General features: G+C 40.7%; 33 protein-coding genes, 2 tRNA genes and 2 pseudogenes (2 of these 37 cut by a window edge). 30 read left to right on the top strand and 7 right to left on the bottom strand.

Annotation, left to right across the window (positions count from 1 at the left end; genetic code table 11):
- The 8 genes from GKD17_RS16975 to GKD17_RS16940 form a co-directional block, all read left to right on the top strand.
- Positions 1-675 carry the end of a hypothetical protein gene (locus GKD17_RS16975; protein ID WP_007839490.1) on the top strand. The gene continues 1566 nt to the left of window position 1, outside the view, so only the last 675 of its 2241 coding nucleotides appear in the window; its start codon lies off the left edge, out of view; its stop codon occupies positions 673-675.
- Positions 676-730: 55 nt separating this feature from the next.
- Complete coding sequence (locus GKD17_RS16970; protein ID WP_007839492.1) at positions 731-2848, top strand: hypothetical protein; 2118 nt, start codon at positions 731-733, stop codon at positions 2846-2848.
- Between the two features lie 273 nt (positions 2849-3121).
- The gene (locus tag GKD17_RS16965) at positions 3122-5473 is read left to right on the top strand and encodes a glycosyl hydrolase 115 family protein (RefSeq protein ID WP_007831592.1); all 2352 of its coding nucleotides are present in this window, start codon (positions 3122-3124) and stop codon (positions 5471-5473) included.
- 63 nt (positions 5474-5536) lie between these two features.
- Positions 5537-6925 carry an alpha-d-galacturonidase gene (locus GKD17_RS16960; protein WP_007831594.1) on the top strand — a complete coding sequence of 463 codons (1389 nt, stop codon included), beginning with the start codon at positions 5537-5539 and terminating at the stop codon, positions 6923-6925.
- Positions 6922-8829 carry a rhamnogalacturonan lyase gene (locus GKD17_RS16955; RefSeq protein WP_007831596.1) on the top strand — a complete coding sequence of 636 codons (1908 nt, stop codon included), beginning with the start codon at positions 6922-6924 and terminating at the stop codon, positions 8827-8829. Before GKD17_RS16960 ends, GKD17_RS16955 begins: the two co-directional genes overlap by 4 nt.
- 12 nt (positions 8830-8841) lie before the next feature.
- Positions 8842-10257: a glycoside hydrolase family 88/105 protein gene (locus GKD17_RS16950; RefSeq protein ID WP_007831598.1), complete on the top strand. Its 1416-nt coding sequence runs from the start codon at positions 8842-8844 to the stop codon at positions 10255-10257.
- Between the two features lie 36 nt (positions 10258-10293).
- Positions 10294-10608 (top strand): L-rhamnose mutarotase, encoded by a 315-nt coding sequence (gene rhaM / locus GKD17_RS16945; protein WP_007831600.1) that lies wholly within the window; start codon positions 10294-10296, stop codon positions 10606-10608.
- Between the two features lie 81 nt (positions 10609-10689).
- Entirely contained in the window at positions 10690-14976 is a 4287-nt protein-coding gene (locus tag GKD17_RS16940) for a hybrid sensor histidine kinase/response regulator transcription factor (RefSeq protein ID WP_032935580.1), read from the top strand.
- A gap of 87 nt (positions 14977-15063) precedes the next feature.
- Here GKD17_RS16940 and GKD17_RS16935 read toward each other — a convergent pair whose 3' ends face one another.
- Together GKD17_RS16935 and rplS are read right to left on the bottom strand one after the other, a co-directional pair.
- Positions 15064-15282, bottom strand: a complete 219-nt coding sequence (locus GKD17_RS16935; protein WP_007831604.1) for a hypothetical protein — start codon at positions 15280-15282, stop codon at positions 15064-15066.
- Positions 15283-15435: 153 nt separating this feature from the next.
- Positions 15436-15789 carry a 50S ribosomal protein L19 gene (gene rplS / locus GKD17_RS16930; protein ID WP_005841919.1) on the bottom strand — a complete coding sequence of 118 codons (354 nt, stop codon included), beginning with the start codon at positions 15787-15789 and terminating at the stop codon, positions 15436-15438.
- Between the two features lie 198 nt (positions 15790-15987).
- Here rplS and GKD17_RS16925 point away from each other — a divergent pair, with 198 nt between their 5' ends.
- The 4 genes from GKD17_RS16925 to GKD17_RS16910 all read left to right on the top strand — a co-directional run bounded on the left by GKD17_RS16925 (position 15988) and on the right by GKD17_RS16910 (position 20930).
- Positions 15988-16767, top strand: coding sequence for a 5'-nucleotidase C-terminal domain-containing protein (locus tag GKD17_RS16925; protein ID WP_007839506.1), 780 nt, complete (start codon positions 15988-15990; stop codon positions 16765-16767).
- Between the two features lie 11 nt (positions 16768-16778).
- A complete protein-coding gene (locus GKD17_RS16920) occupies positions 16779-17621 on the top strand; it encodes a bifunctional metallophosphatase/5'-nucleotidase (protein ID WP_007839508.1) in 843 nt (280 codons plus the stop codon).
- Positions 17622-17666: 45 nt separating this feature from the next.
- Positions 17667-20645: a glycoside hydrolase family 3 N-terminal domain-containing protein gene (locus tag GKD17_RS16915; RefSeq protein ID WP_032935446.1), complete on the top strand. Its 2979-nt coding sequence runs from the start codon at positions 17667-17669 to the stop codon at positions 20643-20645.
- 117 nt (positions 20646-20762) lie between these two features.
- The gene (locus tag GKD17_RS16910; protein WP_005841910.1) at positions 20763-20930 is read left to right on the top strand and encodes a 4Fe-4S binding protein; all 168 of its coding nucleotides are present in this window, start codon (positions 20763-20765) and stop codon (positions 20928-20930) included.
- A gap of 178 nt (positions 20931-21108) precedes the next feature.
- Here GKD17_RS16910 and GKD17_RS16905 read toward each other — a convergent pair whose 3' ends face one another.
- From GKD17_RS16905 to GKD17_RS16890, 4 genes are all read right to left on the bottom strand, one after another.
- A complete protein-coding gene (locus tag GKD17_RS16905; protein WP_007846017.1) occupies positions 21109-22302 on the bottom strand; it encodes a pyridoxal phosphate-dependent aminotransferase in 1194 nt (397 codons plus the stop codon).
- Between the two features lie 124 nt (positions 22303-22426).
- Positions 22427-23641 carry a bifunctional 3,4-dihydroxy-2-butanone-4-phosphate synthase/GTP cyclohydrolase II gene (locus GKD17_RS16900; protein ID WP_007831619.1) on the bottom strand — a complete coding sequence of 405 codons (1215 nt, stop codon included), beginning with the start codon at positions 23639-23641 and terminating at the stop codon, positions 22427-22429.
- A gap of 2 nt (positions 23642-23643) precedes the next feature.
- A complete protein-coding gene (locus GKD17_RS16895; RefSeq protein WP_007831621.1) occupies positions 23644-25542 on the bottom strand; it encodes an LptF/LptG family permease in 1899 nt (632 codons plus the stop codon).
- A gap of 83 nt (positions 25543-25625) precedes the next feature.
- Positions 25626-26012 (bottom strand): START-like domain-containing protein, encoded by a 387-nt coding sequence (locus GKD17_RS16890; protein ID WP_007831622.1) that lies wholly within the window; start codon positions 26010-26012, stop codon positions 25626-25628.
- A gap of 203 nt (positions 26013-26215) precedes the next feature.
- Here GKD17_RS16890 and GKD17_RS16885 point away from each other — a divergent pair.
- From GKD17_RS16885 to GKD17_RS16865, 5 genes and pseudogenes are all read left to right on the top strand, one after another.
- A tRNA-Met gene (locus tag GKD17_RS16885) sits at positions 26216-26289 on the top strand.
- Positions 26290-26350: 61 nt separating this feature from the next.
- Positions 26351-26424, top strand: a tRNA-Met gene (locus GKD17_RS16880).
- Between the two features lie 154 nt (positions 26425-26578).
- A pseudogene (locus GKD17_RS16875) lies at positions 26579-29400 on the top strand (two-component regulator propeller domain-containing protein).
- 233 nt (positions 29401-29633) lie between these two features.
- On the top strand, positions 29634-30860 hold the full coding sequence (locus tag GKD17_RS16870; RefSeq protein ID WP_007831627.1) for a glycoside hydrolase family 88 protein: 1227 nt from the start codon (positions 29634-29636) through the stop codon (positions 30858-30860).
- Between the two features lie 24 nt (positions 30861-30884).
- Positions 30885-31373 (top strand): sigma-70 family RNA polymerase sigma factor, encoded by a 489-nt coding sequence (locus GKD17_RS16865; RefSeq protein ID WP_007831628.1) that lies wholly within the window; start codon positions 30885-30887, stop codon positions 31371-31373.
- Between the two features lie 187 nt (positions 31374-31560).
- Here GKD17_RS16865 and GKD17_RS16860 read toward each other — a convergent pair.
- Positions 31561-32874: pseudogene (locus tag GKD17_RS16860) on the bottom strand (glycoside hydrolase family 3 protein); the annotation flags it as partial.
- Positions 32875-33007: 133 nt separating this feature from the next.
- Here GKD17_RS16860 and GKD17_RS16855 point away from each other — a divergent pair.
- From GKD17_RS16855 to GKD17_RS16795, 13 genes are all read left to right on the top strand, one after another.
- A complete protein-coding gene (locus tag GKD17_RS16855; protein ID WP_007831630.1) occupies positions 33008-34609 on the top strand; it encodes a hypothetical protein in 1602 nt (533 codons plus the stop codon).
- Between the two features lie 90 nt (positions 34610-34699).
- Positions 34700-37438, top strand: a complete 2739-nt coding sequence (locus tag GKD17_RS16850; protein ID WP_007831632.1) for a heparinase II/III domain-containing protein — start codon at positions 34700-34702, stop codon at positions 37436-37438.
- Positions 37439-37596: 158 nt separating this feature from the next.
- Positions 37597-40410, top strand: coding sequence for a two-component regulator propeller domain-containing protein (locus GKD17_RS16845; RefSeq protein WP_032935450.1), 2814 nt, complete (start codon positions 37597-37599; stop codon positions 40408-40410).
- A 200-nt stretch (positions 40411-40610) separates the two neighbouring features.
- Entirely contained in the window at positions 40611-41126 is a 516-nt protein-coding gene (locus tag GKD17_RS16840; protein ID WP_007831635.1) for a sigma-70 family RNA polymerase sigma factor, read from the top strand.
- A 43-nt stretch (positions 41127-41169) separates the two neighbouring features.
- Positions 41170-44496 (top strand): SusC/RagA family TonB-linked outer membrane protein, encoded by a 3327-nt coding sequence (locus GKD17_RS16835; RefSeq protein WP_007831638.1) that lies wholly within the window; start codon positions 41170-41172, stop codon positions 44494-44496.
- 22 nt (positions 44497-44518) lie between these two features.
- A complete protein-coding gene (locus GKD17_RS16830) occupies positions 44519-46546 on the top strand; it encodes a RagB/SusD family nutrient uptake outer membrane protein (RefSeq protein WP_032935584.1) in 2028 nt (675 codons plus the stop codon).
- Between the two features lie 201 nt (positions 46547-46747).
- Positions 46748-48184: a glycosyl hydrolase family 28 protein gene (locus GKD17_RS16825; RefSeq protein WP_032935453.1), complete on the top strand. Its 1437-nt coding sequence runs from the start codon at positions 46748-46750 to the stop codon at positions 48182-48184.
- Between the two features lie 700 nt (positions 48185-48884).
- Positions 48885-49805 carry a PD-(D/E)XK nuclease family transposase gene (locus GKD17_RS16820; RefSeq protein ID WP_007831645.1) on the top strand — a complete coding sequence of 307 codons (921 nt, stop codon included), beginning with the start codon at positions 48885-48887 and terminating at the stop codon, positions 49803-49805.
- A 136-nt stretch (positions 49806-49941) separates the two neighbouring features.
- Complete coding sequence (locus GKD17_RS16815; protein ID WP_007831646.1) at positions 49942-51546, top strand: hypothetical protein; 1605 nt, start codon at positions 49942-49944, stop codon at positions 51544-51546.
- 95 nt (positions 51547-51641) lie between these two features.
- Positions 51642-53204, top strand: coding sequence for a glycoside hydrolase family 28 protein (locus GKD17_RS16810; protein ID WP_007831647.1), 1563 nt, complete (start codon positions 51642-51644; stop codon positions 53202-53204).
- A gap of 39 nt (positions 53205-53243) precedes the next feature.
- A complete protein-coding gene (locus tag GKD17_RS16805; protein ID WP_007831648.1) occupies positions 53244-55523 on the top strand; it encodes a heparinase II/III domain-containing protein in 2280 nt (759 codons plus the stop codon).
- Between the two features lie 148 nt (positions 55524-55671).
- Positions 55672-57294: a glycoside hydrolase family protein gene (locus tag GKD17_RS16800; RefSeq protein ID WP_007831649.1), complete on the top strand. Its 1623-nt coding sequence runs from the start codon at positions 55672-55674 to the stop codon at positions 57292-57294.
- A gap of 77 nt (positions 57295-57371) precedes the next feature.
- On the top strand, positions 57372-57671 hold the 5' end (the start) of the coding sequence (locus GKD17_RS16795; RefSeq protein ID WP_007831650.1) for a glycosyl hydrolase family 28 protein. Its footprint extends 1095 nt past the window's final position; 300 of the gene's 1395 nt are visible here — the first part of the coding sequence; the start codon lies at positions 57372-57374; its stop codon lies off the right edge, out of view.

Here is a 57671-nt window from a genome sequence, read left to right as displayed (position 1 = left end):
GAGAGACTTGGGCTGCAACGTCATGCGGAGTGGGATGAAATTCTTGCTAAATTAGCTCCTCTTGCTACTAGTCCTGATGGCATTTACTTACCGGCGGAAAAGGGTAGAGGAATACCTGATTTCGTGAATGGTATTCCTGCTGAAAAATTACCGGAAATGCCGGCCGGTGGATACATTAATGGCCAGCGTCCTAAAGAAGCAGACGGTTCTGTTTCTCTATCGGAAGGCGAGAAAAGCAAACGTAAGCATGATCCTTTTTATGTTACAGGAACTTCTTCTGAAAATTTGCTGGCTTACGGCATGTTGCCTGAGTCGCGGCTCATTGATCAAGAAAAAATGCAAAAGACTTTGGTACGTGCAGCTCAAAATTGGAATTGGTCCGGAGGATCTTGGAGTTGGAATTATCCCACATTGGCAATGAATGCTACTCGCCTGTTGCAGCCTGAGATTGCTTTGCGTGCCATAACTATGGACAACCGGGAGGACTTGCTTTTACCTAGTGGTAATAATTATCGTTCGACTCGTCTTCGTTCTTATTTGCCTGGTAATGGAGGGTTGTTATTAGCTGTTTCTATGATGTGTGCCGGGTGGGACGGTTGCTCGGTCAGTAATCCGGGATTTCCCAAAGATGGTAAATGGAATGTGCGTTGGGAGGGATTACATCCTATGCCATAGGATATAAGGAAGTCGTAAAAATGAATATCTATTTACAGTGTATAAAAATTTAGTAATGAAAATATTGTTATTTTGCTCTTTATTAGTGATGTTCGGTGCCTGTACTCATCCCGTACAGCAGATTTCAATAGACCGTAAGGCGTTAGTGAATCGGAATAATCCTCAATTTTCAGCTTTCGATTCGTTGGCTTCGCTTTCAGTAGGGAATGGCGAATTTGCATTTACAGTAGATATTACAGGATTGCAAACTTTTCCTGACGCTTATAAAAAAGGTGTCCCTCTAGGTACGCAAAGTCAATGGGGATGGCATAGTTTTGCTAATATGGACGGTTATAGACACGAAGAAACATTGAGTGAATATGATTTTGGACGAGGACATAAGGAATTGTATGCAGTTCAATCTCAAGAAGATAAAAGACAAAAGAATGCATCTGATTGGTTTCGTGCCAACCCACATCGGTTACATTTAGGAGTGATCGGATTTGAATGGGGGGATGAGGCTGCTATTTCCGATATTACCAGAATCAGTCAGACTTTGAATTTATGGGAAGGTGAGATACTCAGTCGGTTTACTTGGAAAGGGAATGAATTTAATGTACGGACGGTTTGCCATCCGGCACAAGATATGATTTCAGCCCATATAGACAGTCACTTGCATACAGGGATAAAATTTCATTTTCCTTATCCTACAGGTATTCATACTGATAATGCATGTGATTGGGATGCCAATGATAAACACTCTACCGAGGTTCTTAAACAGGACACACAAAGCGCTGTGTTAAAGCGTACGTTGGATTCCACAGTATATTATGTAGAATTAAAATGGGAAGGCAAGGCATTATTGAAAGAAAAAGAGAAAAATTATTTCGTACTGCTTCCACAAGAAGATGCTTTTTCGTTTTCATGTGCTTTTACCGCTAATGAGCCAGATCAGCTTGCTGTACTCCCTGATTTTTTTGAAGTTGAAAGTTTGGCTAAGAATCATTGGGTGAACTTTTGGGAAGAAGGTGCTGCGGTAGATTTCTCTCATTGCACGGATCCGCGTGCTAAAGAATTGGAACGTCGGGTAGTGCTTAGTCAATATTTGCTTGCTATTCAATGCGCGGGCAGTACTCCTCCGCAGGAAACAGGGCTAACTTACAATTCGTGGTTTGGGAAATATCATCTTGAAATGATTTGGTGGCATCAGGCATGGCAACCGCTTTGGGGACATTCTGAATTACTCAGCCATACTTTAGAATGGTATAAAACGGTAGAGCCTATAGCAAGGGAAGTGGCTCGTCGGCAAGGCTTTGATGGAATCCGATGGATGAAAATGACTGATCCTAGTGGTGTGGAGGCACCTTCCAGTGTAGGCAGTTTTTTGATTTGGCAACAACCGCATTTTATTTATCTGGCAGAACTTCTTTATCGCTCTAACCCTGATAAGAAAGTGATAGAGAAATATAACTATCTGGTTCAAGAAACAGCTAAGTTTATGTATGCTTTTGCCACATATGATGAATTGGGAGTGCGGTTTATTTTAAAGGGAGCGATTCCAGCTCAAGAAACATTGAATGCGAGTACTACTATAAATCCTCCTTTTGAACTTTCTTATTGGTATTTTGCCATGCAGATAGCGCAGATATGGCGTGAGCGTGCAGGTGAAAAACGTAACTTGGAATGGGATGAGTTAATAGACAAACTTTCTCCGCTGGCTTATAATGAGGATGGGTTGTATCTGGCTGCGGAAAATGCAATAGACACTTATAAGGATATTCGTTTTACCAGTGACCACATGGCAGTGTTGGGTGCCGTAGGTATCTTGCCTATGAATAAATTAATCCGTGAAGATTACATGAAGAATACACTTCAATGGATATGGGATAATTGGAATTGGGGAAAGACTTGGGGCTGGGATTATCCTATGACAGCAATGAATGCTACTCGATTGGGTGAGCCGGAAAAAGCGGTGGAGGCATTGCTTATGAATAAACGTACCAATACATATTTGCCGAATGGACATAATTATCAAGATCCCCGTTTACGTGTTTATTTACCTGGTAATGGTGGTTTATTAACTGCCATTGCATTAATGTGCGCTGGTTGGGATGGTTGTGAAATAGAAAATCCTGGTTTCCCGAAAAATGGAAAATGGAATGTAATGTGGGAGGGATTGTCGCCCATGCCTTAAATTGATTTGATAAAGTGGCGTACTATTGTTTATGTGCTGATGTATCAATAGGCTGTGTAATGTTTCGCATAGCTATTGGTATATTGGCACATTGGTTTATTGTTGTAAATGTGGTAATTGTTTATTGAGGCTTTTTGTATTCTGCAACATAAAAAACACCATAAATACGATAAATAATACAGGCTTTATGGACGAATTTCCATATTATTGTATCTTATTCTATGGAATCTAATTCCATTTCGTCTTATTTTTGCAATATTGAAAATAAAAACTATGAAATACAAAAAACTCATTTCTTTTCTAGCTTTCTTTTTAGCAGTTTTGTCAGTATATGGACAGAACCCTTTTGTCTTGAAATCAGGTGAACCGGTGACTATTGCTTGTGGTAATTCAGAGGAAGAAGTTGTACATACAGCTTTGAATTTGCTCAATCGTGATGTAGAGTCTGTTTTTTCTACCCGCATAATCGTTACTCCAGAAAGTAAAAAAGGAAGGATTATAGTCGGAACCATCGGACAAAGTGATTTGATCGCTAAGGCAGGTGTTGATTTATCTCCTATAAAAAATAAAAAAGAAGCTTTTCTGTTGACCGTTTCTTCCACTGGTAAATTAGTTATAGCTGGCAGTGACAAGCGTGGTACTGCATACGGCGTCATGGAACTTTCACGGTTGATAGGCGTTTCTCCATGGGAGTGGTGGGCAGATGCGACCCCTGCAAAGAAAGAGATTTTTCAACTACCGGTTTCTTATCGGAATATGCAGTCTCCTTCCGTAGAATATCGGGGGATTTTTATCAACGATGAGGACTGGGGGCTGACTCCTTGGAGCTGGCAGACATACGAGCCGAGCAATGTGAAAGGACAAATAGGCCCGAAAACGCATGAACGTATCTTTGAATTGATGCTTCGTCTGCGTGCTAATACCTTCTGGCCGGCTATGCATGGCTGTTCTGTACCTTTTTATTTTACACCGGGCAACAAAGAAGTGGCTGATAAGTTTGGTATTTTCATTGGAACTTCTCATTGTGAACCGATGATGCGGAATACCAATGGTGAGTGGAAACGGGATGGAGTGGGAGAGTATGACTATGTTCATAACAGTGCTCATGTTTTGTCCTTTTGGGAACAACGCGTAAAGGAGGTTGCAGAGTTGGATAATCTGTATACTTTAGGCATGCGTGGAGTACACGACGGTGCGATGAATGGTGCTAAGACTATAGAAGAACAAAAAGCCGTTCTGACTAAAGTGCTAAAGGATCAGCGCGATTTGTTGACTAAATATGTCAATAAGGATGTGACTCAAGTGCCTCAAGTCTTTATTCCTTATAAGGAAGTTTTGGATGTGTACCATGCTGGGCTGCAAGTACCCGATGAAGTGACGCTGATGTGGTGCGATGACAATTATGGTTATATCCGTCATTTCCCTACAGCAGAAGAACGTGCCCGTAAGGGAGGAAACGGGGTATATTATCATATATCTTATTGGGGACGTCCGCATGATTATCTTTGGTTAGGAACTGCTCATCCTTCGCTGATATATCAACAAATGACTTTGGCATATGAGCGAGGGATACAGAAAATGTGGATATTGAATGTAGGGGATATTAAACCGTCTGAATATCAGATAGAACTTTTCCTTGATATGGCATGGAACTTGGAAGCGGTGAAGCAGCAAGGGGTTGTAGCTCATCAACGTCAGTTTCTAGAGCGTGAGTTTGGACTGGAAGTGGCTGCACAATTACAACCTGTCATGCAGGAAGCTTATCGTTTGGCTTATATCCGTAAACCGGAATTTATGGGGAATACTCGTACGGAAGAAAAAGATCCTAAGTTTAAAATTATCAGTGATTTGCCTTGGAGTGAACAAGAAATAAAAGAACGTCTGACTGCATACAAACAATTATCAGATAAAGTGGAGCAGGAATGGCATACGCTTTCTGCACAAAAAAAAGAAACCTATTTCCAGTTGGCGAAGTATCCTGTTCAGGCAGCAGCTCAAATGAATAGCAAACTGTTGACCGCGCAGTTGGCACGTCGTGGAAAGGTTGATTGGGCGGATAGCGACAGGGCGTATGATAGTATTGTTTCCTTGACAAAACGCTATAACACGACCAAATGGAATCGTATGATGGATTTCCAACCACGCAAACTTCCGGTTTTTGACCGGGTGGAAAGAAAAACAGTTTTATCCGTTTTACCTGAAAAACGTCAGGCTGTCTATACATGGAATGGTGCTGATTGCGTTAATAGTTCACCGGTAGTATGCGAGGGGCTAGGTTATGAAGGAAAGGCGGTAGCGGTGGCAAAAAATAAAGAACTTACTTTTGAGTTTGCTGCGTGGGAAACGGATTCTGTAGAGGTGGAGGTACGATTATTGCCTAATCATCCGGTGGAAGGAGAACGGTTACGTTTTACCATTTCTTTGGATGGAAGTGCCACGGAGTCCGTTTCGTATGAAACCAAAGGACGCAGTGAGGAATGGAAGGAAAATGTTTTGTGTAATCAGGCTGTTCGCCGGATGATTCTTCCTGTTACACGGAAAACCTCTCATCGTTTAATTTTTACTGCATTGGATGAAGGTGTGGTATTGGATCAGATATACCTTTATACACCTCGGATAAAATAGGGTGAACGAAGATATTCAGGATATTTGTGCATACAGAAATTACAATGAAAAACAACAGATAAAATGAAGAAGACTTTTTTTAAATCTTTGGCTGGTATTGCGGCCGTAGCTTTTGCCGTATCATGTACAGCACCGGTTCCAAAGTATAAAATGGTAATAGTTGATGCTCCTTTTGCTATGGAACCCATCAAAGAATGTGTTTTTCCCGAACAAGATTTTTCCATTGTGGATTATGGTGCGGTGAAAGGTGGGGAAACAGTGAATACGGAGGCCATCGCCAAAGCCATAGCAGCTTGTAATAAGGCCGGAGGAGGCCGTGTGGTTATTCCTGAAGGGGAATGGTTGACAGGACCTATTCATTTTCAAAGTAATGTAAATCTTCATTTGGAAGAAAATGCCATATTACGCTTTACAGATAATCCTTCTGATTATCTGCCTGCTGTGATGACTTCATGGGAGGGTATGGAATGTTACAACTATTCTCCGTTGCTGTATGCTATGGATTGTGAGAATATTGCTATTACCGGAAAAGGAACATTGGCTCCTATTATGGATACTTGGAAAATCTGGTTCAAGCGTCCTAAACCTCACATGGATGCTTTGAAAGAGTTATATACGATGGCTTCTACCGATGTACCTGTAGAACAGCGTCAGATGGCAAAAGGAGAAAATCATCTTCGTCCTCATTTGATACATTTCAACCGGTGTAAAAATGTGCTGCTGGATGAATTCAAGATTCGCCAGAGTCCTTTTTGGACTATACATCTTTATATGTGTGATGGTGGTATCGTACGTAATCTGGATGTAAAGGCTCATGGTCATAACAATGATGGAATTGATTTGGAAATGAGCTGCAACTTCTTGATAGAGAACTGTGTGTTCGATCAAGGGGATGATGCTGTGGTTATCAAGGCAGGGCGTAATCAGGATGCATGGCGTCTGAATACTCCTTGTGAGAATATTGTGATACGCCATTGTGATATTTTGAAAGGACATACTTTACTGGGAATCGGTAGTGAAATGTCTGGTGGTGTACGGAATGTGTACATGCACAATTGTACGGCTCCCGATTCTGTATTCCGTCTTTTCTTTGCTAAAACCAATCATCGCCGTGGCGGATTTATTGAAAATATCTGGATGAAAAATGTGAAAGCGGGAAAGATGCAACGTGTACTCGAAGTGGATACGGATGTGCTTTACCAGTGGCGTGATTTGGTACCTACCTATCAGGATAGCATTACATTCATCAACGGACTTTATATGGATAGTGTGACTTGCGACCGTACCGAGGCTGTTTATGATTTGAAAGGCGATGCCCGTCTTCCTATCAAGAATGTGGAAATAAGGAATGTGACTGTGGGTGAAGTTACAAAGTTTGTGAAGAATGTGGTAAATGCGGAGAATGTGGTGGAGGAAAATATAATTTACAAGGAGAAACAAGATAAACAATGAAAACACAAAAAAAACTATGGAGTGCTTTAGCTGCTCTGTGTGTGGCAACTGTAACGGTTGCCCAACCGGCCTACAATTATTCTAAACTGCAAAAAGAACAGTTGGGGCGTGGCGTTGTGGCCATTCGTGAAAATCCATCGGAGGTAGTGGTGTCGTGGCGTTACCTGTCTTCCGATCCGATCAATACTTCTTTCAATGTATATAGAAATGGAGAGAAAATAGCGGAAGTCCCCAATTCTACAGGTACTTTTTATCGAGATACTTACTCGGGTAATGAAAAAGCGGTATATACTGTAAAACCGATGATAAATGGGGTTGAAACAGGTAAGTTGAATGGAAATTATACTTTGCCGGCTAATGCTCCGTCTGGTTATATCGATATTCCTCTGGACAGGCCGGCAGAAGGTGTGACTCCTTCGGGACAAAAATACACCTATAGTCCTAATGACGCATCTATAGGTGATGTGGACGGCGACGGTGAATATGAGATTATTTTAAAGTGGGATCCTTCTAATGCACATGACAATGCTCATGACGGTTATACCGGAAATGTTTATTTTGATTGCTATCGTCTTACAGGAGAAAAATTGTGGCGCATTGACTTAGGGCATAATGTCCGTGCCGGAGCACACTATACTCAGTTTATGGTGTTTGATTTGGATGGAGATGGTAAGGCGGAAGTAGTCATGAAGACTTCTGATGGAACAAAGGATGGAAAAGGAAAGATAATAGGTGATGCCAAGGCTGATTACCGTGAACCGGGTATCACAGACGGAAATTCCCATGGAAATACACCTCGTAACCAAGGACGTATCCTGACTGGTAACGAATACTTGACTGTATTCAACGGACTGACAGGAGAAGCGATGAAAACAATTGATTATGTTCCGGCTCGTGGTAAATTGACCGACTGGGGAGACAACCGTGCCAACCGCAGTGACCGTTTCCTTGCTTGTGTAGCTTATCTGGATGGAGTACATCCCAGTGTGGTGATGTGTCGTGGATATTATACCCGCGCTGTGCTGGCGGCATTCGACTGGGATGGCAAGAACTTGAAACAACATTGGGTGTTCGACAGCAATAATCCGGGGTGTGGAGACTATGCCGGGCAGGGTAACCATAATCTTCGCGTAGGCGATGTGGATGGTGACGGATGTGATGAAATAATTTATGGTTCTTGTGCTATTGATCATGATGGAAAAGGATTGTATTCTACCCGTATGGGGCATGGAGACGCTATGCATCTAACACAATTTGCTCCCGGATTAAAAGGTTTGCAGGTTTGGGATTGTCATGAAAATAAGAAAGATGGTTCCACTTTCCGTAATGCGGCTACGGGTGAAGTGTTGTTTCAGGTGAAAAGTAGTATAGATGTAGGTCGGTGTATGGCTGCTGATGTTGATCCGCGCAATCCGGGAGTGGAGATGTGGTCATCCGATTCAAAAGGAGTACGTAATATAAAAGGTGAAGTGATTCGTTCTGACCTCAAGAGCTTTTCAGTCAATATGGCTGTATGGTGGGATGGAGATTTGCTTCGTGAGTTGCTGGATAAAAACAGGATAACCAAGTATGATTGGGAAGACGATGTATGTCGTCCGTTAATGATATTTGATGGAACGGATTCAAATAATGGTACGAAGTCCAATCCTTGTTTGCAGGGAGATATAATAGGTGATTGGCGTGAGGAGGTGCTGCTCCGTACGGAAGATAATTCGGCACTTCGTCTGTATGTGTCGCGGATACCGACTGAATACCGTTTTCATACTTTCTTGGAAGATCCGGTGTATCGTATCAGTATCGCTACTCAAAATGTGGCATACAACCAGCCTACCCAGCCTGGTTTTTATTTCGGACCGGATTTGAAAGAGGGGATATTTAGAGGTTATGAATTTAAAAATAAATAAAGACTATATACCATGAATCTGAAAACATTAAGTATGATGGGCGCTCTGTTGCTGCTGGCAGGAACGGGTGCGAATGCGCAAAAGAAGAAAGAAGTACTGAATGATTCGAATACGCCGTTACACTTGTTGCAACCTGCATACAAAGTGCCTTACGGTATGCTCACTACAGAGGAGATAAAGGCCGATATGGATCGTGTCCTTCGTTATTTGGAAAAGAATACTCCGACTCGTGTCGTTGATAAGAATACAGGTAAGGTTATTACGGATTATGCCAATATGACGGCTGATGCACAGCTGGAACGAGGTGCTTTCCGTCTGGCAAGTTATGAATGGGGGGTGACTTATTCAGCTATGTTGGCTGCTGCTGAGGCTACAGGGGATCAGGCTTATTATAAATATGTAACAGATCGTTTTCAGTTTCTGGCCGAGGTTGCTCCACACTTCCGTAAAGTATTGGAAAAGTATGGAACTGTAGATCCGCAAATGAAACAAATTTTGACTCCTCATGCATTGGATGATGCCGGGGCGGTGTGCGCGGCTATGGTCAAGGTGCAGATGAAGAAAAATTCACCGGAACTTAAGCCGTTGATTGATAATTATATGGATTTTATTGTGAATAAGGAGTATCGTCTTGCTGATGGAACATTTGCCCGTACCCGTCCACAACATAATACGTTATGGTTGGACGATATGTTTATGGGTATTCCACCGATAGCTTGGTATTCGTGTATCGCAGGTGATAAACAACAGGCCTATTTGAGCGAAGCTGTACGTCAGATATTTCAATTTGCAGACCGTATGTGGGTTCCCGAGAAGAAACTTTTCCGTCATGGATGGGTGGAAGGTATGCAGGATCATCCTGCTTTCCATTGGGGACGTGCCAATGGTTGGGCGTTGTTGACTATGTGTGAGGTATTGGATGTGTTGCCGGAGGATTATCCTCAGCGCGATAAAATTCTAGATCTGTTCCGTACTCATGTACGTGGTCTTGCTGCATGTCAAAGTGGTGAAGGTTTCTGGCATCAGTTGCTGGATCGTAATGATTCTTATCTGGAAACTTCAGCCACGGCTATTTATGTATATTGCTTTGCTCATGCTATCAATAAAGGATGGATTGACGCTATGGCATACGGACCGGTGGCACAGTTGGGATGGCATGCCGTAACGACTCAAATCAATGCGGAAGGTCAAGTAGACGGAACTTGTGTAGGAACAGGTATGGCTTTTGATCCGGCTTTTTATTATTATCGTCCGGTCAATGTATATGCTGCCCACGGTTATGGTCCGGTACTTTGGGCGGGTGCTGAGATGATTAATATGCTGAACAAACAACATCCTAAAATGAATGACAGCGCCGTGCAGTATTACCGTACGGAACAAAAGACTTCAGAACCTATTTTCCATGTAATGGATGGTGGAGCTAAATAAGAAAAAAACAGAACTTAAAAAAAGGAGGAAAATACCATGAAACGTGAAGCTTTTAAGATGTTCTTGAAGCCGGGCTTTGAGAAAGAGTACGAAAAAAGACATGCGGCTATTTGGCCGGAATTGAAGAAAATGTTATCTGATGGAGGAGTATATGATTACTCCATTTATTGGGATAAGGATACTAATATTCTGTTTGCCTGTCAGAAGACAAAAGGAGATGAGTCTTCGCAAGATATGGGGGCCAATCCCATTGTACAGAAATGGTGGGATTATATGGCGGATATCATGGAAGTAAATCCGGATAATTCTCCGGTAACCATCCCGCTGCCTGAAGTCTTCCACATGGACTAAGATAAAAAAGAGTGTATCGATTCATTTTGATACACTCTTTTTTTATACCTTTGCAGGCACAACAACACTATGATGAATGATATGAAAAAACACATCTATACTTTATGGGCATTCTTTATTCTTTTCAGTCAGAGTATTGCCGCATCAGTCGAGGTGCGTTCTACTCATATGACTACGGGAGATGGAGTCGCCAATAACTCAATTCGATATATATATCAGGATAGCAAAGGCTTTATCTGGATGGGAACGTTGAATGGGCTTAGTCGTTATGACGGGAATTCGTTTGTGACTTTTCGTCCTGAGGGCGGAAATAAAATTTCGTTGATAGACCATCGGATTCGCGATTTGGAAGAAGATAAAAATGGTTTCTTGTGGATTGCGACTTCTGCCGAGTTGTTTAGTTGTTATGATCTGAAGAAAGATTGCTTTGTTGATTTTACCGGTTGTGGGGAATATAAACAACTGTATAGCTATAAGATGACTGACCGTGAAGGTAATGTCTGGTTATGGCAGGATGGAAACGGGTGTCGTAAAGTGACTTATATGAATGGTGGGTTTACATCTATAGTTTTCAAGAAAGAAAATAATAATCTCCCTTCTAATAATGTTACTTATATATCTGAGGATGAACAAGGAAGAATATGGATTGGTAGCCATGACGGTATAGCTCAAGTGGTAGAGGACAAGGCAGTATTGGTGGAAGAAAATCATGATGCTTCCAAGATGATGTCTTTTGGTAAAGATGTTTTTTTTCTTTCGGGAACAGGAACAATTTCGTTGAAGAGAGAAGGAGAGGATAGCCGTATTGTTACTCGTTTAGGTGAAGGTAGTAAAGTATATAGTACCATGCGCTTGCAAAACGATTGGATTGTTTTTACGGAAGATGGCAGTTATGTCTTCAATTTGAAAACTCATCAGGTAAGTTTGGATACGGAACTGAATATAAAAAAAGGACAAGTTCAGATTGACAACCGGGGGAATTTTTGGATTTATAATCATACGGGTAAGGTATGGTATGTCAATGCCAAGACCAGATTTGTCAAGTCTTTCCAACTGATTCCGGCTGATAAAGTAAATTATATAGATGAGGAACGTTACCACATAGTTCATGATTCTCGTGATATAGTTTGGATTTCCACTTATGGTAACGGTTTGTTTGCTTATGATTTGGCAACTGATGAATTGCAGCATTTCGAATCCAATATTAATGGATTCAGTCATATCACTTCAAATTTTTTGCAATATATTATGGAGGATCGTGCCGGTGGTATTTGGGTTAGTTCGGAATATACGGGTATTTCTCGTCTTTCGGTCTTGAATGAAGGAGCTGAGCGTATTTTTCCTGAAGATGAAACTTTATCAGACCGTTCAAATACCGTGCGTATGATCAACCGTATGCCTGATGATAAGATTTGGTTGGGTACCCGTCGTGGAGGATTGTATATTTATGACCCTCATTTGAAAACTATAGAGAGCAGTCGTTATTTTGATTCTAATATTTATGCTGTTGAGGAAGGGGCTGATGGTAGTATTTGGTTGGGGAGCCGTGGAAACGGATTGAGTATTGACGGAAGATGGTACACTTATCACTCGGATGATCCTCTGTCTATTGGAAATAATAATATCTTTACTCTTTACCGGGACCGAAAGAATAGAATGTGGATAGGCACTTTTGGCGGTGGATTGAATTTGGCGGTTAAGGAAAAGGATAGGTATGTATTCAAGCGGTTTTTGAACAATTTTTATAGCCAGCGTCAGATTCGTGTGATACAGGAAGACAATAATGGATGGATATGGGTGGGTACTAGTGCTGGGGTTTACATATTTAATCCTGATTCGTTAATGAATGATCCGGATAACTATATTACTTATAATTATAATAACGGTAAGTTACGTAGTAATGAAATAAAGTGTATCCATCAAGATAGTAAGGGTCGGATATGGGTTGGTACTTCAGGAAAAGGATTCAGTATGTGCATGCCAGAAGGTGATTACAGAAACTTGACTTTTGAGCATTATGATGGAAGTGATGGGTTGGTAAATAGTATGGTGCAATCTATTGTTGAAGACAGGGAGGGCAAACTTTGGGTTGCGACGGAATATGGTATTTCTCGTTTTGATCCGGATACGCATGCTTTTGAAAATTTCTTTTTTTCAGCATATGCGTTGGGGAATGTTTATAGTGAGAACAGTGGTTGTGTGAGTAAGGATGGTAAACTGATGTTTGGTTCTAATTATGGATTAGTTGTTATCACTCCCGGCAAAATTGTGAATAATTCTACTGTAACTCCTATGGCAGCTTTTACCAATCTTCGAATTAATGGTATTGCTATGCGCCCAGGCGATGTGGATTCTCCGTTAGGCCGTTCGTTGATTTATACAGATGAAATTGAGTTGAAATATTTCCAAAATTCTTTTGTCATAGATTTCTCTACATTTGATTATTCCGGAACGAATAGTACTAAATATACGTATCGGTTAGATAATTATGATAAGGAGTGGAGTATACCGTCTTCGTTGAATTTTGCAGCTTATAAGAACCTGGTACCCGGTACTTATAAATTGCGGGTGAAAGCTTGTAATGGGGTAGGTGTGTGGGGAGATAAAGAAACGATTTTGAAGATTATCGTTGTTCCTCCTTTTTGGAAAACTACTTGGGCTTTCTTTATTTATGCTATTTTGATAGGGGGGGCGTTATACATCACTTTCAGACTGATGCGTGACTTTAATACTTTGCGTAATCGTATACAGGTGGAGAAACAGCTGACAGAGTATAAATTAGTTTTTTTCACGAATATCTCTCATGAGTTCCGTACTCCCTTGACTTTGATACAAGGAGCATTGGAGAAGATACAGCGTGGTGGTAAAATCCCTAAAGAAATGGCTTATTCATTGAAGGTCATGGATAAAAGTACCCAGCGTATGTTGCGTCTTATCAATCAGTTGCTGGAATTCCGTAAGATGCAGAATAATAAACTGGCCCTTTCTTTAGAGGAAACGGATGTCATGGCTTTCTTGTATGAAATTTTTCTGAGTTTCAATGATGCTGCTGAGTCTAAGAATATGGATTTCAAGTTTTTGCCATCTGTAGCCTCTTATAAGATGTTTATCGATAAGGGTTATTTGGATAAAGTGACTTATAATTTATTGTCTAATGCTTTCAAATATACGCCCAGTGGTGGAAAAGTGACTTTTTCTGTGACGGTAGATGAAGCAAGGAAACTGTTGGTCATATCGGTAGCCGATTCCGGTGTAGGCATTCCTAAAGAGAAGCGTAATGAGTTATTTAAGCGTTTTATGCAAAGTAGTTTTTCGGGTAGTAGTGTCGGAGTCGGCCTGCATTTGACACATGAACTGGTGTGTGTGCATAAAGGTACGATAGTGTATACTGAAAATGAAGGTGGTGGGTCTATATTTACAGTCAGTTTGCCTACTGATATTTCTGTTTATGAGGAAAAAGATTTCCTGATTCCCCATAATGTGTTGCTGGAAGAGGAGGAAGTACATCATGCGGCTGTTCTTGCAGGAGAAATATCGGCGCAAGAAGGGGAAGTGGAACTTCCATCTGCACCACTTAATAAGCGGAAAGTACTTATTATAGAAGATGATAACGATGTACGTGAGTTTTTGAAAGAAGAAGTGGGACAATATTTTGAAGTTGTGGCCGAGGCGGATGGTCCGTCTGGATTGGAACGTGCACGTACGTATGATGCTGATTTGATAATCTGTGATGTGTTGATGCCGGGGATGACAGGGTTTGAGGTAACCCGAAAATTGAAAAATGATTTTGATACAAGTCATATACCTATTATTTTATTGACAGCTATGAGTTCTGCCGAAAGTCATTTGGAAGGTGTGGAAAGTGGTGCGGATGCATATATTACTAAGCCTTTTAGCCCGAAACTACTGTTGGCACGCGCTTTCAAACTAATAGAGCAACGTGAGAAATTACGTGAGAAGTTTTCGAATGATCCGAATATGGTACGACCGGCTATTTGTACCTCTGATAAGGATAAAGAATTTGCTGACAGATTACAGGTGGTTATGGAACAACAGATTGGTAATGCTCAGTTTACGATTGATGAGTTTGCTTCGATGATGGGATTGGGACGAACCGTTTTTTATCGTAAGATACGTGGGGTGACGGGATATTCACCCAATGAATATATTCGGATTATTCGTATGAAGAAGGCGGCAGAACTGTTGTTGGAAAATCGTTATACGGTAGCTGAAGTTTCTTATAAAGTAGGTATTAATGATCCGTTCTATTTTAGTAAATGTTTTAAGCAACAATTTGGTGTGGCACCTTCTGTTTATTTGCGTGGAAAGGAAGAGTCCGGGATACAGGATACAGAAAATAAGGACTGATGAAAAACTTTTCTTAAATAAGAAGGTCAATCGAGAATAATATAGAATAGAATCGGTTGACCTTTTTGCTTTAATGGACTATATTATTTAGTATGGCTTGAGACTGATTTTAGTCAGTACTTTGCGACTTACAATATATAGTATCCATGTACAAGCAGAAGCGGTAAGTAATGCTGCTATTTGTCGAGTGGTGTCAGATATATCTAGAGGCAGAGACGCTCCAAGCCACCAACCTGCCAAGGCTGCGGTAACAGTAAGTAAGGCCATAATGATGCTTACTCCTAAGATGAACATTATTCTTTTCATAAATGGTTTAAGTTTGATTCAATATTAAATAAATGCTATTTCAAGTCAGTTTGTTCATGATTATATAAAAAATCGTGAGTAAAAGGGATGTAAATTAAAAAAGGAGTATCCTCTTCCAGAGGATACTCCTTTTTTATGTAGGAATGATAAATCTTACTGATTAACTCTTTTTTCCTGAATTCTAGCTTTCTTGCCAGTAAGAGCACGTAAATAGTACAATTTAGCACGACGAACTTTACCAACTTTGTTAACAGTGATACTGTCGATAGCCGGAGATTCGATAGGGAAAATACGTTCAACACCTACAGTTCCAGACATTTTACGAACGGTGAAACGTTTTTTGTCACCATGTCCAGCGATTTTGATAACAACACCACGGTACAACTGTACACGTTCCTTGCTACCTTCAACGATACGGTATGCCACTGTAATAGTATCACCAGCTTTGAATGAAGGATGCTGTTTGCCAGTAGCAAATGCTTCTTCAGCAATTTTAATTAAATCCATTTTTTTTGATTTTAAATTGTTTATCGTTACCAACGCAACATATCAAGTAACTCTTCTTTGACAGCGATTGCGCGAAAGCGGTGCAAAATTACTAGATTTTTGTCATACAGCCAAATTAAATTCAACTATTTTTTCATCTGATATCGTTGGTTGCAACTTCTTTTTTAACTACATTTGGGCAATAAACAACTAATAAACATGAAACCAAACCGAATTATGTGTATGATTCCGGCAGGAATAGCAGCCGGGATTTTTATGTTTTCAAGCTGTCACTCAGGGTATTCACTGGCATCAGTTGAGGGAAACAGGATAGAAGTGACAGCAGCTTTGGATGCTAACCCGGATTCCACTGCAATCGCTATTTTGACTCCGTATCAAAAAACGGTTGATAGTATTATGTCACCGGTCATAGGACAAAGCGCTCGTTTTATGGATCGCTTTCGTCCTGAAAGTGAGTTATCCAACTTGGTAGCGGATATTTTACGTTGTTCTGCTTCTGCATATATAGGCCGCATAGCCGACGTGGGGGTGACGAATATGGGCGGACTACGTACGGCTTTGCCCGAGGGGGATATAACTTACGGTAATATTTATGAAATAACTCCCTTTGAAAATACATTGTGCATTGTTACTATGAATGGTTCTTTGCTGCGCGAACTTTTTGAAAATATAGCAGCTGTGCATGGTGAGGGATTAAGTGGTGCTTGCCTTGAAATTTCTGGAGATGGAAAATTATTGGATGCTACAGTAGCCGGAAAAGAAATTGAAGACTCCAAAGAGTATAAAGTGGCTACCTTGGATTATTTGGCTGAGGGAAATGACCATATGACTGCTTTTGCTAAAGTAGGCGATGCGGATAAATTGCTGCCTGAAAAGGCCACAGTGCGTCAGTTGTTTCTGAACTATGTGAATGAGCAGACTAAAGCAGGGAAGAAAATAGACTCAAAGATAGAAGGAAGAATTACCGTTAAAGAATAAACAGAACCGTCATGAAACGAATATATGTATTATTTACTGCTCTGTGTGTATGTTGTGTGCTGGCAGCACAGGATATCAAAGAACTTTTGATACTTCATACTAATGATACCCATAGCCGTGTGGAACCTATTTCCATTACTGACCCGAATCCGGAGTTTGCAGGAAAAGCGGGCTTTGTACGTCGTGTTACCTTAATCAAAGAAATGCGGAAACAGAACAAGGATTTGTTATTGTTCGATTGTGGTGACTTTTCACAAGGTTCTCCTTTTTATAATATGTTTGGTGGTGAGGTTGAAGTGAAGCTGATGAATGAAATGGGATATGATGCCGGGACTATTGGAAATCATGAATTTGATTTTGGTTTGGATAATATGGCACGTCTTTTTAAAATGGCGGATTTTCCTATTGTTTGTGCTAATTATGGTGTACAGGGAACTGTTTTGGAGGGTCTTGTCAAACCGTATGTTATTTTGGAACGTAAGGGGGTAAAGGTAGGCGTGTTCGGACTGAGTCCTGCGTTGGAGGGATTAGTACAGGCAAAAAACTGTGAAGGAGTGGTTTTTGAAAATCCAATAGAGGCCGCCCAGCGTGTGGCAGATATATTGAAGAATCGGGAAAAATGTGATTTGGTGGTTTGTTTGTCTCATTTAGGATGGCAAGGAAAACCTTATTCTGATGAAACTTTGATTCCTAATACTCGTAATATTGATATTGTCTTGGGAGGTCATTCGCATTCTTATTTTGATAAGACTTTGTTTTATAAGAATTTGGATGGCAAAGAGATTCCATTGCAACAAATGGGAAAAAATGCTGTTTATGTAGGAGAAATGAAAGTAAGGATGGAAAAGAACTGATAGTTGCTGTTGTATAGGGAAATCTGATATAATTGAGTAAGTTAGATGAGGAGAAACATATTGTTATTTATAAGTTTATGTGTTGTCGGATGTGCGATGATGTATGCACAGCAGATGCCTGGGCTGTTACAAAAGGGGAAGGCGGACACTCAGGATTGTAAGGCGTGGGTGGATGAACAGCTTTCTGAAATGAGTTTGAAGGAAAAGATAGGACAACTGTTTATACACACAGTGGCTCCTCTTCAGACACAACGAAATAAAAACAATATATATGCAGCTATAAAAGAATATAAAGTAGGAGGATTACTTTTTTCGAGTGGCCAGTTGTCTAATCAAGTTTTATTAACTAATTATGCGCAGAGTCTGGCAGAAGTACCTTTGTTCATTACTTTTGATGGTGAATGGGGGCTGGCTATGCGTTTGAAAGGAACTCCTCGTTTTCCAAGAAACAGAGTTTTGGGATGTATACAGGATAATGAACTGCTTTATGAATATGGTAAGGAAGTAGCTCGCCAATGTAAGGAGATAGGTGTGCAGATCAATTTTGCTCCGGTGGCTGATGTGGATGTTAATCCTCGGAATCCGGTTATTAATACCCGTTCTTTTGGTGGTGATCCTCGGAATGTGGCTCAAAAAGTGGTGGCTTATGCTCGTGGTTTGGAGGATGGAGGGGTATTGTCTGTCTGTAAACATTTTCCGGGGCATGGAGATACGGAAGTGGATTCTCATAAGGCGTTACCGGTTTTGAATTTTGATCGTGCGCGTTTGGACAGCATTGAACTTTTTCCGTTTAAAGAGGCTGTTAAAGCAGGACTGGGAGGTATGATGGTAGGGCATTTGGAGGTACCTGAATTGGGTAAAAATCCGGCTTCGATTTCTTCACATATTATTTATAATTTACTTTGTCGGGAATTGGGCTTTCAAGGTTTGGTTTTTACAGATGCTTTGGAGATGAAAGGTATTTCGCAAAATGAGAATATATGCGCTCAAGCCTTGATAGCAGGCAATGATTTATTATTGGCTCCCCGTAATTTGAAGAGAGAATTGGATGGTGTTTTAAATGCTGTAAAAAGTGGAAAACTATCAGAAGAATTGATTACGGAAAAATGTCGTAAAGTATTGACTTATAAATATGTTTTAGGGTTGAAGAATAAACCTCACGTCCAACTTTCCGGGCTGGAGAAACGATTGAATCGCTCGGAAACGAAGGAGTTGATTCTCCGCTTGCAGAAAGCTGCTATAACGGTTCCTGCTAATGTAAGTGGAATCTTGCCTTTGGATTCAAAATTGAAGGGTACGGTGGTTCTGAATATTGGGAAAACTCCCGGTGCAGGGCTTGATTTTTATAATCGTTTGCAAAATACACTCTCTCTCACATGCGTTGTTGCTCGTCCGGATTCGATGGAAGCTATTAGAAAACGATTGTTGGGTAGTCAGCGTGTAATTGTGGTGGTTACTTCGGATGATTACAAAAAGTATAAAACAATGCTTGATTCGCTTCCGGCTGATTTGCCTGTTGTTTATGTGTTTCTGATGCCATTAAAGTCTATGTTGGATATGGAGGGCTACTGGAAGAAAGCGGCGGCTGTAGTATTGGGGCATAGTGATGAATCTGTTATTCAGGAGTATGTGGCTGATGTCTTGGTAGGAAAGGCGGTGGCAGACGGGCGTTTGTCCGTGGCTGTCGCCGATTTGTTCAAACCGGGTGATGGAGTGACTATAACTCCTAAAGTGTCTCGTATTTATAGACCCGAGGATTATGGTATGGACTCCAAAATACTGGAAAAGATAGACGGGATAGCTATGGAAGGAATCAAAGCGAAAGCTTATCCTGGTTGTCAGATTCTAATTTTAAAAGATGGGAAACCAGTATATGATAAGTCTTTCGGTACTTTCACTTATGAAAGTGACCAAAAGGTGGAAAAGGATGATTTGTATGACTTGGCTTCGTTGACCAAGACCACGGCGACGCTGTTGGCTGTTATGAAACTTTACGATGAAGGTAAATTTGGTTTGACCGATCGCATATCCCAATACATTCCAGCTTTAAAAGGCACGGATAAGGAGCGGGTCACTATAGAGGAGTTGCTTTTACACCAGTCGGGCATTCCCGCTTTTTGGCCTTTTTATAAGGAGGCTATAGATAAAGACAGTTATAAGGGGACTTTTTACAAAGCAAGACCGGACGCTAGTCATCATACGCAAATAGATGTACGGCTGTATGTCACTGATAAGTTCGATTATAGAAAAGAGTTGATGGCAAAATCTTTCTCTGCCGATTATCCTTTACAGGTAGCTGACAGTATGTTTCTTCATCGTTCTTTTCGTGATTCCATTATAGCACAAATAGGACGTATTCCATTAAAAGACAGGAGATATCGTTACAGTTGCCTGAACTTTATGTTATTGAAGGAAATGGTAGAGAATATCAGTAAAATGCCTATGAATCTTTTTTTAGATAAAGAATTCTATAAACCGATGGAGATGAACCGTACGGCTTATTTGCCGCTTCGACAGTTTAAAAAGGAGGAAATTGTTCCTACAGTGAAAGCGGATTATTTGCGTAAAGGAAAAGTGTTGCAAGGTTATGTACACGATGAATCAGCTGCTTTCATGGGAGGGGTGTCAGGAAATGCCGGTTTATTTTCTACGGCTCGTGATGTGGCAAAAGTGTATCAGTTATTGATTGATGGAGGAGTTTATAATGGAAAGCGTTATCTGAGTAGGGAAACTTGTGATTTATTTCTAACCCATACTTCGAAGATCAGTAGGAGAGGATTGGGATTCGACAAACCGGATGTGAATAATAGTGTGAAAAGTCCGTGTACGGAAGAAGCGCCTGAAGAGGTGGTAGGACATACTGGTTTTACCGGAACTTGCGCTTGGGCAGATCCGAAAAATCATTTGGTTTTTGTTTTTCTGAGTAATCGGATTTATCCGCGTCCTTTTGACCATAAACAGTTGATGCGGTTAAATATCCGTCCTCGTATGCAACAGGTTATGTATCAGGCTTTGATGAAATAATCGTATTTAGATTAAATACAAATTAGCGCATTTTTGTAATCTCTATGTGACAACTAATAGAGAAAAGCTGTATATTTGCTCCATCAATTAGTACTAATAATTTAATAATTAACGAAAATGGCTTACGTAATTAGTGACGATTGTATCGCTTGCGGTACTTGTATCGATGAATGCCCGGTAGAAGCAATTTCTGAAGGTGATAAGTATTCTATCAATCCGGATCTGTGTACAGAGTGCGGAACTTGTGCTGATGCTTGTCCTTCTGAAGCTATTCATCTTGGCTAAGCAATACAATTTTGTTCTTTAAAGTTAATAACGATCGTTTCCGTTGATGGAAACGGTCGTTTTTTTGTTTTTCTTAAAGCTTTGTGTTGATTACAAGCTCGTATGTCTACTTTATGAATAAAAAAAACAGGCACCACAGAAAAAAACGGATGCCTGTTCTTTTTAAAGAAAGAATATTTTATTTTAATAGGGCTAATGCTTCTTTGATGCGGCGCATAGCTTCTATAATATTCTCATCGGAAGTTGCATAACTCATACGGATGCATTCGGGGGAACCGAATGAAGTACCACCTACACATGCCACATGACCTACTTCAAGTAGATACATTGCCAAATCGTCAGCGTTATTGATATTGCGGTCACCTGCTGATTTGCCAAAAAAAGAATCACATTTCGGAAATAAATAGAATGCTCCTTGAGGATTGTTTACTTCAAATCCTGGAATTTCTTTTGCTAATTTTACAATAAGGTCACGGCGGCGCTGGAATGCCTGACGCATTTCTTCTACGGGAGTTTGAGTGCCTGTATAGGCAGCTTCGGCAGCTTTCTGAGAAACAGAGCACGGACCTGAGGTATATTGTCCTTGTAGCTTATTTACAGCTTTTACAATCCATTCCGGACCGGCAATGAACCCGATTCTCCATCCTGTCATAGCATATGCTTTTGAAACTCCGTTTACAATAATTACATTGTCATGAATCTCGGGGAATTGGGCAATGCTTTCATGTTTGCCACTGTATGTGATATGTTCGTAAATCTCATCGGCTATAACATATACTTGCGGGTGCTTTGCCAAAACAGCGGCCAAGCCAGCCAACTCTTCCTTGGTATAAACAGAACCGGTGGGATTTGACGGTGAGCAAAGAATCAATGCTTTGGTCTTGGGAGTAATCGCTACTTCTAGTTGTGCAGGGGTAATCTTGAAATCCTGATCAATACCGGCAGTAATAATAACAGGAGTACCGTCAGCTAATTTTACCATTTCAGGATAGCTTACCCAATAGGGAGCCGGGACTATTACTTCGTCACCGTTGTTAACTAGAGCCATAATCGTATTACAAACAGATTGTTTGGCACCGTTTGCACAGGAGATTTGTGCAGCTGTATAGTTTAATCCGTTTTCATTCTTCAGTTTGGCTACGATTGCATTGCGAAGTGCAGGATATCCTGGAACTGGAGAATATCTGGAAAAGTTATCATCTACTGCTTTTTTTGCTGCTTCTTTGATGTGGTCCGGGGTATTGAAGTCCGGTTCACCCACGCTTAAATTAATGACATCAACTCCTTGGGCTTTTAACTCATTACTTTTTTGGGACATGGCCAATGTTGCTGAAGGAGACAAACGATTCAAACGATCTGATAATTGATTCATTGCTATTATTTTTAATGTGTTTAAGTTTACTTGCTGCAAAATAAAGGATAATATCTCAATTATGAAAGTAAAACAGACGAAATCGCATGAAAAATGATGTGATTTCGTCTGAGTTATAGCTTTTTTATTTGTTAAAGTGCAATGTATGTCCCATTCTGTCTTTTTTGGTTTTTAAATAACGCTCGTTATATTTGTTAGGCGTGATTTCAATAGGAACGTTTTCAACTATGGACAAACCGTATGATTCCAATCCTACACGTTTGACAGGGTTATTTGTCAGCAAACGCATTTGGGTGACACCTATACTGCGTAGTATCTGTGCTCCGACTCCATAATCACGTTCATCTGCCTGATGTCCTAAAAGGATATTAGCTTCTACAGTATCCACACCATTTTCTTGCAATTTGTAGGCTTTCATTTTTTCCATTAGTCCTATGCCTCTTCCTTCTTGGTTTAAATAAACAACAGCGCCTTTTCCTTCTTTTTCGATCATTTGCAATGCTTTGTGCAGTTGTTCTCCACAGTCACAACGCATGGATCCGAAAATATCACCGGTGGCGCAAGAAGAATGCACGCGTACCAAAACGGGTTCTCCTTCTTTTATGTCACCTTTTATAATAGCGATATGTTCTAAACCATTACTTTTCTGGCGGAAAGGTATCAGACGGAAATGGCCGTATTCAGTCGGCATGTCCACTTCCACCCCTTTTTCTACTAATGACTCTTGCTTTAGACGATAGGCGATCAAGTCACGGATTGAAATTAGTTTCAGCCCCCATTCATCGGCCATTTTTCTTAGTTCGGGCAGACGAGCCATGGTTCCATCCTCACTCATGATTTCCATTAATGCGGCAGCAGGGTAGAGTCCTGCTAGCCGTGCCATGTCTATACAGGCTTCTGTATGACCGGCACGTCTCAGTACACCTTTGTCTTGTGCATATAATGGATTGACATGCCCCGGACGTCCGAATGTTTCGGGAGTGGAGGTGGGGTCGGCAAGAGCACGGATAGTGGCGGCCCGGTCGTAGATAGAAACTCCGGTACTGCAACCTTCCAGCTTATCCACAGTTACAGTGAAAGGAGTACCTAGAACTGACGTGTTTGTATCTACTTGATGAGGTAATTCCAATTCCTTGCAACGAGAAATAGTGATAGGTACACAAAGTACGCCACGCGCATGTTTCAGCATGAAATTGACTTGTTCGGGAGTAATTTTTTCCGCAGCAACAATTAAATCGCCTTCATTTTCACGGTCTTCGTCGTCCACAACAATGACAAACTTACCTTCACGGAAGTCAGCTATCGCTTCTTCGATGGTATTTAGTTTTAATTCTTCCATAGTCAAATTATAAATGATTTATTGTTTATTCTTTCTTGAATTTCACGGTTGGTCTTGATTATGTTTTTTAAATCTTTATCCAGCCGGATACTGAACCGCCAAATGCGGAAATAGAAGAACAGGCCTATTGGTACAATGATTCCTGCGAGTAAATTCAGCCATTGGTTGTCAAACGGACTTTTGTGAGCTTTGGTGGACAAAATGGGATATCTATTTAAGTATTCCAGTAATACTCCATCTTTGCTGTTGGATAATTCTTCTATGAGTAGTTCCATTTTGGCGCTGATATCGGCTATGATGTCATCATGTCCTTTGTTGGTGAAGATGCGGATATAATTAGGTGCGTCGGCCAGTCTATGCTTGATGGCATACTCGTTACAGATGTTGCATAGTTTCTCCAGTTCTGTTTGTATGCGTGGATAGTCCGGATCTTCTATAATAACTTCTTTTTTGAATACATGGCGCGAGGGGCGCAGACCTAACAGCATACGGAAGAAATTGATATATACTTCGGCATTGAATACCACTGAGTCATTATTCGACTTATAAGTAAAGAAGGCTCCGATAGGTGCCAATACAATGGTACTCATCCAAACACCTAATACCATATTCATTTCACCGCTTTTTGCTACTCGGGTAGCCCCGGAATCAATGATATAATAGATTACGAAAATCAAGACGGATACCACTACGGGCATTCCTAAACCTCCTTTGCGGATGATGGCTCCCAAAGGCGCACCGATGAAAAAGAAAATCAAACAACTTATAGAGAGGGTGATTTTTTTGTGCCAGTCGGCTTCGTGTTTTCGGATATTGTTGTCCGCATCTGTAGTTTGATAACTTTTCATGTTCCATTCACTGGCCAGTGACTCGGTGCGATCCGCCGCACTACCCAGTGTCTTATCTTTTTCAGCTAAAGTATAGGAATTGAATAGACTGTCTACATTGATTTTGCTGTTTGTTTCAACTATTTTTGCGGAGTCTGTTTTCGATAATATGATATTGCGATAAGTCGAGGCTTTTATTTCATTGTACATGCTTCTTCCCAAACTGTCGGCGCGGTGGCTCAGCGAGTCGATGGACTGGCTGATTTCAATCATATTCTTGCTGTCCGAACGGTCACTTAAAAAACTCCCATCTACCATGTTGAATCCGCCGTCAAATTCAATAATGGTATGTTTCTCTCTGAAGGTTTCACGTCGATAGGGGACATTATTGGATGAAATGGTCTGCGATTTCAGATTTTCGAACTGTTCTCCGTTATACAGATGTAGGTAAAGATGTTGTTTGTCTGCTGTCATCTCCATTTTTCCTTCGGAAGCCCATATAATGTGAGCGTTTTCAAACCCATCTGAAAAGTTGTAGATCAGTACATCTTTTAGCATTCCTGTTTCACGGTCTTTCTGTTTTACATATATATTATACCCCTCAATTTCGTCGTAAAATACACCTTCCGGAATATCCAGTTCTGGTGAAGTTTGCTTCATGGATACAAGTAAAGTAAGCAATTTGATCTGCGCTTTGGGGGCTATGACATTTTGAAAATAAAACGAGGTACAACACAGGAAAGTACAAAAAATAATCAGTGGACGTATGATCCTCAATAAGGGAATACCCGCTGCTTTCATAGACAGCAATTCATATCTTTCACCAAAGTTACCAAATGTCATTAAGGCGGCTAATAAAATTGCCAAAGGTAGGGACAAAGGTATTAAGGTCAGAGCAGAATAAAAGAAAAACTGTGCTAAAACACTCATCTCCAATCCTTTTCCGACCAACTCGTCTACATATCTCCATAAAAATTGCATCATGAAGATGAAGAGACAGATGAAAAAAGTACCTATAAAGAGCATCAAAAAGCTCTTTAGGATAAATATATCTAATTTTTTTATGCGTAGCATTATTTCATTTTGTGCAACTATCAAGGCACAAAATTAGCATAAAAAACGGAGAGCAAAGACAAGTTTTGCATATTTTTATAGAATTACAGTCCGCTTACCCTTTTTAGCTTTTCTATTTCGGAATCCCAAAGTTCTTTCATATCTTCTACTTCATCGGGTTCTGCCCAATCAATCACTTCCAGCATATAGTCAGAGGTCAGTTCGTTATAGACCATTTTCAATTCAAAATAGGCTTTAGGATCTTCATCATCCAGCCATCGAAAGCGTATAAAACTGTTAACCCGGAAGTTTGTTACTTCAGCTTGCCGTGTTTCTGTTTTTCCCCAATAAAAGGTGAATACTTTGTCTTTGAATGTCACCTTGTCTGCAAACCATGTTTCCAGGCCGGATGGGGTACTAATAATAGACCATACAATATTACCGGATCCGGCTTTCAACATGTACTCCAAACGAATTTTTTCTTTTCCCATAGGTTAGCTTTTTAAAGTTTCGGTGGCAAATTAAGCCAAATTTTCTTATTTGCCATAATAAATGCTATGTTTTTTGAAATATTTATTAGCCACATACTAAGCTGTTTTTCTCTTTAAAAACGAATTTTACAAGAAAAAGTTCTCTGAAATGTTGCAATATTCAAAATAACCTTCTATCTTTGCACCCGCAATTGAGAAACGATGGCGGGATAGCTCAGCTGGTTAGAGCGCATGATTCATAATCATGAGGTCCCCAGTTCAATCCTGGGTCCCGCTACAATGAGCAATATTAGACTGTTGAGAGGCTTCCACTCTTGGCGGTCTTTTTAAAAAACGATGGCGGGATAGCTCAGCTGGTTAGAGCGCATGATTCATAATCATGAGGTCCCCGGTTCAATCCCGGGTCCCGCTACACAAAACAAGGTATTTATGAGTTTGTTTCATGGATGTCTTGTTTTTCTTTTATTTTATGTGGACTTATTTTTCTTCTCATAAAGAATCACATTTGAATAATTTTATGTAGATTTGCTACTCATATCAATCAAAGTTGTAACTTTTGCTGAATTATGAAAAACGCATTCTATATGGAAGGGAATTTATGGCTATATAGATTATATCTTTGGGTGGCAATTTTATTATGGCTACCTGTATCCTTATCGGCCGTTGACCTTCCGAATTTAACTTTTCGTACTATTACTATTTCAGACGGCCTGTCTAACAATATTATTAATACTATTTATAAAGATAAAAGAGGCTTTACTTGGTTGGGCACCCAGACCGGATTAGATCGTTTTGACGGTATCAATGTGAAAAGTTTTCTTCAGTTTTCAAGACGTACCATTTTTTCCATAGCCGAAACAGATTCTGTTTATTTGTGGGTGGGTACAGATAAAGGATTATGGAGACTTGATAGGAAAACAGACCAAGTGAAATTGGTCACTTTGGATACAAAGTCGTTGGAAGTTAGATCAGTATTTGTAAGCCAGACAGGGCGATTACTGGTTGGAACAACTCACGGACTTTTTATCTATCAGGAGAATACTTTCAGGAAGGTGCTTTTCGGATCAAATGCTTTGTCTTCTACTAATTTTCTCACTGGCATTGTTGAAGGACATAAAGATACTTTTTGGCTGACTTCACAAGGTGGTTTGATAGAATATAATATTGTAACTGGTCAATCGGAAGTCTATACATATCAGGGTGATGAGAGGTTTGTTAATTATTTTTCTTGTCTGACTCTTTTAAAAGAAAAGCTATATTTAGGAACAGCCGGCAATGGTATGCTTGTTTTTGATATCGGTAAGACGGCTTTTTCTATTTGTCCTGAAGTGGAAAATGGATATATAAAAAGTATCATTGCTGTTAATGATGAGATATGGGTGGGAACAAATGGAAGCGGTATTAGAATAATCAGTGCGTCTACAGGAAAAGAGTTGTCGGCTATAGAGCATACTTCGAATGCGGATGCTATTTGTTCTAATGCAGTTTATTCTTTGTTGAAAGAGGATGATATGCTTTTTGTAGGTACTTACATGGGCGGATTAAGTTATACTCCGGCTCATGGAAGTTTCTTTTCTGTTTATTCTTATCCAGAGCTTTTTAATTCTTATAATATGAATGTACGTGCTTTTTGGGTGGATGCAGATGGGAAAAAAGTAATAGGCACGCGTGACGGACTTTATTATATTTCTGAAATGGAACGAAGGATAAGGCATTATACACACCGGAATTCCATTTTGCGTTCGGATATAATTTTGTCTGTAAAACCTTTCAATCGGGATTTTTTTATTGGAACTTATGGAGGGGGCTTGTACTTGCTTCACAGGAATACGGGTGAACTTTCCTTTCTTCAATCAGATCAATGTTTTATGCAAGGGTCATTTAATGGATATGAAAGGGATGTAAATAATAAATTATGGATCGGCAGTTCCAAAGGTGTGTATGTATATGATCATTTGACAGGGGAATATGAGGTTTATAACAGTCGTAATTCTTCTTTGTCGGTTAATTCTGTTTTTTCATTGAAGGCAGATTCGAAGGGCAGGATGTGGCTGGGCACGGGAGGAGCCGTTTTTATGTATGATAGGGATGATGGAGTATTTAAATCGGATGTTTTTCCGGAACATGTTTTGCCATATACTAAAAGTGTACGGTTCATTTATGAGGATAAAAAGAAGAATTTGTGGTTTTGTGATGATAAGGAGGGGGTGGTTAAGGTAGATGAGTCTTTTACGACATTTGAACACATCACGATCGATGATTTCTTACCGAATAATTCTGTGATGAGCATAGTGGAAGATCCTAAGAATGGCGGATTATGGTTTGCTACTCAGAGGGGGTTACTATATATAAAGGAAGAGGAAAATTATCATAAGATTTTTTCGTTATACGATGGCATTCCCGGATATATTTTTAATTTTCCGGTACAGATAACGGATGATAATACGGTTTGGTGGGGAAATGAACGAGGATTGGTCTGTTATGATGCAGTAAAGAGCTGGAGTGAGATAGGAACAAAAAGGTCCAGCCTCCCGTGATTACTTCCATTTCAGTCGCAGGCAGACCTTTGTGCCCGGGAGAGACATTAATGCCCGTTTCTGCTCCATTTATAGATGAGGTGTTTCTGTCTGTAAATGATAATAATATTTCATTCACTTTCTCAGCCTTGAATTATGCAGTGGAGAATACGGATTTATACGAGTATTGTTTGGAAGAATATGATAAGGAATGGAAAACTTTGATGAAAGGAAATCAGGTTTCTTATACAGAACTTCCTGTTGGCGATTATATGTTTAGGGTCAGGGCGGCTTCCAATCCTGCAGCAATAAAAGCGGTAAGGGTGGTTGTTGCCGGAAATACGCCTTTTATAAGATGGATTGTGGTGTTAAGTGTAGTCGTTTGTTGTATTCTTATTTATTTTTACTCCGGGTTATTGGGGAAGTATCGCACAATGAAGGAATATATAAATAAAAAGACGGAACCATCCGAAGAAAACCGGAAAGAAAAATATCAAAAATCAAGGATGGAAGAGAAAACGGCCATGCTCATTATTGGGAAACTGAATGAGTGTATGGAAAAAGATCGGTTATATTTGAATCCTGATTTAAAGTTGCAGGATGTGGCAAAAGTGGTGAAATGTAATACTGGAGAGTTGTCCCAAGTGCTGAATATGTTTATGAATATTGGTTTCACGGATTATGTTAATAAATATAGGATAGACGAATTCATAAAAAGAATACAGGATAAGTCTGCCTCCAGATATACCTTGGTTTCTTTGTCGGAACAATGTGGTTTCAGTTCCCGTACTTCTTTTTTTCGTTCGTTTAAGAAGTTTAAGGGAATGTCACCTGCCGAATATATAAAGGAACATGGGATATTTATAAAGTAGCGTTTGGAATAGGGGTGTTACTCTAGTGATTGGATAGAAGAAGAGAGTTTCATATTTTTTTGAAACTCTCTTTCTTGTTGTGTAATTTGTTGATTCATAGTGCTGTATGGTCTTTTTGTTTCATCTAGTAGGTTGGGATTAATCCTACTTTACAAGATGGTTGAAAAGACATTTCAGTTTCTAATTTTGCTGATAGAAAAATATTTTTATCCATTAAAGAAACTGATACGATTATGAAAAGCAGAACTTTTTTTACTCTTGTTTTTATCTTTTTAGTTAGCATAGGATGTTTTTCGTGTAAAACGACTGCTACTGATGATTTTCCTGTTGATTCGGAAATTGCGTATTGCCGGTCTCAGGCTATGCGGACGCTGGTTTCTATTCCTTCGTTAGATAAAATTCCTAATTCTATGGATTTAGATAGTATTAAATGGCGTTATACACAGGCAGGCTCTTGGACTTGTGGATTTTGGCCTGGTATCCTTTGGTATTTATATGAGGATACTAAGGATAATATGTGGAGGGAAGCAGCAGGAAAAGTAACCGATATGATTGCTCCCTTGGCTTACAGGAAAGCAAAGAGTCATGATTCCGGTTTTATTATGATGTGTAGTTTGGGCAACGGTTATCGTTTGACAGGAAAACCGGAATATAAGGAAGGATTGCTGCATGCCGCAGATTCTTTGGCTATGCTTTATAATCCTGTTGTGGGTACTATTTTATCTTGGCCTGGAATGGTGAAAAAGGAAAACTGGCCGCACAATACTATTATTGATAATATGATGAATTTGGAACTTTTGTTTTGGGCTGCGCGGAATGGAGGGGGGCAGTATTTGTATGACATTGCCTGTAAACATGCGGAAACGACTATGAAACATCAATTCCGTAAAGATTATTCATGTTATCATGTAGCGGTGTATGATACGCTGGATGGTCATTTTATAAAAGGAGTTACCCATCAAGGATTGAGTGATGATTCTATGTGGGCCCGTGGACAGGCATGGGCTATTTATGGATATACCATGGTATATCGTGAAACACATGATGTGCGTTTTTTGGATTTTGCTCGGAAGGTATCGGATGTCTATTTGTCCCGTCTTCCTGAGGACATGATTCCTTATTGGGATTTTAATGCTCCGGAATTATCCTCAGGTGAACCGAAAGATGCATCGGCTTCTGCCATAACAGCCTCTGCTTTATTGGAACTTTCTACCTATATAAATGATAGTGATTCTGCATTTTTCTATCGGAATAAGGCTGTGGAAATGCTTCAGATACTATCCTCTCCGGCATACCAGGCTCGAAATAAAAAAGATGCTTTTTTATTGCATTCGGTTGGGCACATGAACAAGGGATGGGAAGTTGATGCTTCTATTAGTTATGCAGATTACTATTATTTGGAAGCATTGGTACGATTGAAACGTTTGAAAGAGAAACAATCTGTTTTGGCTAATTTATAAAACCATTGTTAATCCATCTATATTATGAATACACAATCTGTTAATACCAGTCTTTATCAAAAAGGGGATATCTCCTTGGAGAGAATTTATGGAAAATATAGGAATAGTTTTATTAGATATGCCGGAAAAGTGCTATCTGATGAATTTTATGCGGAAGATGTAGTGCAGGATGTATTTACAGGATTGTTTCAGCAAACAAATTATTTTGTGTCTGAAATGGCTGCATTAAAATGTATTTATATTGCTATCTATAATCGTAGTATTGATATGTTGCGTCATAAACAGATTGTGCAGCATTATGAAACTGCACATAGTGATAAAAAAAGGGAAGAAGTCAGTATTGGTGAATATAATGAGTTGCTTACTAAAGAATTTTTTATAATAGTTGAAAATGGAATAGATACTTTACCACCTAAATGTAAACAGATATTTGTAATGAAAAGTAGAAAATCACTTTCGAATTCAGAAATAAGTAATCTTTTAGGTCTGTCTCTTCGTACGGTTGAAAACTAGGTTTATATTGCCCGTAATGTATTACGAAAATATATTGACTCTTATTTATGCTCTTAAATTGATGATAATATGAAAAGACTATTTTTAGGAATTTTAGCAATATGTTGGGTTATTGGTGTGAAGGCGCAAGAAGTGTTCTCACCTGATGGTAAAATTAATGTGCGATTCTTCTTGTCGGAAAAAGTATCTTTAATAATACAAGTGACTGACGGGCTGCTTCCAATGATACAGCCTGATGTTCCTTGCTATGGACGATTTGTTCCGCTTGTTTACCATTACCCCGATAGGGATTGTCAAATAATCCCAGCCAGAATTTGACACGAAGTATCTCGGCTACCCGTTTGTCAAGAGTTTCCTGAGAGATTTTACCGTCGGAAACAGCTTTACGAAGAGGCAAGATAAAATCAGCAGGCGGAGTGAAATGGGTACGGATATTCAGTCCTGCATTGACAGCCTGCGCTATTCCGTCTTCGTATGTATTCGCCACTTTATGTTTACTGGAGATAAATTCCACAGCTTCACTGTCCGATACGACATATCCTTTAAATCCCCATTCCTGACGTAATATTTCAGTCAGGAAATGATAACTTCCCGTAATGGGCTCTCCGTCATAGTCATTATAAGAACTCATCACTCCCAATGTTCCGGCTTCTTGAAATGCCATCCGGAAAGGTTCTATATATAAGGTACGCATTTCTCGTGGAGCTACGTGTGGATCAGTCCGCGTCTTTCCGTCACGCCCACCTACCGGAATGCTATAAACTGCAAAATGCTTTGGAGTAGCCACCAGGTTATGTTTTTGCAGACTGGTAATCATTTGTTTTCCCAGTTCTCCTACTAAATAAGGATCTTCTCCGTATGTTTCCACGCATCTTCCCCAGCGAGGATCTTGGGCGATATCAAGGATAGGAGAATAGATATTGGTATACCCCAGCGCTACAGCTTCTTTGGCTTCCACTTCACCGATACGGGCTATCAGCTCTTTATTCCAAGTAGCGCCCTGTCCGCATTGGGCGGGGAAATAAGTTGCCCGGTCATGACATAATCCGCGAATACCTTCATTGGTGAAATCTACGGGGATGCCTAAACGTGTTTCTTCTACAAACCAGCGTTGAATGGCATGCTTGGCATCCACATGTTTGGTGTAGGGAAAAGAATATTCGGACTTGAAAGTTCCCAGTCTGTTATGTTCTTCATCTATGTTCCCTATTCCGTCTTTCCATACCTCTGTTTTCCAATTGTCTTGGGGCAGGGCATCTTTCAGTACACGTCCTGAACCATAGAGGGTAGCCATCTGGCAACTTTTTTCTTCCAATGTCATTTGTGAGAGCAAGTCTTGTACCCTCTCTTCCAGTGGGGCTTTAGGATTTTCATATAGATCCATTTTTCCATTCTTGTTGAAATCTATCCATCCTTTGTGATAAATTCCATCCGGCGTATCTCCTGATACTTGTGTACAAAACAGGAAAGAGGCTACTGTAAATAAAGTGTGTTTATTCATGTTATCTAGGTTTTGTATATATGCTTAATACGTACAAAGATAGAATTTTACTCATCTCCCCGGAAGATATTCATAACTAAAGTTGAGTGTTTCTTGATTGTGATTCGTCTTTGTAATAAAAGTGAAGATAACTATGAAACATGTATTTTTATTTGGAATATTCGGTTGGTTCTTATCATTTACGCTTGTCGCACAAACAGGAATCTGGCAATGGTCTGTACCCGTTCATAATTTTAGCACTCATCCCAAGAATCCTGAGTCAAGGGCTTACTTGTGGATTCCCAGTCAGTGTGAACAAGTAAAAGCAATCTTGGTTGCCCAACACAATATGGAGGAAATTTCTATCCTTGAAGATGAGGTTTTCCGGCAGCGTATGGCTGAACTTGATGTTGCTCAAATATGGGTATGTCCTTCTTTCAATCACGGATTTGATTTTACGGATGGGGCATGGGAAACTTTGGATGGTCTTTTGGCAGATCTTGCTGAAGAATCTGGATATAAAGAGTTGTCTACAGCTCCTTTAATAGCTATAGGACATTCGGCAGCTGCTAGTTGGTCTTATTATCTTGCAGCCTATAAACCGGAACGTACATTGGCATGTATTTCTGTCAGTGGTCAATGGCCATATCATCGTGATAAGTGGTTATGTCCAGATATTTGGGGTGAGCGTAACATCAATAAAATCCCTTGTCTGGAAACCATGGGAGGATATGAATCAGCACATACATGGAGCAATGAGGGTTTGAAAGAACGTAAGGAACATCCATTGCTACCTTTAAGTATGTTGGCCTGTCCTGCTGAAGGCCACTTTGCCTATACCCCGGAAAAAGCACAATATATAGCTCTTTATATTAAAAAGGCAATGCACTATGGACATGTGGATCCGACAAAGGAAGGATGGTTGATGGAGCGATGGAAAAAAAATGAAAAACCTTCTTGTATTCCGGCACCGGTAAATCAATTTAAAGGTGATCCTGCACAAGCTTTTTGGTTTTTTGATCGTGAGATGATAGAGGCTACTTTGGCGTATCAATCCCGATATTACGATATGAAGCCACAATTGGTAAGTGTGTCTCAAAACGGAAAAACAGTATCCCAACAGAATACTCATTTACAAGTTCACCCGGCTTTTATGCCACAGGAAGATGGTATCACATTTCAATTGACTCCTGTTTTTCTGGATACTGTTCCAGGAGAAAGCCCCCGACTTTCCAATTGGACTGATTTACCTGTCGGAGCATCTATTGGTCATGCCGGAAAATCCCCTGTCTTGCAGATGATTACCGGTCCGGCTGTTTTAGTTGATTCTGTGACATTTCGAATTCAATGGAATCGGGGAACTTTATGGACGGACAAAAAATCGGATATTGTTTTTTCAATAACTCATCCAGGAGATAAAGAATATAAACCGGCTGTTCAGCAAGCTCAGATTACAATTCCGGTTAAAAATAGGGAAGGACAGCCGCAACATATTGAATTTGCAACGTTACCGGACATAAAGCGTGGTACTAAGTACGTTTCTTTATCTGCTGTTTCCAGTTGTGGCTTGCCGGTTGATTTTTATGTAGAATCGGGACCGGCTTATGTGGATGGTAATCGATTGATATTAACTGCTATTCCTCCTAAGGCTGCTTATCCGGTGAAAGTGACTGTGATAGCTTGGCAATACGGAAAAAACTCATATCCAAAGATAAAGACAGCAGAGCCGGTAAAGCAAACATTTTATATTCGTTGACTTTAAATAATGAATTAAATAGGCGGATCATAAAATAATTCATTCGAATTGAGTGGAATAGCTCTATGATACGTATTTTTGTGAAAGAGAATGAATAGAATTATGAAAAAGACTATTTTATTGATATGCTTGCTGATAACAGGTGTATTATATGCACAAGAGAATTTTTTGTCGATAAAACTGTCACAAGGTCATCCCCGATATCTGACGGATAACAAGGGTAAAGCCGAAACGCAGAAGTTGATAAAGGAAGAACCATGGGCACAGGAAGTGTTTGAAAAGTTAAAGCAACGGACTGACCGGTATGCTGACCGAGGGCCTGAATGGCTTACTTCCCGCTTGCAAATGTATTGGAAAACTCATGCAACGGAGGTATATATTAAAGGAGAATATTATGATCATGCAGGAGGAGAGAAGGCGCCGGCTCCTACGGTGATGTATACCGGTGCACGCAGTCATGCAACTAACTATGTACGTCCCAAGCTGGAAGATTTGAAGCCTTATCAGGAAGATGCTCGGGGAATGTATCTGGCAAATGGGACGTTGGAAGGCAGACCATACGAATGGGTGAATATCAGTAAAACCGGAAATATCATCCAAAGTATTAATGTAGAGATACTGGGTATCGCCCGTGATGCCGCTTTTCTTTGGTGGATGACCGGAGAGAAGAAATATGCTGATTTGGCAGCTTCGGTATTTGATACTTATATGACGGGGATCTATTACCGAAATCTTCCCAAGGATTTGAACTATGGACATCAGCAGACTTTGGTGGGTATGAGTAGTTTTGAAGTCATTCATGAGGATGCAGTGAATGCTTTGGTTCCATTGTATGATTTTTTATATGATTATTTAAAAACCGATAAGGCTGATAAGATGGACATCTATGCCGGAGCATTCAAGAAATGGGCGGATAATATCATTGATAATGGAGTGCCGCATAATAACTGGAATCTGATGCAGGCGCGTTATATCATGAGCATCGGCATGATTTTGGAACCTGATGCTTCTTATCCGGACAAAAAGGGAGGCGAATATTATATTGATTATGTGTTGAATCGTTCTTCCATCCGTCAATGGTCACTGAAGCAGCTTGCTGATTATGGTTATGATACAGAAACCGGTATTTGGGCTGAATGTCCGGGGTATAGCCAAGTGGTTATCGGAGATTATACGGATATGGTTACTATCTTTGACCGTAATTTGGGTATGGACCTGACCGGAGAGATTCCCGTCATAAAAAAAGCGGTGGCCGCCGACCCGCAATATTTGTTTCCGGATTGTATGACAATGGGCTTTGGCGATACACATCCCGGTAAATTGAATCCTGCTATCTTTGCCCGTATGGTAACTAATGCGCAAAAGCATGGTAAAAAAGATCAGGAAAGGCAATTTACTGCTATGTTGAAGTTATTTGATCCCGATGCGTCCAAATCGGCGGCTGAAAAGAAAAACGTGAAGGTGGCGGTAACTTCTTTCTTCAGTGACAAGCCTTTGGTGATTGATGATAAGATACCTGCCGGTGATATCAATGATTATGTGACTCCTACTTTTTATGCTCCCAATGCCAGTTGGCTGGTGCAACGCAATGGCATGGACAAACGCCATAGTCTGATGATTGCTCAAAACGCCAGTGAAGGGAACCACATGCATGCCAATGGCATCAGCATGGAACTTTATGGAAAAGGATATCGTCTGGCGCCGGACGGCGGCATCGGCTTGACCCTTTATTCCGGTTTGGATTATTTGGAGTATTACAGTCAGTTCCCTGCACACAATACGGTTTGTGTAGATGGAATCTCTTCTTATCCGGTTATGAAAAGCAATCATGCTTTCAAATTATTGAACTGCTATCCCGAAACGGGGGTGAAAGTGGATTATCAGCCTGTGAGTTATAGTGAAGTCTTTTTCCGTGAACCTGAATCACAGGCTGATCAAAACCGTATGATGAGTATTGTGACTACAGGAGAAAAGAACGGATATTATGTCGATATTTTCCGTAGCAGGAAAGTGGAGGGAGGAGATAAAATGCATGATTATTTTTATCATAATATGGGACAAACCATGAACTTGACTGCTGCTGACGGGAGTAGCTTGTTTCTTCAACCAACGGAGGAACTGGCTTTTGCAGGGGCACATATATATGCCTATTCTTATTTGTTTGATAAGAAAAGTGCCGAGACCTCCAAAGATATTAAAACAACGTTTACTATACAGATGCCGGATGAGGATAATATCAGTATGAATATGTGGATGAAAGGTGCTCCTGAACGTAAAGTGTTCTCGGCTTTGAGCCCGATGACTGAAGGGTTGAGCCGGATTCCGGATATGCCTTATGCTATCAAAGAGCAACCTACGTTGACTTTTGTAGCCCGCCAACAAGGTGAAGCTTGGAATCGTCCGTTTGTAGCTGTTTATGAACCTTCTTCTGTAAAGGAGCCGGGATGTATTTCCTCCGTTACTTTTCCAGAAGTGGAAAGTGGTGTGGCTGGAAGTCATGTCGGAATTTGTATCCAACAAAAAGAGGGGCGTGTGGACCGGATTATTTCTTCGGATGATGCAGGCCATTTGTGTAAAAGTGGAGAAATGACTGTACAAGCAGCTTATGCATTGTGGGGAAATAAACAAGGCGATGATTGTATTTTCTTTTTGGGAGGAGGTACACTATTGAAAACTCCACATGTTGAAATAAGTTCATTGACAGTAACAGATGTGATGTTGGTGTATAAAGAGGGCGTTTGGAAATATGCAGCTTCTACACCTTGTAAAGTCAGGATGAATGGAAAAGAATATAATTTGTTGCCCGGACATGATTTACGCAAACTTTGATATAAACTTTCTTTTATAAAGTAATCTTTTTAAATCATCATCCTTTCTTTTTCATACAGCAAATAAGAAGTGGATGATGATTTTTTCTTTTTTTGATAGGGAAAATATATTCCCTTTTCACTATATTTGCATTATTTGATAAACACGAGGTTCCAAATATGCACAATGTAATGAAAAACATTTTAAGATTTATATTTATATTGTTTCTTATATTCTTGTCTTTACCCATTTTCTCTCGTTCCTACGCTTTTCGTGGCTTGTCTGTAACTGAGGGTTTGTCAGATTTAGTGGTAAACGCCATTTATAAAGATTCTTTAGGTTATGTTTGGTTGGGGACCGGCAATTCGTTGGAATGTTTTGATGGAATTCATTTCAAGCATTATCTTATTCCGGGTTCAGATGAAAAATTGAAACGGGTAAATGCCATTGCTGAGATGCCTGGCAATGAATTGTGGATGGGGAATGGCAGTGGATTATGGCGTGTTAGCAAGCAGAAAAATAGTTTGGAGCCCATTGCCCGTGAAACGATAGGATATGCTGTGCGCTCTCTTTTACATGACGGGAAAGGAATACTTTATATCGGAACAGAAAGAGGACTTTTCATTTATAAAGGAGGGAGCCTGAACCAAATTATGATAGATCCTAATATGTTGTCGGCGGCGAATTCGATTGGTGGTTTGAATTTGGGGGAAGATGGAATACTTTGGATGGCTACGGAGAATGGTCTTTATTCCTTACAACTCTCAGATGGAAAAATAGAGGCTTATCATAATGTGGTGGAAGAGAAACATGTTTGTTCCTTTAAGAATATAGCCCGGATAGGGAGTATGCTTTATTTGGGAACGATGGGACAGGGAATCATCAGTTTTGATACACAAACTAAAGAATTTGCCCGTTTTGTTGATGTAGGTTGTAATGTCATTTCTTCTTTGTCCGGTGATGGCAAAAGCCTTTTGTATGTAGGGACGGATGGTAACGGAGTTCATTTTGTATCAACGGATAAAAAGAAAGTTGTTCGTTCCATGCGTCATGAAACAGGGAAGGATGAGACTTTGCGTTCTAATTCCGTTTATTCTGTTTTGGTTGATAAGGAAGGATTGATATGGGTAGGATTCTATCAGCTGGGATTGGATTACACATTATATCAGAGCGGGTTGTTCTCCACTTATACGTATGCTCCTTTTTTTGATTCCGGAGATATGCCGGTACGTGCACTTGCCATCGAGGGGAAGGAAAAGCTGATCGGATCTCGTGACGGACTTTTTTATATTGACGAAGAAAATCATCGTTATAAAAGTTTCAAGGTTCCACAGTTACGCTCAAATATGATTTTCAGTTGTCTGTATTATCAGAATGAGTATTATATAGGTACATACGGTGGGGGAATGTATGTTTTCAATCCTGTAACTTTGACACTCAGAGATTTTGCCCCCGATGGAGGAATGCCTTTCAGTAAAGGACATATTTTCTGTATCAAGCAGGATAATGAAAGTAATTTGTGGATAGGGACATCTTTAGGAATATTCTGCTATAAAAATGGCAGACAGATAGCTCATTATACCAGTGCCAACTCTAAGTTGCCGGAAGGGAATGTATATGAAATTTATTTTGATTCCACCCATAAAGGATGGATATGTACGGAGAATGGAATGTGTATTTGGGACCCTTCCGTCCGGACATTAAAAACCGATGTGTTTCCTGAAGGATTTATTCATAAGGAAAAAGTAAGAGTGATCTACGAAGATTCCGACCATGATCTTTATTTTTTTCCGGACAAAGGCTCGCTTTTTATCTCTGATTTATCAATGACTACTTTCAGACGTTTGCAGCCGGGGACTCCTCTGGATGGGAATGATGGTATGTTTGTTGTGGAGGATCGTGAAAAGTGGTTATGGCTGGGAACTAACAATGGTTTGTTCCGGTATGATAAGAAAGACTGTTTTATTCCTTATAATTTTGTCGATGGCATTCCCAGTTCCATATTTACTCTTTGTCCGCCGGTGCGTGATGAGAATGGCATTTGGTTTGGAAACTCCAAAGGGCTCTTATATTTGGATGCAGTGCGGATGAATCAGAAGAAATCCATTCCCTATCCGGTTGCCATAACAGAGGTATGTGTAAATGGAAAATCTGTAGTGCAATCTGTTGTGAGAGATGGCGGCAAGAGTGAAATTTCATTGGAGTCTTCTCAAAAGAATGTTACCTTTTACTTTTCCGATTTCAGTTATACGGCACCTGCCTTTATGTCATATGAATATCAGTTGGAGGGTGAGGATGCCGGATGGATAGCTGTGACAGGTCGTTCGGATATGACTTATTATGATTTGCCGTCCGGTACCTATACTTTTAAAGTAAGGCGGACGGGGAATCCAGAGTCGGAAACTCAGATGACGGTTAAAATCGCTTCTTCTATCAGTATATGGAGCATAGTGTTTATCGTGATAGCAGTGGTGACCGGAGGTATTGCTGTTCTTTTGTCAAAGAAGAAAGAGGGAGAGGACGAAAGGGAAGAACCAATGCCTGGTCCTGCTAAGGTTATAGAAAAGGAAATACAATCGGTTAAGGAAACCAATGTTGTAGCGGAAGAAAAGTATAAGACAAATAAGATAAGTGTGGAAGAATGTAAACGGTTGGCGGATAAATTGGAGATTGTTATGCATAAAGAAAAGCCTTATACCAATCCTAATTTGAAGATTGCCGATTTGGCCGCCTCTATCGGAACCTCATCTCATACTTTGTCCTATTTGTTTAATCAGTATTTAAACCGTAATTATTATGATTATATTAATGATTATCGTATAGCTGAATTCAAGCGCTTGGTGGAGAAAGATGAATATGCTAAATACACTTTGAGTGCTTTGGCAGAGTTGTGCGGATTCAGTTCACGGGCTTCTTTCTTCCGATATTTCAAAAAAGCGACAAATATCACTCCCAATGAGTACATCCGAAGTATTGGGAAAAACAATGAATAACCTCGCTATTTCTTGTTGAGAGTATCAAATTATTATATGATACAGATAGTCTCAAATTCTTAAGCTGCTATAAATTAGCAGCTTAAACTGTTTTTTGTCTAGGGTAATGATATGAGATTTATTGGAACCGGAAAAGTGCTTTTCTTGTTCTTCTACCTTCTATATTTGCATTCGTAAATGTAACCCAAAAAGCTGAAGACATGAAAAACATATCCATGAAATCTATTCAATTAATAAAAGACTCTTATACGAATTATCATCATTCGGTCTATCTGTATCTTTATTATAAGATAGGTCATAAAGAAGAGGCAGAAGACTTGGCACAAGATGTGTATGTACGGCTGATGGATTACGATCGGATGCTCTGTGCAGAAACTATTAAGTATTTCATTTTTACCATTGCCCGTAATTTGGTGACTGACTATTTACGTCGTTATTATAAGAGGCAGGAAGTGACTTCTTATTTATATGAGCATGCGGTAACTTATACAAATGAAACTGAGGCTCGTGTGGTGGCTGATGACTTGGAAGCATGTGAGAAATATAGATTGTCTTTGCTTCCTCCACAGCGTCGTACTATTTATGCAATGAGTCGTTTTGAAGACAAATCTATTTCAGATATTTCAGCGGAATTAAATCTTTCGCATCGTACCGTTGAAAACCATTTAAGGATAGGGCGGCATGAGGTGCGCGAGTTTATCAAACAGTGTATATAATAAGAAAACAACAATAAAACTGTTAATATTAAATTTCAAGTTTATGAAAAACGAATTCTTTAAATTTTCATCGAGAAGAATCTTGTTTTCTACGGTGATGGCTTCTGCCTTGTTGGCAGGTAGCCCGCAGACTGTATTTGCAGAGGTGAATGAGTTACAGTCTGTTATGCAGGCTGGTACAGTGAAAGGTCAAGTAGTGGATGCTGCCGGAGAACCTGTTATTGGTGCCACGGTACAAGTAAAAGGTACGACTAATGGTACAATTACCGATTTTGATGGTAACTTTATATTGAATAATGTTCCGGAAAAAGGCATATTGGTTATTTCTTATATCGGATACAAGGCTCAGGAAGTAAATATATCAGGGAAAACGAGCATTAAGGTTGTTGTGAAAGAGGATACCGAGGTGCTGGATGAAGTAGTAGTGGTTGGTTACGGTGCCCAAAAGAAAGCTTCTTTAACTAGTTCTATTAGTCAGATCAAGGGGGATGAGGCTTTTAAAAATAAGGGTATTGCTAATGCTACAGTCGCTTTGCAAGGTGAAGTTCCGGGATTGACAATTACACGCACTTCTACTCGTCCGGGTAGTGAGGGAGCAGAGATGAAAATACGTGGTGATATTTCTGTCAACGGAAAATCTTCTCCATTAGTTATCATTGATGGTATAACTGGTTCATTGGATGAGTTAAATGCCATGGATGCAAGTGATATTGAGAATATTTCAGTTCTGAAGGATGCTTCAGCAGCGATTTATGGTGCCCGTTCAGCCTCAGGAGTTGTACTGGTGACAACAAAGCGTGGTAAGAAAGGAAAGGCTCAAATATCATATAGTGGTTCAGTTAGTCGTACAATTAATGGTATTCAGCCCCCTATCACAAATAATCAGGAATGGTTGGATATGTTTTATGAAGCTCAATATAACGATGCTGCCGCTTTAAATCCTAATTTGACTACTGCTGATGAAATTCATAAAGCTGTGAATTGGTGGATATTTAATTCTTTTGGAGGTCCAACTCTGGATCAATCAGATATTGATCCGGCTACTGGTGCACCAACAGTATATAAGGGAGAAACACTTTTTAATGCCCTTCGTGCAGGTAAAGTCTTGACATTACAAAATGGCGATAAGGTAGAACGTTGGGATCCAAATGTGTATATGATGGATTATCTTTATGGTCAGGCAACTTCCCAAAAGCATTCGATTAGTATTTCGGGAGCAGATGAAAAATTCAGTTATCGGGCATCTTTGGGATATGCGGATAATAATTCACAATTGAAAGTTGCTAATGATGGAGAAAAAAAATATAGTGGTCGTTTAAATGCTGATTATCAAGCGACAGATGCTTTGAAATTTGAAACAAGCATGTCGTATGACAAACGTGATATTATAACTCCAACTACTGATGTGGGAGCTGGATATTTTGACCCCTGGTTTTGGACTGTGTATAATCAAAATGGTCAGGCTTATGATACATTCAGTGGTAACCGGAATCCTATTGGCGGGTTGACTCAAGGGGGGGAAAAGAAAAATTCATTGACAACCTTCAGAGGAAGTGCCAAAGCGACTTATGATTTTTCTAAATGGGTAAAAGGACTTTCTATTTCAGCTTCGGGAGCTTATAAAACTGTACAGAGAAATATGCAGGAAGTGAAGAATAAAGTACAATATTATGATTGGGTAGGTACACAGACTGGTAATAAGCAAGGTCCCGGACAATTGAAAGAAGAAATAGAAAAATGGGAAAACATTACTTTAGGTGCTTTTGCTAATTATAACCGTACTTTCGCTGATGTACATAGCGTTTCTGCCATGTTGGGTATGACTGCCGAACAAGAAACATATAAAAAGGTAGGTGCGGTTCGTAAATCCGGTGCTGTTTATCCGGGGTCCGGATTAACAGATTTGGATGTATGGGTAAATGGAAATAATAATGAGGCATACGGTGGACAGAATTCTTGGGGATTGGTTTCTTATTTAGGACGTTTAAATTATACTTATGCTGATAAATACTCAATAGAGATATTGGGACGTCGGGATGGGTCTTCTAAGTTAGCGAAAGAACAACGTTGGAAGAATTTTTACTCTATTTCTGGTTTTTGGAGACTTTCAAATGAAAACTTTTTAAAAGATGTTTCATGGTTGAGTGATCTGAAGCTGCGTTATAATTATGGTAGAACGGGTAGTGTGGAAGGTATTGATAATTACGAAAGGTTTGCTACTATCAAAACTGGTACGACTATTTTTGGTATAAATTCCGGTACGCATACTTCATTGTGGGTAGACGGTATGAGATCTGCGGACCGTACATGGGAAACTATCGACAGTCACGATGTGGGAGTGGATTTTGCCTTTCTCAGTAACCGTTTGAGAGGTTCATTTGATTATTTTATCAAGACCAATAACGGAATGTTTATTGATGTACAATATCCTTCTATTTTAGGTGCGGCTGCTCCTAAAAGCAACAATGGTAAGTTTCGTGCCCGTGGTTGGGAATTGGCTTTGAATTGGGATGATCAAATAGGTCAGGTGAAATATAGTATTGGAGGATCTCTTTCGGATGCATGGTCAAAAGTGCTTGAATTAGCTAATAATGAAAATGTACCCAATGAGGGTAAGAATGAAAATCGCTTGATAGGAATGCCAAGACAAGCATTGTATGTATACCAGACTGATGGAATTTTCCAAAATGCGGATGAAGTGGCTGCATATTATGAAAAGTACTATTGGAATGCGGATCATTCAGGACCGAAAGCTAATAATATTCTTCCTGCACCTCAGGAGGCGGCTACCAATACACTTCGTCCGGGTGCTCGCAAAGTAGTCGATTTGAATGGCGACGGTGCTATCACGAAGGATGACCTTTACTATGCAGGAGATATGGCCCCTCGTTTGACATTTGGCTTTAAATTGGGGTTGGAATGGAAAGGAATCGACTTCTCGGCTTTCTTACAGGGAGTAGGTAAACAAGTATTGTTAAGAAATGGATATTTGGCTGCTCCATGGACAACAAATTATGTTCTGCAAAATAAAAACTTCGCAGGGAAAATGTGGAGTGAGAATAATCGGGATGCAGAATATACTATCGCTTCACGTGATCAGGATTTTAATAAGTGGAACTATAATAACAAAGATGTCAGTGTTCAGAATAATCGGTACGTCCGTTTGAAATCTTTGGTAGTAGGGTATTCATTGCCTCAAAAGTGGATTTCAAAAGCCGGACTCAGCAAACTGAGAGTTTACTTCTCCGGTGATGACCTTTGGGAATGGACAAAAGTAAAGGATGGATATGATCCGGAATATGGTGAAAATTCAAATAATACATTCCCGTTCAGCAGACTGCTGACATTCGGGGTAGATGTTACATTCTAATAATCTGTTAAAATATAAACGTATGAAAACCATAATAAATAAATTTTTTCTTGTATCGGCTGTAGTGATGGCATTGACAGCATGCAGTGATTTTCTTGATAAAGAACCGTTGTCTCAGGGAACAGAGGCTATTGTGTTTAAGACTCCTGAACATTTTGAACAGGCTGCCAATGCTTTATATAATGTAATTGGATGGAAAAATCTGGATGATAAGCCGTCTTACGATGATATAATGGACCGGGGGACGGATATCAGTGGACTAGGAAGCAATGGAGGTGGTTCTGCACCGGAAGAAAATTGGAGTTGGGACAAGCCTTATTCCCATATCCGTACTTGCAATATCTTGTTGGAAAAGGCAGAAGCCTATGATGGAAGCCAAAGCGATATTGCCCAGTCAGTGGGTACTGCTTATTTTTTTCGTGCATGGCAGCATTTTTATTTGTTGCAACATTTTGGTGGTGTGCCTATTTCAGACCATGTGTTGACTGTCAGTGACGGAGTGTTACAGGCCCCTCGAAACAGTCGGTATGAAGTGGCAGCCTTTATTATGTCCGATTTAAGAGAGGCTGTAAAGCACTTACCTAAAGAGACAGAAATCCCGGAAGGAAGCAAAGGAAAAGTAAGCAAGGAAGCTGCCAAGTCTTTTTTGGCCAGAGTATTGCTTTATGAGGCTACGTGGGAAAAGTATGTTCCTGCTATCAATTATGATTTAGATGGTGATGGTACTTCACAAGGGGCAGGCACTGCTAAGCCAGAAGGATATCCTTCTATAACCGATATGCTGACAGAAGCAAAGCAGATGTCAAAAGAGGTGATAGAAGAAGCTGAAAGTGGAACTTATAAGTTGTGGACAGAATGTGACTCTTTGAGTTATTACTATTTGTTTAATATTGATGATAAAGGTGGGAATATTCCTAATTTCAAAAGTGTGGGAAAAAGTACAAATAAAGAATTTATTTTTTACAAAAAATATGACTACGATCTGAACCGCGGTGGTATTAATTTATCGCATTCAGTCATGGTAGGCGCAGCAACGGGTATGAGTGCCCAGTTTGGTGAATCTTTCCTTTGTCGCAACGGACTTCCTATTCGTATCAGTTATACAGGTAGTATGTCTGATGCGCAGAATAATCCAGAATTCGAGGGATATGCTACATTTATAGGTGAATATCGTAATCGTGATTATCGTTTTGTCGGCTGTACTTTCTTGCCTGACCGTGTATCTTATAGTAGCCGTACTGAAGATGGACGTCAGCGTACGGATGCTAATCAACCGTATCCTACTCCTGTGTTTCCGAAGGACAATGATCATTATGATCCTACTGATCCCGTATATAGCAGTTCTTGTGCAGTGTTCCATCCCACAATCAGAAATAATAGTACAATGGGGGGATATAGCAGCCGTAAATATCTGATTGAAGGAGCGAATCGTCCGGATAATACAGAATCTGCAGATTTCCCGTTGATCCGTTTGGCAGAAGTACATTGCATTTATGCCGAAGCTACTTGTGAATTGAACAATGGAAACATTTCAGATGAAGATCTTAATTTTTCTATTAATAAAAATCGTGCCCGTGCCGGAGTGGCTCCTTTGACCAATGCGTTGATTGCCAATGTTTGGGATGCTGGTTATTGGGATCATGCTACAGGAAAAACTATTTGTAAAAAAATGAATATGTTGGATGAAATACGTAGAGAGCGTGCATGTGAACTTTTTGGTGAAGGCTTTCGTATGGACGATTTGAAACGTTGGGGTATTGCGCATATCAACCTGACTGGCCGTAAACTGGGCCGACATGTTTTGAGGACAGCATACGAAACAGAGAAAGCCAATGATGCCACTTACTTCGGTGAACCTTGTTATTATCCGGAAAAGTATCCTTTGCTTTATGGGCTTTATGAAGGCTCTGATCCTAACGACCCTGACTATGGACGTTCTATAGCAACTTTGGCTGGTAATTTGCTTTATACACAAAGAGATTATTTAGATCCTATTCCTCGTCAGCAGATACGTTTGAATCCGCAATTAACGCAGAATCCCGGTTGGTAATAAAAACTGAAGGATAAATCGAAAATCAATAGACTGATTTATAGCAGATAGGGTGTGAAATAAGAATATTCTTTAGGTAAAAGATTATTTCACGCCCTAATTTATAATGAAATTGCAGTATATTAGAATTGCCGGTAGGCGATTTGAGTGATTGATAGTTATCGAACGTATATTCTATAAAACCAATAATAAACTTTACAAATGGAAAGAATGAGAACATTATGCTTGACAGGTCTTTTATGGATGATGACCTGTATCCTTTATGCGCAAAACCAGTTGATAACTTACACGGTTCCCGGTGACGGGGTGGAGTTGAAAGACGATTTTACAGTTCGGGTGAGGCAATCGGGCGGTGGATGGAAAGAAGTAGTCACTTATCCGGTGAAAGTAGATGAAGTACGCCAGACGAAGCATCATGTTGAACTGGCCTCAATGGGATATTTTGACTTTTCCGGGCAGGTGGAAGTTTCCGTCACCTATAATAAAGGAGAAGTAAAGAGTGGCAGGGTGCGTCCGTTGTCGTATGGTATCACTCCGAGGATCAGCGGCAGTACGATGACTTTTACACTAGACCGTCCGCGTAACTTGTCCATTGAAGTAAATGGAGACATCTTCCATAATCTTCATCTTTTTGCGAATCCGATAGATGAAAACCGCCCGAAGAAATTGAAAGACAAGAATCTGATTTATTTCGCTCCGGGAATACATCAGTTACCCGGCGATACACTCAATGTTCCTTCGGGAAAGACTGTCTATGTGGCAGGTGGGGCCATTGTGCGTGGATGTATCCGTGCGGTCAATGCCCGTGATGTGAAAATTCTGGGACGGGGTGAGGTGCATCCCGAAGGTCGTGGGGCAGGTATCAGCATTGTTAATTCACGAAATATATATGTGGAAGGTCTCATCACAACCCAATGTCCCACTGGAGGTTCGGACAGTGTGACAATCCGCAATGTAAAGGCCATCAGTTCATACGGGTGGGGGGACGGTATGAATGTGTTTGCCAGCAACAACGTCTTGTTTGACGGAGTATTTTGCCGTAACTCCGATGATTGCACTACCGTGTATGCTACACGTATGGGGTTTCATGGCGGATGCCGTAATGTAACAATGCAGAATTCTACCCTGTGGGCAGATGTGGCGCATCCTATTTTTATCGGGCTGCATGGAGATGTGGAAAGAAATGAAGTGATGGAGAATCTGACTTACCGGAACATTGATATTTTGGATCATCGGGAAATGCAGGTGGATTATCAAGGCTGCCTGGCTATCAATGCAGGTGATAATAATCTGGTCCGGAATGTGCGGTTCGAGAATATCCGTATCGAGAATTTCAGGCAAGGACAATTGGTGAATCTGCGTATATTTTATAACAAGAAGTATTGCAAGGCTCCGGGCAGGGGCATTGAGAATGTGCTTTTTAAAGATATTACCTATAATGGCGATCATGCCGAACTCTCACATATTGTTGGCTATGACAAGGAACGGATGGTGAAGAATATTCGTTTTGAGAATCTGAAGATAAACGGTAAAGTTATATCGGATGATATGGCCGGCAAGCCTGCATGGTATAAAACATCAGACATGGCGCGTTTCTTTGTTGGGGAACACGTGGGCAGTATTGTATTTACAAAATAAAAAAGGTCAGTCTCAAGCAAGAGTTTCAAGAAGATTTAAACAACTCAGCTAAAAAGACCTACAACATTGTCTAAAGAAAATTATTATAAATGGCATGAGGTAGCAGTGAGTTCGGTAGTATAGCGACTGTTTTCTTACTATATGTTTTTTGAAAAATATCTGTCACACTGTCATATGACTTTTCAATACCTTGTTATACAGTGTATTAAATTTGTGATGAATACTGTGACAGATAAAAAAAGTGTCACCCTTCTGTCACACAGAAACGGATGAAGTAGTTCTCTCGATGAGCTGTTTCATGCAGATAACCTATGTGGTTAACAGGGTGTTCCAACGTGTGGAACAGTTGATTCCACCATCAGAAACAACTTGTTTTATACTATTGGAACTCCTTGTTTCACATGGGGAAATAAGGAGTTCCATCAGACAGGCTCCTTTGTTCCTCTCAAGAAATGAGGAAGATAAAGAGTATCCGTTTCGAGAACCTGATGATAAACGGTAAGGTGATGTCGGCATGATATGCCCGAAAGGCCCCAATGGTATAAGATTCCGGATTGGGCAGGTATCTTTGTGGAAGAGCATATGGAGAATGTAACATTTGTGAAATAAGAAATAAGGGTAATTATTTAAGTGGAATAATTCTTTAAGAGCAATCCTTTTTCGTATCTTTGTCCATTGAAAATGAATAAATTATATTCTTATGGAATTACAAGATAGATATATCCGTTTTGATTGGGCAGTCAAACGCCTGTTGCGTCATAAAGCCAATTTTGGTGTGCTCGAAGGGTTCCTTACGGTGCTGATAGGTGATGATATCCATATAGTGGAGATTCTGGAAAGCGAGGGTAATCAGCAAACGGAGGAAGATAAGTTCAACCGGGTTGATATCAAGGCTCTTAATAGTAAAAATGAGATTGTTATCATCGAGATCCAAAATACCCGTGAACTGTATTATTTGGAGCGTATCCTGTATGGAGTAGCCAAGGCCATTACGGAGCATATCTCATTGGGTGAAACTTATTATAAAGTTAAAAAGATATATTCCATCAGTATCCTTTATTTCGATATCGGTTATGGAACTGATTATCTTTATCATGGGCAGAATATATTTAAAGGGGTGCATACGGGAGATTTCCTGCAGGTCAGTACCCGGGAGAAGGATGCTATTGTGCCTCGTATGCCTTCCGAAATTTATCCTGAGTATTTCCTTATCCGTGTGAATGAGTTTAATAAGGTGGCCATGACTCCCCTTGAGGAATGGATAGAATATTTGAAGACGGGTATTATCCGTCCTGACACGACAGCTCCCGGATTGGGGGAGGCACGTGAAAAATTGAAATATTATTCAATGACCCCTCAGGAACGTCATGCTTACGATGAACATCTCAGCGCTTTAATGATTCAGAATGATGTTCTTGATTCTGCCAAGTTGGAAGGAAAGATAGAAGGGCGTATGGAAGGGCGTATGGAGGGTCGCGAAGAAGGTCGTGCGGAAGGTCGCGAAGAAGGCATTAAGGAAGGTGTCGTTCGCAATGCCCGGAGGATGAAAGAAAAAGGGCTCTCTACAGAGGATATTATGGAAATTACAGGATTGACATTGGAAGAGGTTCATCAGTTGTAATTCTTGTTCGGTTAAAAAGATCCACAGGTATCCTCATGAGGTATCTGTGGATTTTTATTTTAATGAATGAGGTGTTGAGTGAATATCGTGAGTGGAGCGTATTAAAAAGAAAATATTCATTTAAACATATAGCTTGATGAGGAAATTAGTATTTGCTTTATTGTTATTGTGCAGTGCTTTGTTTGCTACTGCCCAAGAATGGCAATGGTCCGTACAGTTGAAAGGATTCATCTCTTCCGAAACCGGCAAAGAACCGACTGCCTTCCTGTGGATACCTTCCGATTGCCATCAGTTGCGTGCCGTAATGGTAGGAAAGCACAATATGAGTGAGGAAACCCTGTTCGAGATGCCGCGTTTCCGGGAAGCATTGTCCCGGATGGGAATCGGACTGGTATGGATCACTCCCGGAATCGACCAGCAATGGGATGTGACAAAAGGAACGCAAGAGATTTTCAATCGGATGATGAATGACCTGGCGGAAGTCAGCGGCTATTCTGAGTTGGAACATATACCTGTAGTTCCTGTCGGTCATTCGGCAATGGCCACTTATCCGTGGAATTTTGCCGCTTGGAATCCTGAACGGACATTGGCTGTCATTTCTTTGCATGGAGATGCTCCCCGTACCAACCTGTGTGGCTATGGCGGGGAGAATCTGGAGTGGGGTAGGACACGTAATATAGATGGTATTCCGGGATTGATGATTGAAGGAGAATATGAATGGTGGGAGGCGCGGGTGAACCCTGCTTTGGCGTTTCGGATGATGTATCCCGAAAGTTGTATTTCATTTTTGTGTGATACGGGACGTGGACATTTTGATGTGGCCGGGCAGACTGCCGATTATATTGCTTTGTTTCTGCGAAAAGCGTTGGAATACCGTTTGTCCGGACATCCTTCTTTGAATGAGCCTGTCCGTTTGAAAAAACTGAATCCGAAAGAAGGGTGGTTGGCCGAGCGTTGGCGTCCGGAGCAGAAGGACAGGGCTAAGGCGGCTCCTTATCGGGACTATAAAGGAGATAAGCACGATGCATTTTGGTATTTTGATAAAGAAATGGCCGGACTGACCGAAGCCCGCTATGCAAAATATAAAGGTAAGCAGATGCAATATCTTGGATTTATGCAGAGAGGCCGGTTGGTTAAATATGATGCCGGACAACATGCCGGAGTGATTGCCGCTTTCCGGCCGGAAGCCGATGGCCTGACTTTTCACGTAAAAGGGGTGTATACGGACTCTTTACGCTCCTCACTGATAAAGGAACATGCTCATGGCGGAATTGAAGTTACTCGTATTTGCGGTCCGGTGGCAAAGGTGAATGATACTACTTTTACCGTGCGTTTTTATAGAATGGGAATGGATAATCCGAAGCGTACCGGAGATATCTGGCTGTTGGCCGCTAATGAGGGTGACAGTAGATATAAGAGTGCGGTACAACAATTCAATATTCGTATTCCTTATCGGAATACAGAGGGAAAACGCCAATATATACTTTTTCCGGGGATAGAAGATGTGAGGGAAGGAGTGGAATCAGTTTCTCTTGAAGCTGTTTCTGATTGTGGATTGCCCATATATTATTATGTAAAGGAAGGCCCTGCGGAATTACAAGATAACAGGCTGGTCTTTACGAAAATTCCTCCCCGCAGTAAATTTCCGGTGAAAGTCACCGTTGTAGCCTGGCAGTACGGGATTGCCGGACAGGTACAGACGGCTGAACCGGTGGAACGCAGTTTTTTTATAACGAAATAGTCAGCTCCGCGTTGAGTCTTTATTTCTTCTCTTTCGTATTGAATGATATAAAGGGAGAAGTTGCGATTTGTTATTATCATAATTCAGTAAATACCATGAAAAAGAAGCTGATGACTTGTCTTTATCTATGTCTTTCTGTCATCCATGTTTTTGCTCAAACGAAGGAGCACGGGAGGACGGGAGAATTTAATATTCTGGATTTCGGAGCCACCCGTGATACTATGATGGTGCATACGAAAGCTATCAATGAAGCGATTGAAAGCTGTTACAGGCAGGGTGGCGGAAGAGTGGTTATTCCTCCGGGTAAATTTAAGACAGGTACTATTTTTCTGAAAGATAATGTAGAACTTCATTTGGATAACGGTGCCTGCCTTTATGCCAGTGAGGATTATGCTGATTTTCCTATTCAGCCGAGAGCAGTTTACCGCTCTTTGAAAGATGCAGGCGGATGGTCGGCGTTGATTTATGCGGTGGGGGCTAGGAATATAGCCGTTACAGGCAAAGGTGTAATTGATGGGAGAGGAAAGGGCAGAAAAGGGCGTGTGGGCGGAGTACCGGGTGATGCCGACGGCAGGCCGCGCAATATCCTTTTTATTTCATGTAAAGGGGTACGTATCTCAGGTATCAGTATGAGGAATTCAGCCTTGTGGAATCAACATTATCTGGATTGTGAAGATGTTATTGTAGAGCATATCCATGTTTTCAACCATTGTAATGGTAATAATGACGGTATAGATATTGACGGTTGTCGCAGGTTTATCTTGTCTGATAGTGTCATCGATTCGGACGATGACGGAATCGTGTTGAAAAGTACGGGGCTGGCTCCTTGTGAAGATGTCGTTATTAATAATTGTATTGTCAGCAGCTTTGCCAATGCTATAAAATGTGGCACCGAATCGACCGGAGGATATAAGAATATTGTCATTTCTAATTGTATTGTTAAACCGAGTTGCAATAAAGGGGACCGCATTATAAAATCTACTCCAAGCGGTATTACGGCTATTTCTTTGGAGGTGGTGGATGGTGGAATAATGGATGGCGTGTCTATTGACAATATCGTAATTGAGGGTACGGAATGTCCTTTGTATGTCCGTTTGGCGAATAGAGGCCGGAAATATATAGATGAGGCTCCGGTTCCTCCAATAGGAAAAATGAGAAATATACAGATTAGTAATGTAACCGCTTATGATACCGGTAATTTTTGTTCTTCCATAACGGGGATTCCCGGTGGTGAGATAGAGAATATTTATTTGAGCAATGTTCGCTTTCTAAATAAAGGCGGGCTTGTAGCAGGAAATTGCCGTACGGCGAATGATATGCAAGGGAAACGGCATGATACTGCCGGAAATGTATTTCGGAACCAATATTGGTCTTCCCATCGGGAGGTGAAAGAGGATGAGAAAGGTTATCCGCAACCTACTGTATGGGGGAATCTGCCGAGTTATGGACTGTTTATCAGAAATGTGAGAAGTATAGCTGTGGACAATGCCACCTTTCAATCGGAAAAGCCTGATCCCAGGATACCGGTAATTGCCGTTAATGTAGGGAACTTGTCGCTTGACCGGATACAAGTCAACGACATTTCTTCCGCCGGTGTACTTTTGGATAATGTCAGGACGGCGGATGTAGACAGACGGTTGAGGAAAAGCGGAAAGTGATTTTCTATGTCGTTAAACAATAATTAAACCAACAGAAATATGAAACGGATATATGTATGTCTATTGATTTTTTTATGCTTTGCTTTTGTACAGGCGCAAAAGATAAAACACCCTGCTTTGCTTTATACTCCGGAGCGCATTCAGCAGGTGAAACAACGGATTGTAAATGATTTAAAGATGGCTGAGGCATGGGCTTCTATAAAGAAGACGGCAGATGAACAGTTACAGAAAAAGAATCTAAGCAAGGCGGATTACCTGGCTTTGGCTTATTTGATGACAGATGAAAAAAAATACGCTGACAAATTGAAAGAGATTTTATTGGATGTCATTAAGGAGGATACGTGGGGCAGTGAAGAAATGCTGGCGCGTATCCCTGTCTGGAGAGCGGATTTGGGACTGGCACATAAGGCTTACCTTTCTGCCATAGCCTATGATGCTGTTTATAATGACCTTTCAAGTTCCGAGAGGAAAGAAATAGCGGAAGGATTGAAACGGTTGGCCCTTGACCCGTGTCTGGGGGACTGGGTGCTGGAGCCGGCACGTATTCATTCGTTGAATTCGATGGGACATAACTGGTGGACTTCTTGTGCCTGCATGGGCGGCATACTGGCCTTGAGTTTACAAAACGAATTGCCGGAGGCAAAGCAAGGAGCGGAGGTGGTATATGAGGCTCTTCCCCAATGGTTTGACTTTGCCGGAGATGTCTTGCAGCAGAAGCCGAAAAGCTTTGATGCCGATGGAGGGATGTATGAAAGTCTCAATTATGCCAATTTCGGGATTCAGGAAGCATTACAGTTTCGTTTGGCATGGATGAACACCCATCCCGGACAAAAGCCGGTTCAAATTCCGCAACTGGATAAATTGTCCGATTTCTTTGTGCATGTCTGCTATCCGCGTACAGGTATACTATATAATATGAATTTTGGTGACAGCCATAAGAATGTGACTGCCGAAAGTACCTTGATGCTGCTCTATGCGATGGGAATCAGGAATGATAATATGCTTTGGTATATGAATCAGGTGGAACAGGGGCAACACCGTGACGGTTATTTTATCGACCGTCCGATGGGATTTCTCTATACGCCCGATCTAAGCAAAGCGCCGCAGTTGCCTGAAATAAAGAAATCACAACTTTTTGCAGATTTTGGGTGGGCTACGATGCGTACTTCCTGGGAGAAGGATGCTACCATGCTGGCCGTTAAATCGGGGCATACATGGAATCATTCTCATGCGGACGCCAACTCGTTCATCATCTTTCATAAAGGAGTGGATATTATAAAAGATGCGGGAAACTGCTGGTATCCTAATCCCAGTTACCGTAATTATTTTTTTCAAAGCGAGGCACACAATGTCGTGCTTTTCAATGGCAAAGGACAGTCGCGTGAACAACAATATCATGGTTCAATGCTGAGAGGGTATTTACATTATTTGCTCGATGCGGATAATGTAAAATATGTATTGGCCAATGGAACCGGCCCGTATTCAGACCAGTTTAGTCGTAATTTCCGTCATTTCCTGTGGATAGATGATGTGATTTATATGATTGATGATTTGAAAACTCATGATGTGGGACATTTTGAATGGCTTTGGCATCCGGGAGGAGAGGCGGAAAAACGTGGAATTGATCTGAATATAACAAATGGGAATTCTTCAGTTGTTGTCCGTCCGCTATATCCCCGTTTGTTGGCGAAATCCGATTTTGTACATGATTACCCCGAAGATTTATATTGGGAAGAAGTAGAAGCTCCAACGGAGGATTTAAAAGGAACAGAAACGTATTATTCATTTCATTTGCCGGCAAAAGTGGATCGGGTGAAAGGGCTGACCGCCATCATCTTGAAAGAAACGCCGGACCAGAAAGATCTTCCTTATATGGAAAGACGGGAAGGCAAAGATTGGATAGGACTTCGTATTCATTATAAGGGAAAAATAACAGATCTCTATATCAATCAATTGGCCGACGGGCGATTGATGCATAGCAATTCATGGATTGAAGCGGACGGATGGTTTACGGACGCTTATATGTTTGCAGTCACTTATGAGGCTGGTATGGAACCAGCCGGTTCAAAAGAGCACTTTATTTGTTATGGAAGCGCTTTAAGACGAGGAGATGTTTCTTTCTTTTCTTCTTTGGCTAAGCTTTTTGTGATTCAAAAGGAGGAAAACGGGCGGATGAAATTGTGGATGGATGGTCAACCGAAGATGAATGCTGGATTCAGAAGCGAGAAACGTCCGAAAGCGGTTGTCGTGAATGGAAAGGTAACTCCTGTAGTTTATGAGAAGGGCACGGTAAAAGTATCAGGCGTGGTTATTGAATGAGCGGGTAAGGCGAAGAATTTGGTGGAAGTTTATTTTACGCAAAGGTTTGCGTGCTTTTTGTTAAGCTGGCTGGTACTTATGTCAGCTTAATCTTTTTATTTTTGAGCATATAAATAAACGATTTGTTAACGTGTAAAATAATGATACGATGAAAAAGCTCTTCTTTTTAATGGCTGCGAGTTTTTTGTTTGCTCCTGTACATGCACAGATAACCGAGCGTGAACGTCCTGCCGAATGGCAACATCTGGTAAAGGGTGCACGTTTTATGGACCGTTTCCTTCCGATGCCCGACGGTATCCAGGCCAAGGGGATATGGGGAACTGACAGTGTGCTGAACCGTTATGTGGATAATGGCATTGAGCTTCCCGGAGTTTCTTTCTGGGGAGGAAATATATTGCAGGATACGGAAGGCAAATATCATCTGTTTGTGTGTGGCTGGCCCGAGAACTCTCCGAAAGGTCACATGTTCTGGTCAAACTCTACCGTTTTTCATGCGGTAAGTGACCGGCTCACGGGACCTTTTAAAATACGGAATTCCATTGGAAAAGGACATAATCCGGAAGCGTTCCGTCTGTCGGACGGCCGTATCGTGGTCTATGTTATTGATGGTTATTATATAGCGGACAGGGTGGATGACAAGGTTTGGACGTATGGAAAGTTCAGTTTTGACCCGCGTGACCGTAAAATCATAGAAGGCCTCTCCAATCTGACTTTTGCCCGTCGTCAGGATGGCTCTTATCTGATGGTATGCCGCGGTGGAGGTGTCTGGATCAGCAAAGACGGACTTTCACCCTATAAGCAGTTGACGGACAAACGGGTTTACCCGGACGTGGAGGGCCGGTTTGAAGATCCGGTGGTATGGAGGGATGATTTGCAATATCACTTGATCGTAAATGACTGGTTGGGCAGGATTGCTTTCTACCAGCGTTCCAAGGATGGAGTACATTGGGTGACGGAACAGGGAGAAGCATACATGCCGGGCGTATCATTCCATAAAGACGGAACGGTGGAGCGTTGGTTTAAATATGAGCGTCCTAAGGTTTTCCAGGACGAGAAGGGGCGTGCCGTCCAAATGAATTTTGCCGTGATTGATACGATAAAATGGAACGACCTTCCTAATGACAAACATAGTTCCAAGAACATAAGCGTTCCCTTGAATAAAGGGATGCTATTGTCCGTTTTGAATGAAAAGGAGATCACTCCGTCTACCCGTACCATTGAAGTGAAGATTGCCGCCGAAGAGGGGTTCCATCCGCAAACGGATGTGGATGTAAAGTCGTTGCGGTTCGGTTCGTTTACAGAAGTGAACTTCGGGCGTGGTTGCAAACCGGTGAAGACCAAGGTTTCGGGGGAAGACTTGATTGTGGTTTTTAATGCCGAAGGAAGTGGAATTACCTCTGGTGAGTTTGCTCCCAAAATGATAGGAAAACACAGGAATGGGAACATGCTTTACGGTTATGCCCGCCTGCCTTATGTGAATTACCGGCCGGCTTTGCTTTCTGCCCGTCGTCCTGTGTTTGATAAGGAAAAAGGGGAATTGAAAGTGGAGATACAAAACTTTGGATTGTCTGCATCGGAACCGGCGGAAGTGGAGGTGATATGTGGCGGCCATAGCTTGGGGCGGATGACTCTAAAGACATTGCAGCCTTATGAAGTAGAGTATCTGGCCTTCTCTCCGGATGCAGCCTTGGCGGATGACAAATCATCTTATGAAGTCGTATTTTTTTATGAAGGAAAAGAGGTGGAACGGAACAGATTCGGAAAAGACTGATTTAATTTGTAAGTTGACGGTTGATAACATCTTATTTTTGAGTGAAAAACGTTTGCCCAACGTATCTAATAAGAAAAATGCAAAATATGAAGAATTTATTGACCTTTTGTCTTATGGTATGCTGTGTGGCCGTACAGGCTCAATTAGTGACTTATCCCGAAGGACTGCAGACCGGTATGCCTCATAATGATGACTATACGGTTCGTGTCCGTGTGCCGGGGGGCGACTGGAAAGATCTGTTTGAGTATAATGTGCAGGTAGATATGGATAGGGTACAGGATGCTTCGATGGTACAGTTTGATATGGGCAGTCCTGTAGAAGTGATGGTGAAAAAAAATAATGGGATGATTCATGAGGTCGATATCCGTCCGCAGGCC

It is taken from the genome of Phocaeicola dorei (assembly GCF_013009555.1).
Lineage (GTDB): Bacteria > Bacteroidota > Bacteroidia > Bacteroidales > Bacteroidaceae > Phocaeicola > Phocaeicola dorei.
Note: the sequence above shows the minus strand (reverse complement) of the source record. Positions and strands in the feature narration are given on the sequence as shown.

Coding starts and splice junctions, on each gene's coding strand:
- GKD17_RS16865 (WP_007831628.1), top strand. CDS start 30,885: ATGAATACACAATCTGTTAATACCAGTCTTTATCAAAAAGGGGATATC.
- GKD17_RS16810 (WP_007831647.1), top strand. CDS start 51,642: ATGAAAAAGAAGCTGATGACTTGTCTTTATCTATGTCTTTCTGTCATC.
- GKD17_RS16900 (WP_007831619.1), bottom strand. CDS start 23,641: ATGGAAGAATTAAAACTAAATACCATCGAAGAAGCGATAGCTGACTTC.
- GKD17_RS16940 (WP_032935580.1), top strand. CDS start 10,690: ATGAAAAAACACATCTATACTTTATGGGCATTCTTTATTCTTTTCAGT.
- GKD17_RS16825 (WP_032935453.1), top strand. CDS start 46,748: ATGGAAAGAATGAGAACATTATGCTTGACAGGTCTTTTATGGATGATG.
- GKD17_RS16950 (WP_007831598.1), top strand. CDS start 8,842: ATGAATCTGAAAACATTAAGTATGATGGGCGCTCTGTTGCTGCTGGCA.
- GKD17_RS16955 (WP_007831596.1), top strand. CDS start 6,922: ATGAAAACACAAAAAAAACTATGGAGTGCTTTAGCTGCTCTGTGTGTG.
- GKD17_RS16805 (WP_007831648.1), top strand. CDS start 53,244: ATGAAACGGATATATGTATGTCTATTGATTTTTTTATGCTTTGCTTTT.
- rplS (WP_005841919.1), bottom strand. CDS start 15,789: ATGGATTTAATTAAAATTGCTGAAGAAGCATTTGCTACTGGCAAACAG.
- GKD17_RS16960 (WP_007831594.1), top strand. CDS start 5,537: ATGAAGAAGACTTTTTTTAAATCTTTGGCTGGTATTGCGGCCGTAGCT.
- GKD17_RS16970 (WP_007839492.1), top strand. CDS start 731: ATGAAAATATTGTTATTTTGCTCTTTATTAGTGATGTTCGGTGCCTGT.
- GKD17_RS16815 (WP_007831646.1), top strand. CDS start 49,942: ATGAGGAAATTAGTATTTGCTTTATTGTTATTGTGCAGTGCTTTGTTT.
- GKD17_RS16890 (WP_007831622.1), bottom strand. CDS start 26,012: ATGGGAAAAGAAAAAATTCGTTTGGAGTACATGTTGAAAGCCGGATCC.
- GKD17_RS16870 (WP_007831627.1), top strand. CDS start 29,634: ATGAAAAGCAGAACTTTTTTTACTCTTGTTTTTATCTTTTTAGTTAGC.
- GKD17_RS16965 (WP_007831592.1), top strand. CDS start 3,122: ATGAAATACAAAAAACTCATTTCTTTTCTAGCTTTCTTTTTAGCAGTT.
- GKD17_RS16905 (WP_007846017.1), bottom strand. CDS start 22,302: ATGAATCAATTATCAGATCGTTTGAATCGTTTGTCTCCTTCAGCAACA.
- GKD17_RS16820 (WP_007831645.1), top strand. CDS start 48,885: ATGGAATTACAAGATAGATATATCCGTTTTGATTGGGCAGTCAAACGC.
- GKD17_RS16935 (WP_007831604.1), bottom strand. CDS start 15,282: ATGAAAAGAATAATGTTCATCTTAGGAGTAAGCATCATTATGGCCTTA.
- GKD17_RS16895 (WP_007831621.1), bottom strand. CDS start 25,542: ATGCTACGCATAAAAAAATTAGATATATTTATCCTAAAGAGCTTTTTG.
- GKD17_RS16845 (WP_032935450.1), top strand. CDS start 37,597: ATGCACAATGTAATGAAAAACATTTTAAGATTTATATTTATATTGTTT.
- GKD17_RS16920 (WP_007839508.1), top strand. CDS start 16,779: ATGAAACGAATATATGTATTATTTACTGCTCTGTGTGTATGTTGTGTG.
- GKD17_RS16910 (WP_005841910.1), top strand. CDS start 20,763: ATGGCTTACGTAATTAGTGACGATTGTATCGCTTGCGGTACTTGTATC.
- GKD17_RS16800 (WP_007831649.1), top strand. CDS start 55,672: ATGAAAAAGCTCTTCTTTTTAATGGCTGCGAGTTTTTTGTTTGCTCCT.
- GKD17_RS16855 (WP_007831630.1), top strand. CDS start 33,008: ATGAAACATGTATTTTTATTTGGAATATTCGGTTGGTTCTTATCATTT.
- GKD17_RS16835 (WP_007831638.1), top strand. CDS start 41,170: ATGAAAAACGAATTCTTTAAATTTTCATCGAGAAGAATCTTGTTTTCT.
- GKD17_RS16830 (WP_032935584.1), top strand. CDS start 44,519: ATGAAAACCATAATAAATAAATTTTTTCTTGTATCGGCTGTAGTGATG.
- GKD17_RS16915 (WP_032935446.1), top strand. CDS start 17,667: ATGAGGAGAAACATATTGTTATTTATAAGTTTATGTGTTGTCGGATGT.
- GKD17_RS16925 (WP_007839506.1), top strand. CDS start 15,988: ATGAAACCAAACCGAATTATGTGTATGATTCCGGCAGGAATAGCAGCC.
- rhaM (WP_007831600.1), top strand. CDS start 10,294: ATGAAACGTGAAGCTTTTAAGATGTTCTTGAAGCCGGGCTTTGAGAAA.
- GKD17_RS16850 (WP_007831632.1), top strand. CDS start 34,700: ATGAATAGAATTATGAAAAAGACTATTTTATTGATATGCTTGCTGATA.
- GKD17_RS16840 (WP_007831635.1), top strand. CDS start 40,611: ATGAAAAACATATCCATGAAATCTATTCAATTAATAAAAGACTCTTAT.